General features: G+C 33.2%; 50 protein-coding genes (2 of these 50 cut by a window edge). 16 read left to right on the plus strand and 34 right to left on the minus strand.

Annotated features, from left to right (window positions below):
- From AC1Q7L_RS18710 to AC1Q7L_RS18720, 3 genes are all read left to right on the plus strand, one after another.
- Positions 1–1,404: the end of a polymorphic toxin type 46 domain-containing protein gene (locus AC1Q7L_RS18710; protein ID WP_492307394.1), read on the plus strand. Its footprint begins 1,857 nt before the window's first position; the window shows 1,404 of its 3,261 coding nt (coding positions 1,858–3,261); its start codon lies beyond the left edge, outside the window; the stop codon is at positions 1,402–1,404.
- 2 nt (positions 1,405–1,406) lie between these two features.
- A complete protein-coding gene (locus AC1Q7L_RS18715; RefSeq protein WP_492307393.1) occupies positions 1,407–1,718 on the plus strand; it encodes an immunity protein Tsi6 family protein in 312 nt (103 codons plus the stop codon).
- A 102-nt stretch (positions 1,719–1,820) separates the two neighbouring features.
- A complete protein-coding gene (locus tag AC1Q7L_RS18720; protein ID WP_492307392.1) occupies positions 1,821–2,168 on the plus strand; it encodes a hypothetical protein in 348 nt (115 codons plus the stop codon).
- A gap of 103 nt (positions 2,169–2,271) precedes the next feature.
- Here AC1Q7L_RS18720 and AC1Q7L_RS18725 read toward each other — a convergent pair whose 3' ends face one another.
- Positions 2,272–4,788 (minus strand): RCC1 domain-containing protein, encoded by a 2,517-nt coding sequence (locus AC1Q7L_RS18725; protein WP_492307391.1) that lies wholly within the window; start codon positions 4,786–4,788, stop codon positions 2,272–2,274.
- A 1,064-nt stretch (positions 4,789–5,852) separates the two neighbouring features.
- Between AC1Q7L_RS18725 and AC1Q7L_RS18730 the strand changes: the two genes are divergently transcribed.
- The 3 genes from AC1Q7L_RS18730 to AC1Q7L_RS18740 all read left to right on the plus strand — a co-directional run bounded on the left by AC1Q7L_RS18730 (position 5,853) and on the right by AC1Q7L_RS18740 (position 7,849).
- Positions 5,853–6,446: a hypothetical protein gene (locus AC1Q7L_RS18730; RefSeq protein WP_492307390.1), complete on the plus strand. Its 594-nt coding sequence runs from the start codon at positions 5,853–5,855 to the stop codon at positions 6,444–6,446.
- A gap of 83 nt (positions 6,447–6,529) precedes the next feature.
- Positions 6,530–7,261 (plus strand): ABC transporter ATP-binding protein, encoded by a 732-nt coding sequence (locus AC1Q7L_RS18735; protein ID WP_492307389.1) that lies wholly within the window; start codon positions 6,530–6,532, stop codon positions 7,259–7,261.
- 150 nt (positions 7,262–7,411) lie between these two features.
- A complete protein-coding gene (locus AC1Q7L_RS18740) occupies positions 7,412–7,849 on the plus strand; it encodes a hypothetical protein (RefSeq protein WP_492307388.1) in 438 nt (145 codons plus the stop codon).
- A gap of 39 nt (positions 7,850–7,888) precedes the next feature.
- Here the strand turns inward: AC1Q7L_RS18740 and AC1Q7L_RS18745 are convergent, their stop codons facing one another.
- From AC1Q7L_RS18745 to AC1Q7L_RS18845, 21 genes are all read right to left on the minus strand, one after another.
- The gene (locus AC1Q7L_RS18745) at positions 7,889–8,689 is read right to left on the minus strand and encodes a patatin-like phospholipase family protein (protein WP_492307387.1); all 801 of its coding nucleotides are present in this window, start codon (positions 8,687–8,689) and stop codon (positions 7,889–7,891) included.
- A 155-nt stretch (positions 8,690–8,844) separates the two neighbouring features.
- On the minus strand, positions 8,845–9,444 hold the full coding sequence (locus tag AC1Q7L_RS18750; RefSeq protein ID WP_492307386.1) for a hypothetical protein: 600 nt from the start codon (positions 9,442–9,444) through the stop codon (positions 8,845–8,847).
- Positions 9,445–9,529: 85 nt separating this feature from the next.
- Entirely contained in the window at positions 9,530–10,918 is a 1,389-nt protein-coding gene (gene lpdA, locus AC1Q7L_RS18755) for a dihydrolipoyl dehydrogenase (protein WP_492307385.1), read from the minus strand.
- 230 nt (positions 10,919–11,148) lie between these two features.
- Positions 11,149–11,409: a hypothetical protein gene (locus AC1Q7L_RS18760; RefSeq protein WP_492307384.1), complete on the minus strand. Its 261-nt coding sequence runs from the start codon at positions 11,407–11,409 to the stop codon at positions 11,149–11,151.
- Positions 11,410–11,489: 80 nt separating this feature from the next.
- On the minus strand, positions 11,490–11,912 hold the full coding sequence (locus tag AC1Q7L_RS18765) for a hypothetical protein (RefSeq protein WP_492307383.1): 423 nt from the start codon (positions 11,910–11,912) through the stop codon (positions 11,490–11,492).
- Between the two features lie 180 nt (positions 11,913–12,092).
- Positions 12,093–14,756: a glycoside hydrolase family 3 N-terminal domain-containing protein gene (locus tag AC1Q7L_RS18770; RefSeq protein ID WP_492307382.1), complete on the minus strand. Its 2,664-nt coding sequence runs from the start codon at positions 14,754–14,756 to the stop codon at positions 12,093–12,095.
- Positions 14,757–15,000: 244 nt separating this feature from the next.
- On the minus strand, positions 15,001–16,443 hold the full coding sequence (locus AC1Q7L_RS18775) for an alpha-L-fucosidase (protein WP_492307381.1): 1,443 nt from the start codon (positions 16,441–16,443) through the stop codon (positions 15,001–15,003).
- 84 nt (positions 16,444–16,527) lie between these two features.
- Positions 16,528–17,421, minus strand: a complete 894-nt coding sequence (locus AC1Q7L_RS18780) for a TIGR01777 family oxidoreductase (protein ID WP_492307380.1) — start codon at positions 17,419–17,421, stop codon at positions 16,528–16,530.
- A 106-nt stretch (positions 17,422–17,527) separates the two neighbouring features.
- Positions 17,528–18,232 carry a YqjF family protein gene (locus tag AC1Q7L_RS18785; RefSeq protein ID WP_492307379.1) on the minus strand — a complete coding sequence of 235 codons (705 nt, stop codon included), beginning with the start codon at positions 18,230–18,232 and terminating at the stop codon, positions 17,528–17,530.
- 70 nt (positions 18,233–18,302) lie between these two features.
- Positions 18,303–18,776, minus strand: a complete 474-nt coding sequence (locus AC1Q7L_RS18790; RefSeq protein WP_492307378.1) for an SRPBCC family protein — start codon at positions 18,774–18,776, stop codon at positions 18,303–18,305.
- 77 nt (positions 18,777–18,853) lie between these two features.
- Positions 18,854–19,042 carry a fatty acid desaturase gene (locus tag AC1Q7L_RS18795; RefSeq protein WP_492329394.1) on the minus strand — a complete coding sequence of 63 codons (189 nt, stop codon included), beginning with the start codon at positions 19,040–19,042 and terminating at the stop codon, positions 18,854–18,856.
- Positions 18,984–19,637: a fatty acid desaturase gene (locus tag AC1Q7L_RS18800; RefSeq protein ID WP_492307377.1), complete on the minus strand. Its 654-nt coding sequence runs from the start codon at positions 19,635–19,637 to the stop codon at positions 18,984–18,986. Before AC1Q7L_RS18800 ends, AC1Q7L_RS18795 begins: the two co-directional genes overlap by 59 nt.
- 53 nt (positions 19,638–19,690) lie before the next feature.
- Positions 19,691–19,882 (minus strand): hypothetical protein, encoded by a 192-nt coding sequence (locus AC1Q7L_RS18805; protein ID WP_410694008.1) that lies wholly within the window; start codon positions 19,880–19,882, stop codon positions 19,691–19,693.
- A 302-nt stretch (positions 19,883–20,184) separates the two neighbouring features.
- Positions 20,185–20,592: a hypothetical protein gene (locus tag AC1Q7L_RS18810; protein ID WP_492307376.1), complete on the minus strand. Its 408-nt coding sequence runs from the start codon at positions 20,590–20,592 to the stop codon at positions 20,185–20,187.
- Between the two features lie 7 nt (positions 20,593–20,599).
- Entirely contained in the window at positions 20,600–20,944 is a 345-nt protein-coding gene (locus AC1Q7L_RS18815) for a hypothetical protein (protein WP_345199831.1), read from the minus strand.
- A 70-nt stretch (positions 20,945–21,014) separates the two neighbouring features.
- Positions 21,015–21,518, minus strand: a complete 504-nt coding sequence (locus AC1Q7L_RS18820; protein WP_072410050.1) for a GbsR/MarR family transcriptional regulator — start codon at positions 21,516–21,518, stop codon at positions 21,015–21,017.
- 117 nt (positions 21,519–21,635) lie between these two features.
- Complete coding sequence (locus tag AC1Q7L_RS18825; RefSeq protein ID WP_492307375.1) at positions 21,636–23,606, minus strand: vWA domain-containing protein; 1,971 nt, start codon at positions 23,604–23,606, stop codon at positions 21,636–21,638.
- A gap of 122 nt (positions 23,607–23,728) precedes the next feature.
- Complete coding sequence (locus AC1Q7L_RS18830) at positions 23,729–28,258, minus strand: TonB-dependent receptor plug domain-containing protein (RefSeq protein WP_492307374.1); 4,530 nt, start codon at positions 28,256–28,258, stop codon at positions 23,729–23,731.
- A 3-nt stretch (positions 28,259–28,261) separates the two neighbouring features.
- A complete protein-coding gene (locus AC1Q7L_RS18835) occupies positions 28,262–31,039 on the minus strand; it encodes a hypothetical protein (RefSeq protein WP_492307373.1) in 2,778 nt (925 codons plus the stop codon).
- 98 nt (positions 31,040–31,137) lie between these two features.
- Positions 31,138–32,241, minus strand: coding sequence for a TonB-dependent receptor plug domain-containing protein (locus AC1Q7L_RS18840; protein WP_492307372.1), 1,104 nt, complete (start codon positions 32,239–32,241; stop codon positions 31,138–31,140).
- A 12-nt stretch (positions 32,242–32,253) separates the two neighbouring features.
- Positions 32,254–32,769: an RNA polymerase sigma factor gene (locus AC1Q7L_RS18845; RefSeq protein ID WP_492307371.1), complete on the minus strand. Its 516-nt coding sequence runs from the start codon at positions 32,767–32,769 to the stop codon at positions 32,254–32,256.
- Positions 32,770–33,243: 474 nt separating this feature from the next.
- Here AC1Q7L_RS18845 and AC1Q7L_RS18850 point away from each other — a divergent pair, with 474 nt between their 5' ends.
- Entirely contained in the window at positions 33,244–34,446 is a 1,203-nt protein-coding gene (locus AC1Q7L_RS18850; RefSeq protein ID WP_492307370.1) for a C1 family peptidase, read from the plus strand.
- 468 nt (positions 34,447–34,914) lie between these two features.
- On the opposite strand, the gene AC1Q7L_RS18855 is transcribed toward AC1Q7L_RS18850, so the two are convergent.
- Positions 34,915–35,976: an NADH:flavin oxidoreductase gene (locus AC1Q7L_RS18855; RefSeq protein ID WP_410693999.1), complete on the minus strand. Its 1,062-nt coding sequence runs from the start codon at positions 35,974–35,976 to the stop codon at positions 34,915–34,917.
- 132 nt (positions 35,977–36,108) lie between these two features.
- On the opposite strand from AC1Q7L_RS18855, the gene AC1Q7L_RS18860 reads away from it, so the two are divergent.
- The gene (locus AC1Q7L_RS18860) at positions 36,109–36,495 is read left to right on the plus strand and encodes a winged helix-turn-helix transcriptional regulator (RefSeq protein WP_492307369.1); all 387 of its coding nucleotides are present in this window, start codon (positions 36,109–36,111) and stop codon (positions 36,493–36,495) included.
- Positions 36,496–36,552: 57 nt separating this feature from the next.
- On the opposite strand, the gene AC1Q7L_RS18865 is transcribed toward AC1Q7L_RS18860, so the two are convergent.
- Both AC1Q7L_RS18865 and AC1Q7L_RS18870 read right to left on the minus strand, forming a co-directional pair.
- The gene (locus AC1Q7L_RS18865; protein ID WP_492307368.1) at positions 36,553–37,266 is read right to left on the minus strand and encodes a tetratricopeptide repeat protein; all 714 of its coding nucleotides are present in this window, start codon (positions 37,264–37,266) and stop codon (positions 36,553–36,555) included.
- A gap of 102 nt (positions 37,267–37,368) precedes the next feature.
- Positions 37,369–39,801, minus strand: coding sequence for an alpha-ketoacid dehydrogenase subunit alpha/beta (locus AC1Q7L_RS18870; protein ID WP_492307367.1), 2,433 nt, complete (start codon positions 39,799–39,801; stop codon positions 37,369–37,371).
- Between the two features lie 137 nt (positions 39,802–39,938).
- On the opposite strand from AC1Q7L_RS18870, the gene AC1Q7L_RS18875 reads away from it, so the two are divergent.
- Both AC1Q7L_RS18875 and AC1Q7L_RS18880 read left to right on the plus strand, forming a co-directional pair.
- Complete coding sequence (locus tag AC1Q7L_RS18875) at positions 39,939–40,232, plus strand: hypothetical protein (RefSeq protein WP_066756909.1); 294 nt, start codon at positions 39,939–39,941, stop codon at positions 40,230–40,232.
- A 384-nt stretch (positions 40,233–40,616) separates the two neighbouring features.
- Complete coding sequence (locus tag AC1Q7L_RS18880; RefSeq protein ID WP_492307366.1) at positions 40,617–41,408, plus strand: hypothetical protein; 792 nt, start codon at positions 40,617–40,619, stop codon at positions 41,406–41,408.
- A 72-nt stretch (positions 41,409–41,480) separates the two neighbouring features.
- Here AC1Q7L_RS18880 and AC1Q7L_RS18885 read toward each other — a convergent pair whose 3' ends face one another.
- The 5 genes from AC1Q7L_RS18885 to queA form a co-directional block, all read right to left on the minus strand.
- Positions 41,481–42,458: a polyprenyl synthetase family protein gene (locus tag AC1Q7L_RS18885; RefSeq protein WP_492307365.1), complete on the minus strand. Its 978-nt coding sequence runs from the start codon at positions 42,456–42,458 to the stop codon at positions 41,481–41,483.
- A gap of 76 nt (positions 42,459–42,534) precedes the next feature.
- A complete protein-coding gene (locus AC1Q7L_RS18890) occupies positions 42,535–43,407 on the minus strand; it encodes a hypothetical protein (protein ID WP_492307364.1) in 873 nt (290 codons plus the stop codon).
- A 222-nt stretch (positions 43,408–43,629) separates the two neighbouring features.
- Entirely contained in the window at positions 43,630–44,562 is a 933-nt protein-coding gene (locus AC1Q7L_RS18895; protein ID WP_492307363.1) for a sterol desaturase family protein, read from the minus strand.
- Between the two features lie 74 nt (positions 44,563–44,636).
- The gene (gene rlmN, locus AC1Q7L_RS18900; RefSeq protein WP_492307362.1) at positions 44,637–45,680 is read right to left on the minus strand and encodes a dual-specificity RNA methyltransferase RlmN; all 1,044 of its coding nucleotides are present in this window, start codon (positions 45,678–45,680) and stop codon (positions 44,637–44,639) included.
- A gap of 72 nt (positions 45,681–45,752) precedes the next feature.
- Entirely contained in the window at positions 45,753–46,802 is a 1,050-nt protein-coding gene (gene queA / locus AC1Q7L_RS18905; RefSeq protein ID WP_072410025.1) for a tRNA preQ1(34) S-adenosylmethionine ribosyltransferase-isomerase QueA, read from the minus strand.
- Positions 46,803–46,989: 187 nt separating this feature from the next.
- On the opposite strand from queA, the gene AC1Q7L_RS18910 reads away from it, so the two are divergent.
- From AC1Q7L_RS18910 to AC1Q7L_RS18930, 5 genes are all read left to right on the plus strand, one after another.
- Positions 46,990–47,682: an AIM24 family protein gene (locus AC1Q7L_RS18910; RefSeq protein ID WP_492307361.1), complete on the plus strand. Its 693-nt coding sequence runs from the start codon at positions 46,990–46,992 to the stop codon at positions 47,680–47,682.
- A gap of 86 nt (positions 47,683–47,768) precedes the next feature.
- The gene (locus AC1Q7L_RS18915) at positions 47,769–48,842 is read left to right on the plus strand and encodes a serine hydrolase domain-containing protein (protein ID WP_492307360.1); all 1,074 of its coding nucleotides are present in this window, start codon (positions 47,769–47,771) and stop codon (positions 48,840–48,842) included.
- A 208-nt stretch (positions 48,843–49,050) separates the two neighbouring features.
- The gene (locus tag AC1Q7L_RS18920; protein WP_492307359.1) at positions 49,051–50,442 is read left to right on the plus strand and encodes a Gfo/Idh/MocA family protein; all 1,392 of its coding nucleotides are present in this window, start codon (positions 49,051–49,053) and stop codon (positions 50,440–50,442) included.
- The gene (locus tag AC1Q7L_RS18925) at positions 50,432–51,340 is read left to right on the plus strand and encodes a nucleotidyltransferase family protein (protein WP_492307358.1); all 909 of its coding nucleotides are present in this window, start codon (positions 50,432–50,434) and stop codon (positions 51,338–51,340) included. Before AC1Q7L_RS18920 ends, AC1Q7L_RS18925 begins: the two co-directional genes overlap by 11 nt.
- Positions 51,331–52,359 (plus strand): phosphotransferase enzyme family protein, encoded by a 1,029-nt coding sequence (locus AC1Q7L_RS18930; protein WP_492307357.1) that lies wholly within the window; start codon positions 51,331–51,333, stop codon positions 52,357–52,359. Before AC1Q7L_RS18925 ends, AC1Q7L_RS18930 begins: the two co-directional genes overlap by 10 nt.
- A gap of 212 nt (positions 52,360–52,571) precedes the next feature.
- Here the strand turns inward: AC1Q7L_RS18930 and AC1Q7L_RS18935 are convergent, their stop codons facing one another.
- Together AC1Q7L_RS18935 and AC1Q7L_RS18940 are read right to left on the minus strand one after the other, a co-directional pair.
- Entirely contained in the window at positions 52,572–53,060 is a 489-nt protein-coding gene (locus AC1Q7L_RS18935) for a DNA-deoxyinosine glycosylase (protein WP_492307356.1), read from the minus strand.
- A gap of 191 nt (positions 53,061–53,251) precedes the next feature.
- Entirely contained in the window at positions 53,252–55,246 is a 1,995-nt protein-coding gene (locus AC1Q7L_RS18940) for a S9 family peptidase (RefSeq protein ID WP_492307355.1), read from the minus strand.
- A gap of 167 nt (positions 55,247–55,413) precedes the next feature.
- Here AC1Q7L_RS18940 and AC1Q7L_RS18945 point away from each other — a divergent pair, with 167 nt between their 5' ends.
- The gene (locus AC1Q7L_RS18945) at positions 55,414–56,274 is read left to right on the plus strand and encodes a T9SS type A sorting domain-containing protein (RefSeq protein WP_492307354.1); all 861 of its coding nucleotides are present in this window, start codon (positions 55,414–55,416) and stop codon (positions 56,272–56,274) included.
- 66 nt (positions 56,275–56,340) lie between these two features.
- On the opposite strand, the gene AC1Q7L_RS18950 is transcribed toward AC1Q7L_RS18945, so the two are convergent.
- Both AC1Q7L_RS18950 and AC1Q7L_RS18955 read right to left on the minus strand, forming a co-directional pair.
- The gene (locus AC1Q7L_RS18950) at positions 56,341–56,685 is read right to left on the minus strand and encodes a phage holin family protein (RefSeq protein WP_492307353.1); all 345 of its coding nucleotides are present in this window, start codon (positions 56,683–56,685) and stop codon (positions 56,341–56,343) included.
- Positions 56,686–56,831: 146 nt separating this feature from the next.
- A protein-coding gene (locus tag AC1Q7L_RS18955; protein ID WP_492307352.1) for a LacI family DNA-binding transcriptional regulator crosses the window boundary here: on the minus strand, positions 56,832–57,671 show its 3' portion. The gene runs 171 nt beyond the window's last position; only the last 840 of its 1,011 coding nucleotides appear in the window; its start codon lies beyond the right edge, outside the window; it ends in the stop codon at positions 56,832–56,834.

Genomic DNA, 57,671 nt, shown 5'->3' on the forward strand with positions numbered 1-57,671 from the left:
CTTACGCCAGGTGTACTGCATAAGCGTACCTATGAAGGAAGTAATATAAAAGATTTATTTAAAGAATTTGACAGCAAAAACACCTATCCGGATGGCATATTAGCATATGAAATTCCGGTAAATACATTGGGTTATCCTCCCATGAAAGGTAATTTCACTACCGATGGAGAATCCATGTGGGAATCGCTTTCTACTAAAGCAGGTTGGGCTTCTTTAGGTTTGGCAGTAGCAGGATTAGCGGCATCATTTACACCGGCCGCTCCTATTGCGCCTTTCTTATTTATAGCTGCAGGAGCTACAGGAGCAGTCTCCGGTACAGCCAGTATTATCGATAAAGTACAACAAGGCACTCTTACCAAAGAAACCCTGACTTTGGATGTTATCATGATAGCTTCCAGCTTTTTAGGGATGGCAGGCTCATTATCAAGCATCGTTAAAGCATCATCTATTTTAAAAATATCCGCAACAGGAATGCGTTATATCATTATAACCGATTTTGCCCTTAATGGCACTGCCGGAATTATGATTACATCTGATGGTTTAGAAAGTATACAAGCCATTAATGATAATAAAAACTTAACTACAGCAGAAAAAATTGATGCTACAGTTAAAATTTTGGCACAATTAACTTTAACCGCTGGTTTATTGGTATTAAGTAGTAAAAATTTAAAAGGAGCAGCAATAGAGGGTGAGCAACCTCCAAAGAAGAAAAATAAAACTTCAACACAATCAAAAAAACCTTACAACCCAGAGCAGCATTCGGAATTTATTGATACGCCTGAAAATTTGACGGGCGGAAAATCGCCAAAAAAAACTAATTTAGATGAACCAAAATCTATTGAAGAAAATAAATCCAGAGGTAGTAAAAATGAGGAAAAGGATGTAATAAAAGAAGAAAAAACACCTATTGTAAATAAGGCTAAAGTTGATGAGATTGAAAATATTTTTGATTTAAGAAAAAAACAAGCTATTGAATTTTATCAAAAACATAATCCTGATATGACCGAACGTCAAATCAAATCTCATATTTCAGGTATTGACTTTACCAAACCGATAGAAATTGTTAATTTGCGAAAAGGGACAAAATTAATACAATATACTAAGGTGAATACAGAAGGTACAGCATTGAAAGGAGATTATTATACTGATAATCTAAATAATACCCCAAGTGAATTAGGAGTTTCTGATAAATACAATGTTCAAACACCTGATAGAGTAAAAACGGCAGAAGTAAAAGAAGTAATCAGAGAAACATTAATACTACCAAAAGATGCAGAAGGTCTAAGAAGTACATCTGCTGAAATAAATGACACATGGTCAAGAATAGATAAAGATGGTAATGAATTACCTGTTCATACAAAAGGCGGCGGAAGCCAGATATATATACCTAAATCCCAATTTTAACAATGAATTACAAAGAAGTAAATACAAAAAAAGAATACAATAATTTACTAAGTGAATTAAGTATTGAGTCTAAAAGTTTAGCGGATAAATACCCTGAAATATCAATATATAAGTCAATCTATAACCAAATTATTGATATTGAAAGCATGATATCCAATAATATTAAGTTATCTGAGAATGATATCTATAAGAAGTATTCTATAGGTGCTATAGCTGTGAAGAATTTTGATTGTGAAAACGACATTTTTGGCAGAAAACTACAAGATTTATTTGGTGCTTTGTTTGAATATTGGGATATGCCGGAATCTCTATGATTGCAGAATAAAAACTGAGATAACAAACTCAAATTTATACCGTGCAAACTACTAAAACAGAGTTTATCACTAAGGATATATTAAACTTATAACAAATTAAATATGATCAAAAAAATCGAAATAAATAAACAAAAATTATTTGACGGCGATGAAGAAAAATGTTTAAAAGAGATTTTTGAAATTGAAAATCAGAAAATCAAATTAATTGATTTTTACAATAACCCATTAAGAGATTTAAAAAAAGAAATAGATGATGAAAGTTTTGATACAATCGTCAGAGAAAATGAATTTACTTTAAAAAACAGTTTTATTGAAAAATATGTATCTGAAGAGGAATTAGAAATTCATTATCTAAAAAAAAATGATGTCATATATCTATTTTCATATGGAGAATATCAACCAGGAAGATATATGTTGTTTTTAGAAGGTATTGTATCTTACATTAAATAACAATTATCAAAAAACCAAACGGCATCACTTGAATTCAAGTGATGCCGTTTTTATGCTGTAAATCAGCTTACTTTATTTTAATTTAAAGTATTTTCCGCAAAAATTATCTTTTAATTACTTTTACCGTTTTCACTGTATTATTAACAGCATTTACTTTAACCATGTAAATTCCTGAAGGTAAAGTTGAAACATCAACTGTTCCTTTATTATCATTGATAGTTTTAGTAAGAACTTGTTGCCCAGCCGTGCTGTAAACCGTTACAGAAAGGATATTCTTATCAAATGAAACATTCAAAATATCCTGTACAGGATTCGGGAAAACTTTCAGATTATCCGATGTTGTTGAAATTTCATCCACTGCTAAATTACTTGTAGGGCAATTAACAGGAGTAAGTACATGTCTATAAATTGTAGTACCGTCACCTAGTTTTCCACTATCGTTATTTCCACACGCTTTCAAAAATCCATCATTATTTATAGATAAAGTGTGGTCGTATCCAGCAGTAACCAGTTTATGATCAGTAGCATTTCCTACAAAGATTAATTTTGAATCGGTGGTCGTATTGTTACCTAATTGACCGAAACCATTTAGTCCACAAGCAAACATATTTCCGTATATTGTTGTTCCCATAGTATTAAGAAACCCTGCAGAAATAGTTTTAACTCCATTATAAACAGCAGTAGGTGCAAATTTATTAATAAGGGTACCATCACCAAGTTGGCCTTTTTCATTACTTCCCCAAGTATAAAGTACCTCATTAGAATTTCTTGCTAAAGAATGATTATATCCGGCAGCCACATTGGTCCATCCATTATCTGTACCTATTTGTTTAGGCGTAAGTCGATTAGTGTTTGTTCCGTCACCCAATTGTCCGGTATTATTATAACCCCAAGCCCAAAGTGTTCCGTTAGTTTTTATCGCTAAAGAAAAATATGCTCCCGCTGCAACACTTGCCCAATCGGTTGCTGTACCTATTTGAGTCGGAACAAGTTTATTTACTGTTGTTCCGTCTCCTAATCCTCCATAAAAATTACTACCCCAAGTCCATAGTGTTCCATTGGTCTTTATGGCTAAAGTATGATTATTTCCAAGAGAAACATCTGCCCAATTGTTTGCTGTTCCGATTTGTGTGGGTACATATCTGTCAAGAGAGGTTCCGTCACCTAATCGGCCTTCTCCGTTGTAGCCCCAGGCCCAAAGTGTTCCGTCTGTTTTTATTCCCATTGAGTAATAACCGCCTGCGACAATTTTTTTCCAATTATTCGCTGTTCCTATTTGAACCGGAGTTTGTCTGGTAATGAATGTTCCATCACCTATGTGTGCGCCACCACTACCCCAAGCCCAAATTGTTCCGTCATTTTTTAATCCTACAGAATGATTATAACCTCCACTTACACTTTGCCAGCAACCTGTTACAGACACAGGAAGTGTCGTAAAAGAACCTCCCGATACCCAAGCACTTTCACTGGTATAGCAATTAGCCGCAACCCACCAATAATATGTGGTATTAGGCAATAAATTTGCAAGAGTCGCTATTGTTGAAACAGTATTCGTAACCGTACCTGCCATAGTTGGACTGGTAGAATATATATATTTATAAGCTCCAGTATAGCCTGGTGTTGGTTCCAGCCAGTTAAGAACAGCCGTTGAGGATGTAATATTAGAAGTATACATCTGGTTTGGAGGATTACAAACAGCCGTAACTGGCGACATTTTCACCAAACCAAGTTGTAATGTTCCCAACCAAATAGTTCCGGAGCTTTGTGTTTTAATTGCACTAAAATAGTTATCTGGCAAACCTGAATTTGTATTTGTAGTAGTATAAGTAGTGCAATTCGTAAAGTTTTGTACACCTTGTCCATTAAACCCTATCCACACTTTGCTGTTGCTGTCAACATCCAAAGCATTGAGTTGAGATCCTGCTAGACAAGAAGTGTTTTGATAGGTAAATGTGATGTTAGTTCCACTTGTTGTTAAAGTGATTAAACTATCATAACCTTTTACATACACTGTGTTATTTGCAATTCTCAATATTTTTTGAGTTCCCTGTGCGATGAAATTAAAATCAACTCCATTAAATTTGTACAATACCCCATCATTGGTAATCCAAACACCATTATTACTATCGGTTGCTACTGAGTTCATATTTGGCACTGAATTATAAGTAGTCCAAGTAGTACCGTTGAATTTTGTAAGTCCCGCATCCGTTACAACCCAAAGATTATTTTGCCCGTCAACAGCTATATCAATGATATTATTATTCGGCAGTCCTGAATTTGAAGTGGTATAATTCGTCCAGGTGGTTCCGTTATATAAGATAATACCATTGGACTGAGATGCCAACCATTTCCTGCCCAGACCGTCAATTTCAATTTTTAAAATTACATTAGATGCAATACCCGAGTTGCTAGTATTATAATTGGTAAAAGTAGTTCCATTAAAAGTTGAAATACCATAGTAAGAAGCAACCCATAATAAGCCGTTTGCATCAGATTTAATGTCATAAATAGAGTTGCTCCATATTCCTGAATTCCCACTATTATAAGTCGTGTAACTATACGTTTGTGCAAAGGCAGAAATTGAAATGAAAATTAAGAGTAAAAAGTAGAGTTTTTTCATGGTTTTTAATAAAATAATTCTCTTCATGTTTAATTTTTATACTATTTTCCTACTCGTTAGCTTTTCGGTTCCGCTTCGTTTGAATGGTTTCTGAACTCCATAAAAAATAAGTTTTAATCAATTAATAAAAATTGATTTTGAAAGTATTTTCGTTGATAAAATAGTGTAGAATTGTAGTTCCTACAACCTAAAATTTCCTCCGGTACCACACAAATTCCCATCTGATTTCAGGAAATAGTTAAATAAGCCCTATTGATTAAATATGACTTGTGGTTTAAAGAAATTTTGAGGATTTACTCTTATTTTAAATTGTTGGAAACAATTAGTTTTGACGAATTAGTAAAGTAAAGTGTAGTTTTCTTCATTTTAATGATTTAATTAGTTTTCGATTTTAGTTTTTAGTTTTTTTAGTAAAAACAACATGATCATCAGCCTATGATTATATGTTTTCGATTGCAAAAATATATCTTTCTTGTGGATCATCAAATAGTTGATAAAAAATTAACAGTATCAATTTTAATCAAAATGAGATGTATCATAAATAACGTTGAATATTTTAGCTAAATTTGCTCCCTTAATTTTTAAATATCACACATGAAAAAAAGTTTAATTTACAATTTTCCCGTTCTTTGGCAGAAGCCGGCAAAACGACAATCACTGATTTTGAAATATCTAATTCAAATCGTTTAAAAGTATTCTTATCTAAAAATTGGTTTATCTTAATACTTAAAGCGCAGAATTAACATTTAATTTAAATTAAAATTCATTTATAAGTGAATAAAATTAGTTAATAACTGTCTTTTAATAAATTACATATTAAAACAAATTTATTATAACTTCGTGAGCTTTATATTACAATCTGCAGTCAAAATCCTTATAAAACCCTCATTAATAAAGGAATATAGACTAGAGATATACTAGAATGAAAGGCATAGTATTAACAGTATCTTCATTATAGATATTAAAAAAAAATGCTACTTTTGCTGACAGGAATAAAAATTGTTTTTTAGCGTTTTTATTAGTAATTTAGATATACCAAATTATAAAACATTAAAAATCATCACATGAAAAAAATAATTCTACTATTTACTTGCATGTTCGGTATTTCGGTTTTTTCACAGATTAAGGTCTTGAAAAACGAAACTTTAGTGGAAATTGGCAAAGATAATTCCGTTGGTTTATATAAAAAAGACGATAAATTTACGATCAACTATCAGGATCTTAATACCGCTAATCTAAATACTTTCAGATCTTTTTCATTTCAAAATATGAATAAAGATGTTGAAGGTTTATATAAAATGATTACCGACGGCTTCATCGATTCTCCGGAAGGAAATATTGTTTTGGAACTTCCTAACGACATTATTGAGCTCCATTACGAGAAAAACTTCGGGCAGCCTACTGTTCAGTTTATTCAATATATTAATAAGAACAAAAAATATGTTGGAAAATCGCAGTTTCTGAACAAAAAACAGGTTGATAAGCTTTTTGGAAAAACAAACGGCAAATCTGCATTGTATGAGAGAGCTGCAGCAAAAACAAATTCTACAATGGGCACAACAAGCTATAACTCTTCAACAAGTACAGCCATACCATTGAATGATACTCCTGCGAAAACGCAGTCTTCTACGCCAAAAAGCAAGAAATATAAAAAATAATCAATCTTTACAAAACATAATTAAACTCATTCTTCCCGGATGAGTTTTTTATTTCTATTTTTGTAAAAACATTGTTTTCATTTATGTCACTTCAAATAATCAATCTGACCAAGAAATTTGGTGAACAAACAGCACTTAACAACATCAATATCTCAATTGATAAAAGCGAAATCATCGGTCTTCTGGGCCCGAACGGAGCCGGAAAATCAACTCTAATGAAATCCATCGTTGGTGCTTTGAAAATAGATGAAGGTGAAATAATTTTCAATGGAAAAAACATTTCTGAACACGAGATTGAAAGTAAGAAAAACATTGGATTCTTACCTGAAAACAATCCGCTCTATCTGGAAATGTATGTTAAAGAATACCTACAATTTGTCGCAAATATTCATAAAATTTCTGAATCGAGAGTTGATGAGGTGATTGAATTAGTTGGCATTACGCCTGAAAAATCTAAGAAAATCAGTCAGCTTTCTAAAGGTTATAAACAAAGAGTTGGCTTAGCACAGGCCATTATTCACCAACCTGATTTATTGATTTTGGATGAACCAACGAATGGTTTAGATCCCAATCAAATCATCGAGATCAGAAATGTTGTAAAAGAAATCGGCAAAGAAAAAACGGTTTTGCTTTCCACGCACATTATGCAGGAAGTTGAAGCGCTTTGTTCGCGTGTGATTCTTATTCACAAAGGAAATATTCTTCAGGATTGTCCGATTGACGAATTTAAAGGCAAATTTGGAAGCCTGGAAGAAGCTTTTGCAAGTTATACTCAGACTGAAACAGTAAGCGTAACAGAAGAAATTAATAATTAAATCAAATATAAAAAATCCTGCAAGTTGTAGGATTTTTTCATTTAAAATATCTCTTTAAATTTAATTAAACCAATAAAATTTTCATTGAACAAAAAATTCGTGAATTGGCATTAAATTTGAGAATATCCAACTAAATCAAAACTCATTACAATGATCAAAAAAATTCTCTTGGGAGCATTTTGTATTGCTCAATTTTCATTGGCGTATGCTACCGAAATTAAAAACGAATCACCAAAATCATCAACAGTTACTGCAAATTATCAAAAAGTACCCAAAACGGTAATTATTAAAACTAAAAAATTTAAAATAAGAATTGATAAACAACCCAACGGTAAATATTTGTACCAATCTTGGGCTGCCAATGCAAAAATTACTTCAAAGCCAAGTATGATTATTCCAGACGGAGAATTGATTCCTGATGGTACCGGCGGTAACTATTACTATGAATTTGTAAATAACGCTTTTACTTACCAAGTTTGGAGAAATTATTTAACTAATTCAGCGAAAAAAGCGCCTTACACTTTAAAAGTTGATGACAATACAGGAAAAACGATCGTCAATCAAGACGGACAAGTCGTAAAAAATTAAGCATAAAAACTCCCATTTTAAAGTGGGAGTTTCTTTTTATTATGTTCCTGACTGTTTTAATTTTGGAAAGAAACTACTTTCTGCAAAACTGTCCTTTGCTGCATTATACCCTATATTAAAAATCTCTTCCAAACGGTCTTTTTTACGTTCGAAAGTTCCATAACTTGATAAGTCCTGTGAAGATATAAACCAGTCGCAATATTCGAATTTCGATTTCTCAACTCTATATGAAAGAAGATCATAAGACCTTGAAACAATAGCTTTTATCGTTTTTAAATCATTAATTTTAATATCATGAGGCGGAGATACAAAAACACCTATCAACTGATCGCATTCATCTCTGATAATGTCTGCGGGAAAGTTATTTAAAACTCCTCCATCACAGTACATTTCTTCTCCCAAAATATAAGGCGTTGTAACTCCCGGAATAGAGCATGAAGCAATAACAGCATCTGTCACCTTAAAACTATTGTCAAAAATTTTCTGAGTTCCGGAAACCAATTCTGTCGCTACAATTTTTACTTCTTTGTCTAAATCTCCAATTTTCATATCCTGAAAAATAGGCCTTAAATAATTATTAAAAATCACCGAAGAAACCAATCCCGGCTGATTGAAGGCAAAATGTTTCCAATTGAAAAAATAGATGGACTGAAAAAAATCTAAAATCTCCTCAGGTGTTTTTTCCACTGCATGCAAGCTTCCGACAATGGAACCCGCGCTGCAGCATGCTAAAACATCTATATTGATATTCTTTTCTTTCAAGAATTTTAAAACTCCTGCATGGGCAATGCCCTTCGTTCCGCCACCAGATAAAACCAGTCCTGTTTTTTCAAAATTCATAGAATAAAATTAAGAAAACGTAAGGAGAAAATGAGATTAATTTTTCTAAAAATGCGGATTTTAAAATTATTTTAATAATTCTTTCATTTATCTTAAAAATATAAATATTTAATGCATAAAAAAACCACAGACAAAAATCTGTGGTTCCTCTATATTTATTTTTTGTCGTAGAGCTTAAGGATGTTTAATATATCTTTATCTTCAATCACAACGTCTACTAAAGCTGATAAGTCAGGATAACCGTTTAATTTTTCTTTGAGCTGAGTAATAGAGCCCCGCATCTTTAAATGCATTTCAATTACACTTTTATCTTTACGGAATAATACATAATCGGTATCATTTGTTTCATAAGTATAGATGGGCCCTGAATAAGAGCTTTTTCTATACCAAGCTGTTTTCTTTCCATTATACTTCACCTGTAGTAATCCAAGATCTTTAGAAAATATAGATTTTCCATTTATAAATTTTCTTTCAACTTTCTTAAGGTCAACAATTTCCATATACTGAACATCATCTTCGTTTACTTTTATTCTTTTTCCTGAAGGATCTAAAACCGTCATCTGTTTAATATAAGTTGCGGGAGAAAACTCTTCGTTTGTATAAAATCCAATATTCAGAATCTTCGTTTTTATGGTGTCTTTAGAACTTTTTAATACATATTTTACAGGAAAATATACTTCCTGATATTTATCTTCCTTTTGGGAAAAAAGAAGATTACAATAAACAAACGCCAGTAATAAAATAATTTTTTTCATAGTTGTATCATTTATAAAAAAAGCCCAGAACGAATCTGAGCTTTTAAATATAGTGTAAATAATTTATCGTTATTTAGAAGCCATATTAAATATGAATAACTTCTCCGTAAGCAGCAGCAGCAGCTTCCATGATAGCCTCAGAAACCGTTGGATGCGGGTGAATAGATTTGATGATCTCGTGACCTGTAGTTTCTAGTTTTCTAGCAACAACAGCTTCAGCAACCATATCAGTAACACCTTCACCAATCATATGACAACCTAACCATTCGCCGTATTTAGCATCGAAAATAACTTTGATGAAACCATCTGTGTTTCCGTTTGCAGTAGCTTTTCCACTTGCAGAAAGAGGGAATTTACCAACTTTGATTTCGTAACCTTTTTCTTTCGCCTGCTTTTCAGTAAGACCTACAGAAGCAACCTCAGGGTGACAGTAAGTACATCCAGGGATATTGCCATAGTCGATTTTCTCAACGTGCATTCCTTTGATTTTTTCAACACAAGTGATTCCTTCAGCAGAAGCAACGTGAGCAAGAGCCTGAGTCGGGATAATATCTCCGATCGCATAGTAACCCGGAACAGAAGTTTCGTACCATTCGTTTACTAAAACTCTACCTTTATCCGTTTGGATTCCAACTTCTTCAAGACCGATGTTCTCTATGTTTGCAGCGATACCAACAGCAGATAATAAGATATCAGCTTCAAGAGTAATAGTTCCAGTAGCTGTTTTCACAGTAGCTTTCACTCCTTCTCCACTTGTATCAACGCTTTCTACAGAAGCATTAGTCATAATTTCAATCCCTGTCTTTTTCAAAGATTTTTCTAAGTGCTTAGAGATATCTTCATCTTCCACAGGAACGATGTTTGGCATAAATTCAACAACAGTTACTTTCGTTCCCATTGTGTTATAGAAGTCAGCAAACTCAACACCAATAGCTCCAGAACCTACAACAATCATAGATTTTGGCTGCTCAGGAAGAGATAATGCCTGTCTGTATCCGATTACTTTTTTACCGTCTTGAGGTAAGTTTGGCAATTCTCTAGAACGTGCTCCGGTTGCAATAATGATATTGCTTGCAGCATATTCAGTCACTTTACCGTCTTTATCTGTAACAGAAACTTTTTTATCTTTTAAAACTTTCGCAGTTCCTAGAATAACGTCGATCTTGTTCTTTTTCATTAAGAACTCAATCCCTTTACTCATTTTATTAGCAACGCCACGGCTTCTTTGAATTACATTTGGGAACTCAAAACTTGGCTCCACTTTATTCAAACCATAATCTTCTGCATGGTTGATATAATGAAAAACCTGAGCAGATTTCAACAAAGCCTTTGTTGGAATACATCCCCAGTTAAGGCAGATTCCTCCTAGATTTTCTTTCTCGATAATTGCAGTTTTGAAACCCAATTGTGCCGCTCTAATAGCTGTAACATATCCACCAGGACCACTTCCGATGACAATAATATCGTAGTTCATTAGCTTAAAAATTTTAATGCGAATTTAAGGAAAAATATTGGATGTTTCATGTTTCTGAAAATTCATGAGGCAATGCATAATAAAGCCTGTTTTTATTATATTTCCAACAAAAAAAGAGAACATAAAACACGTTCTCTTTAATAAATTTTTATTTTAATTTGAAATTCATCAAAACCTGATATATAGAATTAACCTATTTCAATTTTAATAATTTCAAGAAATGTCTGTTATTACATTTTTTTTAGTAATCTTTTTTGACTTCTATATTTTTCATTTAGAGCCTTCAACTGTTCCTGTTTCATTTTTTTTGAAGCAATTGGATGATTCAAAATCAATTTCTTTTCCTGATTATATCTTTTATCAAGCTCACGTGATTTGGTATTAATCAATTCACTTTTTGAAGGATGTGGTGGTGGCGTAGGATGTTTTTGTGCTGAAATATTCATTGATAATCCTACTAATAAAATTGTTGATATAAAAAACTTGTTCATGATATTTATATTTATGAATGATTTTAAACTTTTAATTAAATTCATTCGGATTCGTAGTGAATATTACATATATCGTACCATTAAATTTTATCCTTCTCTTTTTTTAATACTTCTTTTTGACTTTCGTATCTTTTTTTCAGAGCCTCTTTTCTAGTTTTTTTCTGAGTTTTTGTTAAAGTTTTATTGTTGTCAATCAGATCTTTTTCTTTGTCGTATTTTTTTTCTAATTGATCAATTTTATCTTCAACCTGCTTTTTTCTACCATCTTTAGAAGTTCCGTATTTTTTCTTGTAAGCTAAATCATATATTTTATTATCCTGATCTTGTTTTAAAGCCAATTGCTTTTTCAATCTAGCCTTTTCAGGACCTGATAATTTAGAATTTTCATTGATTTTTCTATACTGTTCAGCATATTCTTTATTGATTTGATCCTGCGTTTTCTGAGCAGAAACATTCATTGACAGGCCTAAAAATAATGCGGATAAAATGAAAAATTTGTTCATGACATTTATATTTTAAAATGAATATTTAAATTAAAAAATTTCACTTCTTAAGTGCAGATATCATACCATATATTTTACCGCCAAGCCAAACAAAAATTTTAATCTACTATTATGTTTAAAGATAAATAAAGGTATTTCATTTAAGAAAGTTATAGAATCTTAATCCTATATAATCTAAAATTATTGAATCTCAATATTTTGTTTCAACGGCAGGTTTTTCGAAGAATTTCCGATAAAAATCCTGTACATGCCTTTTTCGACAATCCAATTCATTTTTTCGTCTAAAAATTTTAATTCCTGAATTGGAACTTCAATTGAAATTTGCTTTGATTCTCCCGGTTTTAGCTCTACTTTTTGAAAACCTTTCAATTCAATAATCGGTCTTGAAACCGAAGCCAGCAAATCTTTTACATATAATTGAACGACTTCGCTTCCCGCTTTCGAGCCTGTGTTTTTAACATTAATTTTAGCAACAATCGTTTCGCTTTCAGAATATTTTGTTTTATTTAATTGTAAATCAGAAATTTCAAAAGTTGTGTAACTCAATCCAAAACCAAACGGATACAACGCTTCGCCGCTCAAATCATAATAATCATTTCCGCGTCCTGTCGGGTGATGATTGTACGTCAAAGGCAACTGCCCTTCCTCAATCGGAAACGTAATCGGCAATTTCCCCGATGGATTTTCTACCCCGAAAAGCACTTTTGCAACGGCATTTCCACCCTCTTCTCCCGGGTACCAAACATCTAAAATAGCCCCGACTTTATCTTTCCAATCCGTAGTTTTTATTGCAGAACCACCAACCAAAACAACTGTTGTCGGTTTGTTTAATTTTGAAACTTCCTGAATAAATTGTTCCTGATTTCCGGGAAGACTCAACGAAGAACGATCCTGAAATTCACCTTCATGAATTCCCGCCGTAACGATGATGTAATCTGCATTTTGAACTAATTTTAAAGCATTATTAAAATCTTTCTGATAATCATTTAAGCCATAATTCCAGATCAATTCAATATTTGCTTCTCCTCTGTTTTCATGAAATTCAATGACAATATCAGATTTTTGACCTTTTACAAAATCTATATGAACAGTTTTGGTGGAATAACTCAACTTTTCCCAATTGTCAATCAACAATTTTCCATTTACATATAATCTGAAGCCATCATTTCCTCTTAAACCCAACTGATATTTTCCTGAATTTGGAGCTTCTAATTTTCCTGTCCATCGAACGCTGTAATTGTCGGGTTGTAGCTTTTCAGGATTTGGAGAATATAAAGTCCATTTGAAATTTAATTGTTCGTCCTGTTTTTCAAAAGCGGGATTTCCTTTTAAATCAGAATTGGAAAAATAATTTCCTTTCAAACCTTTTTGATTTTCAAAAGATAAAAACTCAGCTGGAACGGTTGTGAAATTCTTCAAGCTCCAATCAATTCCTTTTGAATAATTTACTTCAATATTTTTATTTTTAGTGAAATTTTTAATTCCATCCAAAATACTCACTTTCTTGTTTCCCGGCCCGGAATAACCGCCCAATCTTGCATCAACAGCATCAGTTCCAATCACTAAAATCTTTTTAATATTTTCCGAAATCGGGAGCGTTTGATTATTATTTTGAAGCAAAACAAAAGATTCAATGGCTGTTTTTTCTACTAAGGGTTTGTGATTTAATTTCTTTAACTCTTCAATATCTTTACTGGAAACGTAAGGATTTTCAAACAAACCCAATTCAAATTTTGCTCTTAAAACTCTCGCGACGGCATCATCAATTCTTTCCTGTGAAATCCTTCCATCCAAAAATGGTGGAATAAACAATTTATAATGTTGATATTCTGTCTGGAAAATTACATCAAGACCTGCATTGATCGCCTGTGCAGAAGCATCATCATAATCTTTTGCCGTAAAATGGAGAACATTTGCTCCACCTACCGCGCTTGCATCACTAATGACGAAACCTTTGAAATTCCAATCTTTTTTTAATTTTTCGGTCAATAACCAATGATTTGCCGTTGAAGGTCGCCCATCCAGCAAATTGTAAGAGGTCATCACCGAGCGACTTTTCCCTTGTTTAAAGACTTTTTGAAAAGGAATCAAATGCGTTTCTTCCAAATATCTTTTGCTCCAATGAATTGGATATGAATCTCTTCCACCTTCTCCGACATTCGCTAAAAAATGTTTTGGAGTGGTAATAATTCCCTGATTTTCATATGAACTGACAAAATTTACACCCATCACGGAAGTCAAAAACGGATCTTCACCATACGTTTCCTCCGTTCTACCCCATCGAACGTCGCTCGCCAAATTGACAACAGGTGTTAAAATCTGACGAATTCCTCTCAATTTCGTTTCTTTTGCAATCGCTGTTGAAACTTCTTTCATCAACTCAGGATTGAAGGTCGCCGACAAACCAATCGCTTGTGGAAAAGCCGTTGCGCCTTCACGCATCAATCCGTGTAAAGCTTCATCAAAAGGGATAATAGGAATTCCCAACCGTGATTCTTCCACAAAATATTTTTGAATTGCATTGATTTTTTTTGCCAATCTTTCTGCATCTTCATTGGCATTATATTTCAGCAATTGCCCTGCAATTCCACCTCCTTGATTTCCTGCACTCACTTGTAATCCGAAGATTCCGTGGGAATATTGACCTTTCGGAACATTGTCCAAATCTCCGGGAATCATGAAACACTGCCAGAATTTTTCTTCGGGAGTCATTCTTTTCAACAAATCCTGAACTCTAGCTTCTACAGGCTGTTTTGAATCTTTATATAAGGGTTTTTGAGCGTTAATAAATGTAATGCTCAATAATGAAATTACTATAATTTTAAATCTGAGTTTAAAAGGCATCGTAAATAATTTAGTTTAAAATCAGTTCTTTTGTCTTGAAACAAAAGAACCAAAAGTTCAAGACTTGGAACTCTCCGCTAAAAATAAAATCTGTTCTCTAAAAATTCTAAAACTCGCGCGAATTTAATAGTGGTTTTTCAGTTAACGATTTGTGTCGCGCTCAAACAGTAGAATTTTCTTAACGTTCACAGACTTTATTTTCTTAACGCTCCGATTCCCTATGTCATTTTAATTACAAATCAAACTATTGTGTGATCTGAATTACAGTTGAATATTTTAATTGAGTTCTTTCTTTTGGTAAATTTATTTCAATAAAATTTCCTGATTTTTTCCATTGAATTTTTGAGGAAATTCCTAATATTTTCAATGATTTTGGTTTAAAATTTTCAGGAATTGTAAATTTTAAAGTTGATGGAGCCTGATAATTCGTTTTTTCATCAATGTGAAAAATATTAACTGTTTTTCCGTCTTTGCTTTGAGTATAATAAAAATCTCCTTCATGATAAGGTGCAACAGCTCTTGTTGCAAAAACAGCAGACTGATTTTTATCCATCCAAGTTGAGATTTCCTTTAATCTTTCATAAACGATGGCATCGTAGTCTCCGTTGGGTCCGGGAGCAATATTCATCAGGTAATTTCCACCTCTCGAAATGATTTTCACTAAAGTTTCAATGATTTTCTGAGATGATTTATAATTGTCATTCGGAACGTAAGAAAACGAGTCACCCATCGTGATACAGCTCTCCCACGGGATCGAAAGCGCGTGCTCAGGAACGGCTTGCTCGGGTGTCACATAATTTTCCCACTTTCCGGGAACGGTACGGTCTACAATGATAATTCCGGGCTGATTTTTTCGCGCCATTGTTCCGATTTTATCCATGTCAATGTCCTGTTCGACCTTGATCGTTCTTTGCCATTCTACTTTTGGATCGATGGTGTTGAATGGGCGAACCCAACCTCCGTCTAGCCAAAGAATATCGATTTTACCGTAGTTTGAAGTGATCTCGTTTAGCTGATTAAATGTAAAATTTTTGAAATTGTTCCATCTTTCAGGATATTTTTTTGGATCATAATTGACATTTCTATCTTTTGGCGGAAAATACGACCACCAATAATCATCAGAATGCCAATCGGGTTTTGAGAAATAGGCTCCAATTTTAAAGCCTCCTTTTCGGAATGTATTGAAAATCTCTTTCGTTACATCCGCTTTCGGATTTTTAGAAAAAGGCGTTTTTTGTGAAGTAATTTTATAATCAGACTGTTGCGTATCAAACATAGTAAAACCATCATGATGTTTTGTTGTGAACACCACATATTTCATTCCGGCTTTTTTTGCTGCATCTGCCCATTTTTGAGGATTAAATTGAGTCGGATTGAAAGTCGTCTGAAGATTTTCATAGTTTTTCACGTATTCATTGTAAGATTTTCCGTGTTCGGATTTACGCTGCGTCCACGATTCATCTTCAGGACAAAGGCTCCAACTTTCGACAATTCCCCATTGACTATAAGTTCCCCAATGCATAAACAATCCGAATTTTAAATCCTGCCAGTTTTCAAGATTCTGAATAACAAGCGGATCAGTCGGTTTTTGGTAGCCCTCCGAAACATTGTGAGCCTGTGAAAAAAAAGTGGATGATATGAGGATTGAGGAAAGAAATATGGTTTTTGCTTTTTGTCTGATTAACATTACCGTTTAGTTTTCGCTAATTTAATCATCATTTATTAAAACCACAAAAGTCATAAAAGATTTAGGTTGAGATCAAGATATAGTTTAAGATAAATTTTTAAATGTAGATTCGATATTTGGATAAGAAAATTCAAATCCGTTTTTGATTAATTTTTCGGGATAAACGTTTCTGCTTTTTAATAATAATTCTGTTTCGGTTTTTAAGAAAATTGACGCAATTTCTAATTGCCAAACAAGAGCATTTAATCCAAATGGGATTTTCATTTCTTTTCTTAATTTCCTCATAAATTCTTCATTAGGCAAAGGATTTGGAGCAGTTACGTTGATTACTCCGGACATATTTTCGTTATTAATAATGTGTTCGATCGCTTTACAAAAATCATCGATGTGAATCCAGCTTACATTTTGATTTCCTCGTCCTTGTTTTCCGCCCAGCCCTAATTTTGTAATCAATTTTAATTTTGGAAAAGCACCTCCGTTGTTGCCTAAAACAATCGAAGTTCGTAACGCTACTTTTCGCACATCTTCATTTTTAACAGTAAAAAATTCTTTTTCCCAGCTTTTGCAGATATTCATGGAAAAATCGTCGCCAATGATTCCGTTTTCTTCTGTATTTAATTGTGTTTCTGAGTGTGTGTAAATTGTTGCTGAACTTGCATTCAACCAAACTTTAGGTTTATTAACACATTGATCAACGGCTTGTTGAAGCACTTTCGTACTGTTGATTCTTGAAGAATAAATTTCCTTTTTGTTTTTCTCGGTATATCGACAATCGACAGATTTTCCTGTGAGATTGATTAGAACATCAGCATTTTCAATCCAATTTTTCCATTCGCCTAAAGTTTTGGCATTCCAATGAATTTCGTTTTTACGTTTTGGATTTCTTGTTAAAATATAAACTTCATTTCCTTTTTCTGTAAAATATTTTTCCAGATTTTTTCCTAGGAAACCGGTTCCGGCAGCGATGATTATTTTCATTTTGGTTTGGTTGATAGTTGTTGGTTACAAGTTAATGATTTTTTGTTGAGATGCTTCGACAGGCTCAGCATGACAGCGCTAATACTAAGTGTTTTTGGGACATATTTTAAACTAGATATTTTTTAGTTTTCACTTCAATTTCAGAGCCTTCTGCAAGCATTACGGAAATTGGCTTTTGATTATTTAAAAATCCAAAATCTTTTCCGTAGATCTTATTGAAATCAATTTCTAGCCGATGATTTTTGACCAGATAATAATTCCATTTTGGATGACAGACTTCGTATTCTGAAGTTTTGTTCTCTCTTTTTGTAAAACCAAAATAATGTTCGGTGATAAATTCAAATTCTGAATTATTTTGCATTGGTAGTAATTCGCTTTCAGCGGTGATTTCTATTGAATGCCAAGTTTTATCTTTCCAAGAGTATTTTATTAACAGTTCTCCATCTTTTTCATTAATAAAATTTTCCATCGGCATGGTTTTATAATTTTCTTTGTAAATTGAATTTGCGACAAAGCTCAAAGCAGGTTTCGGAACAATTTCTTTGATGAAAACTACACCTCTTTTCCACTCATTTCCTTCTTTTTTCTTGACATAAAATCTCAAATTAACTTCTTCAAAGTTTCTGTGAAAAGGAATTGGAAATCCTAATAATTTTGTGTTTAAAAACATAAAGCCAACCAAACTTATATAACATTTTCCTTTGTAGAAATCGAGTTCGGTACCTTCGGGAAGGTATTTTATTAGAATTTCCGGATTGATTTCGAAATTTATGATTGCTAATTTTCGCCATTCGGCTTTTAGGAAGTTCATGATTTTTGTTGATCGTTGATTGTTATTAATTGATGGCTTTTTATTTGATAGGATTTCATCCCATACTTTATTAAGTCGCCACTTTGTGGCTCGCAATAGACTCTGAGGTCATTTTGATTAATTTATTTCGTTCTAACAGAAAATTTTTCATATAATTTTTAAGAAAGAAATGGTTGAAAAGTTTTCCGATGATTCCAAATGGGGATTCAAATTCGAGAATATCAGTCATTATTGTGTTTTTGCCCTCTTGGTTAAAAATGTGTTGATGCTTAAATGATTTAAAAGTTCCTTTTAACATGATATCTGTGAATTGATAAGGTTTTTCCATGCTGATAATCTTTGAGGTATGGGTTTGATAAACACCTAAATGTTTTGCCCGCCAAGTCACCGTTTCGCCTTCTTCAATTAATCCTGAAATTCGACCGGCGATCGCTTTTTCACCTGTTTTGAAAGTTGATTTTTGATGTAAATCAATGTCTCTTGCTAAGTCGAAAACGGTGTGAATATCGGATTTGATGATTGTTTTTAGATGGATGGTTGACATTTTTATTTATGTTTATTTTTATGATTGATAGGATTTCATCCTCTGTTAAATCGTCTCGTTGCGATTTCCGAATTCTGTTAGAAGGTTTGCTTTTTATTTAATTCAGGCAAAACTTTATCTATTCTTTTTGCGAGTTCGGGTAATTTTATTGTCGGAACTGCAGGGAAAAGATGGTGTTCCATGTGATAAAACATACTAAATGTCAGTTTATTTTTTCCAAAATCCTCTTTGCGTTCTCGTGATGTTTGGATTTTCATGAGTGTCATGATGAACTGTCCAAACTGCGAAAAATGCCATTAAAAATTCTCCAAAAAACATAATTAAAATGTGATATATCAAAAAGTTAATGTTAAAATAAAAAGCGATACATACAAAAGCTAAAATCGAAATTAATTCTAAAATCATATTCCGTTTATAATTTTTATTTGCCAATTTGAAAGTGATCCAATGAATTAAAAACATATGTTTTGGACCATAAAAAATAGCTTCATACCATTTCATTGAAGCAGATCTCCCTTCATAATCTTCTTCTGAAAGACAGAATTTATGATGTCTGATGTGATTGAATTTCACAGCATGAATCGAAGCTATCATTGAAATACTGTTGAGATACATTGACAGCCAAGTTAGAAATTTTCCTGTTCCCAAGGAATTGTGAAAACCATTGTGAACTTGTCTCAATGCGGTCAGAAAATAGAATCCCGAAAACGGAAGCGCAATCCAATAATATCCTTTATAAGCCAAAAACAGTGAAATCAAAAGCCATGGCAAACTGATATTATTTTCAATCAGCATTTCTTTGACAGAAAGTTTTTTGAGGTCTTTCCATTCTACTTTTTTTGTGAGTTCGAGATGATTCATTTTTTTGTTTTTTAAAGTTTATTATTCCAATTGATTGGAATTTTTCGCTAAAATCAATTTTTATTATCTTTCTTATTTTTAGAATCAGATAAACTAATGAATAATGATTGAAAAATAAGTATTGGGGTAAGAATTGTCCAAGACAAAGCCATAATTCCTGATAGTTGATCGAGAGCATCCCAATGAAAAACAAAAGACAGTTTCCAAGTAAGAAAACCTAAAACTACAAATGTCGAAAGAAACATATACAGTTTTCGAGAGTCTGTCCTCACATAGTTTTTATTGAAAAATTTGACTGTATTTAAAGTATATTGTATAATTGCCATAACAAAAAATTGAATTATAAATAGCATCGAAAAGAGATCTTTTTTAAACACTATTATTGTGATGATGGTGACGATAAATAATGCAATCAGTATCTGCTGAATCTTTGATTCATATTGTAAAAGAGTTTTCATAGTATTATATTTTTAAAAGTCTATTTTTTTTGTTTTTCCTCCGAAATAAAGGATTAAAAATAAATGAATGATTAAATTTTTCATAATATTCAATTTTCGGAATTAGCAAGTTCTTCAGTTTTGGCTTTCTCTTTATTCATGGCGTGTTTACGACCTTTCAAGAAAAGTAACAGGTTTAAAAGCATCATTATTCCTAAGTAAATTGAAAAACCACCGATCTTTTTGCTTAAAGCAACTACAAGTCTTTCAACGGTTTCGATTTGAAAAAACTCGATGATACATAAGGCAAATCCAATATTTAAAAGGTAAAAACCAATTTTAAAGAGTGAATTTGTTGCCATTGCGATGTCTTCTTTCTGGTGAAAAATATCAATCATAAAAGTTTTTGAATTTTTAAACAGAAATTGAGAAACCAAAACCGTAAGTGCGATTACAATTGGTAAGTAGATCATGTACGCTGAAAAGTTGTACGTTTGGGTAAGGATAGTTGTAGTCATGATAATTTTATTTTATTGTTAATTTTTTTCTTAAAATGTAAAGCATGAAAATATTTGTAAAATGTAAAAAGCAAAGAATCAAAATAATGTATCCGATACGGCTAAAAACAGTTGCCAAAACTTCTTCCATACTTGTTATTTTCCCCCAAGAACTCAAGCTGATAGCGATATAGCCGAGGTTGACCAAATAATAACTCCCTAAAAGTATTCTGTTGACCGTTAAGCAAAAATGTTTGTCTTTGATCAGATATTCCAAATACACTTTTCCGGAATTAAAGCATCTTCTGCCCACATCGATCGTGATATAAGAACTGATGGAAAGAAAAAGCAAGTATGAAATAATATTGAACATTTTATAAATATTATAGTTTCAATAATTTTTGAAAGTTTATCTGAAATAAAAAAGGATTTTGAAGTCCTTTTTATTTTAATAAGTTGGTAATCTTTCCGACCAGCCAGTGATCATCACTTTTGATCGCCAGATCCATAATATTGTTGATTTTTCCTGTTACCGAGCTAAAATCATCCATTAATTTAATAAATTCTTTGGCACCTTCAGAATCTTTATCTTCAATATTTTTAAGTTCTTCTAAAAAGGAAATTACAGGTTCGATTTCTCTTTTTCTGCGCTCTTTTGTAATTTGTTTGAATAGATACCAAACATCTTTTTCAGCTAAAAAATATTCTTTTCTTTCGCCTTTTACGAATTCTTTTTTCACAATTCCCCAATCCATCAAAGCGCGAAGATTCATATTGGCGTTTCCTCTTGAAATTTCAAGCTGTTCCATCACCTCATCGGTAGACAATGCTTTACCACTTGCCAAAAGCAAAGCGTGAACCTGCGCCATCGTACGGTTGATTCCCCAATTCGTAGCGAATGTTCCCCAAGTCTGAATATATTTTTCTTTAGCTTCTGAAAGTTGCATTTTGTTTGATCTTTTAATTTCTGTTACAAATGTAATAATAATTCTTGAACTTTCAATAATATTTGAAAGTCTATTTTAAAATAAAACAGACATCCGATGTGAATGCCTGTTTTATATTTATTTTTTGATTGCTTTATAGCTTTCAACTAATCTTATAAATTCAGATCTGTAGCCTTCTTCATCTTTATTTTTCCCTTCTTTGGCTAAATCTTCAATTGTATTGAGATCTTTTTCTTTGATTAATTTAGAATCTCTTAAAACCAACCCGAACCAGGCAACAGAAGTTGCAAATTTGAAATCCGGACTCGATTGTGAAATAGACTCATTAGAATCCTTCACTACTTTTGTGATCTCTGTACTTTTATCTCCATCAGGCTTTTTGTAACGGAACTTTACAGTCGCCAATTCATCTCCAAAATTTTCTGTCGTTGAAGTTGAAGAATATTTTAACTTGCTTTCTTTTGGAGCATATGCAGAACTTACACCTGTAGGAATCACTTCATACAAAGCAGTTACCGTGTGCCCGCTTCCCAATTCTCCTGCATCAATTTTATCGTTTGTAAAATCTTCATTTCTTAATTTTCTGTTTTCATAACCAATTAATCGATACGATTTTACAAATTTCGGATTAAATTCAATCTGAATTTTCACATCTTTAGCAATGGTATACATACTTCCTGCAAATTCTCTTCCTAAGAACTTATTAGCTTCCTGTAAATTATCAATATAAGCGTAGTTTCCATTTCCTTTATCTGCTAGAGTTTCCAGTCTGTTGTCTTTGTAATTTCCCATTCCGTAGCCCAGACAGGTAAGAAAAATTCCGGTTTTTCTTTTTTCTTCAATTAAAGTTTCAAGCCCTTTTTCGGAAGAAATCCCAACATTGAAATCCCCGTCTGTAGACAAAACTACACGATTATTTCCCCCTTTAATAAAATTTTCCTGAGCCAATTTGTAAGCCAATTCAATTCCCTCTCCTCCTGCTGTGCTTCCACCTGCCTGAAGTTTATCTAATGCTTTAATAATCGTTTCTTTTTCTGCAGCAGAAGTCGGTTCCAAAACAGTTCCGGCATTTCCAGCATAGACAACAATCCCGACTTTATCCTGTGGTTTGAGTTGATCCAACAAAATTTTAAGCGAAGATTTTAACAAAGGAAGCTTATTGCTCTCGTCCATAGAACCTGAAACATCAATCAGAAAAATAATATTGGAATTCGGAAGATTTTCCATCGCCAGATTTTTACCCTGAAGTCCAATTTTCAACAGTTTATGATTAGGATTCCATGGAGAATCGCTGTATTCTGTATTGATCCCGAAAGGTTGTTTATTTTCAGGTTGAGGATAATCATATTTAAAATAATTAATCATTTCCTCTATTCTCACCGCATCTTTATCAACAATACTTCCGTAATTGATCATTCTTCGGATATTGGAATAAGAAGCATTATCCACATCAATAGAAAACGTAGAAACAGGCTGATTTTTGGTTGATTCAAAAGGATTTTCAACCAATGAATTGTATTCTTCGTCGGTATTACTGATTTGTTTTACCCCTTTTTTTGAGGCTGTTGTCGTAATTTTCTTATTGTAAACTTTATTATCTGTTGCAGTTTTAGCCTGTTTTACAGGTTTTGAAAGAACATTACCCTTTTGCCTTTTCTGTGAACCTACCATTGCGACACTTTCTATTGAATATGAAATTTCCTCTGCTGTCACTCGTTTCGGTTTCGGGCAACCATTATATTCCGGCATTCCGGGAACTGTTGGGCAGGCATCATCTTTATCCAGAATTCCGTCGCCATCTGTGTCAGGCCAAGGACAACCATTATTTTCCGCAGGACCTGCAACTGTCGGGCAAGCGTCGTCTTTGTCGATGATACCGTCACCATCCGTCTCTGGCCAAGGACAGCCGTTGTTTTCCACAGGTCCGGCAATTTCCGGACATTGATCTAATTTATTGGGAATTCCGTCCTGATCTTTATCTTTTTTTACACTTAAAGGTTTTGATTCTTTTGTAGAGTCTGAAACAGTTTTGGTCTTACAACTTCCTAATAAAGCCAAAGCCAATATTGATATACTAATTTTTTTCATTATCATTTTTTCGTTATTAAATATAAATAAATTTGATGGGCACAATTAAACCTGATAATCAAGCTTTATATAGTAGATGCAAAAATTAAAAAAAGTTTCAGTTTATTTTAATTTTTTCTCAATTAAGGTTCTATTTTAGCTTTAATTCCTTCATTCCAGAACTTAGATTCGGGCATATAATAAAGATATACGTTGTTCGCTTTTCCTGTGTATTCACCGGCAAATTCTACTTTTAAATCTAGATTGATAACTTTCGTTTCATTGGCGGCAAAATGTTCCCAATATAAAACCAGATAATTATCAAAAATTTCATAATAAGCGATCTGTTTTTTATCAATCAAATCCTTCAGCAATGCATTTTGCAACGTCAATCCGGCAGGAATTCCGATTTTGGCTGTCGTCATCGGCAATTGACCGTTGATTTTATTTTTAATTGAAATCGTCATTCTGTTCGTCTCTCCTACTTTTGAAATTTCAGATTTTAATTTGGTTTCCATTGTTAAAGGAATATCAGTACTTTTCGGAGCCTGCAATGTGAAATATTGATAATCCAATTTATAAGGAAGACCTTTTTGAGTCGGGTAATTTACAATGATTGTATTTTCGCCCGTTTTAAAGGCAGATCCTAATGAATTATTGACATTAACTTCCGCTCCGTTGATCTTTATTTTAGGTTTTTCATTACCATACAGCTTCTCATTTTTAGCAAAAAACTGAGTTAAAGCTTCCAATGCCAACGTTGTTGCCTGTGTAGAACCAAAACCGTAATATCCGTTGTAATTGATTAATTCATCAGCAACTTCTGCGATTTTTAACTGATTTAATTTTTCATCTTTTTGTAAAGCCATGACATACAGCGACAATGTTTCTGCGTTGGCAGATATTCCACCAGATCCTGTGAATGTTGTTTTTGTCTTTACATTTTTTTCTTCATATTGTTTATTTAAAAGACCCAAAATTGTTTCATATTCTTTTGTCTTTCCTAGATTGACAGATGCATTAGCCATTAAAGCCAATTGGTAAGAATCTTTAGTTGCTAAAGCTTTATTTAAGCTGATTTTATACGAATCTTCCAGCTCATTTTTAAAGCCGATTTTAGACAAAGCATATAAAACATACATATTTCTCGACCATGCAAATTCAGAATAAGGATGATTGATTTCATAACTTTTTCTTACTTCAAAAATTCCGTTTTGATTTTTCTTGGATAAAATGAAATTGGTAAGGTTTTGAATTAGTTTTGAATCAATATTCACATATTTTTTTAAATCTCTAAATTCCAGCAAAGCAAAAGCAGAAATTGCCACATCAGATTCCGCAGAATTGAAGTATCCGAAACCGCCATCCCTGTTTTTATAACTCAACATTTTCTGATAGCCTTTTTTCATGTTTCTAATGACAAAACTTTCTGTTTCTGGTGTAATTTTCTTGACAGATTTTAAATAATCCAGAATAAAAATATTAGGATAAACCGTTGAGGACAACTGTTCAAAACATCCGTGAGGTTCTCTTTTAAGTCTTTCTATATCTTCAAACATCTGTAATGCTGTATTTTCATAAACATAATATGATGCGAAAAAACTTCTGTTGATATATTCCGGAATATCAATTTTTATATCCTCGGTTTTATTATTAATGATCGAATAATAATGTGGAAAACCTTTTTCTTCAACCCCAAAAGGAAGAATCATCGTCTCCCTGAAATCATCTGACTTCACGCTAAACTGAATATTAGAATTAATAATTTCATCTGTTTGTATTTGCACAAATAATCTTCCAGATTCTAATGGCTTTAACGTAATAATACTATCAGATTTCATCAATTTAACTCGATTTGGAACTATCACATCCATTGTCATTTTTCTGGTTTCGGACGAATTATTTTTAATCACAACAGGAATAGTCATTTGATCTGTTCTCGTTAAATATTGCGGAATTTTAGCATCAATTGAGATCAGACTTTGCGCGGCATAAGCTGTTTCGTCCCTTCCAATTAATCCCGAAGACGAAATTCCTTCCGTCATAATCCTGAAAGCTGTATTGGCATCAGAATTATAAAATTCAACCTGAGCTTTTCCGTTTTTATCGGTTTCTACAATTGGATTCCAATAAATACTTTCTCTATAATCGTGTCGATATGAGGTATTTGTCGTTTGGTAAATGGGATAGTAGAAATCTCTACTGTAGGAATATCTCACCAAACTATCTCGAGGAATGGTCATCACAGCATAATATGATTTTGGAGTAATATCAAATTTGATGTGGGACATTCGGTTTTTGAAAGAATTGATGACAATAACTCCGTTTGCTCCCTGACTTCCATAAATAGAAGTCGCAGCAGCATCCTTAAGAACTGTAATACTATTAATATCATCAGGGTTAATCGTCGTTTTAAAGTTCTCTACCGGAATACCGTCCACCACAAACAAAGGAGTTTTATTAGAAATCGAAGCAGATCCTCTTATTTGTACATTAATAGGACTTCCCGGTAGACCATTTGTCGTATTTATAATAAGCCCGGCAACCTTACCGCTCAAAACTGAAGCTATATTAGAGTTTTGAAAATCATTATTTTCTACTGTTACCGTTGCTGCGGTTGATTTCGATTTTACAGACATACGAGAATATCCCAAAACAACAACTTCCTCTATATTCTGTGATTTTACGGTATCACTTAAACGTCTCAATTTGGAAGTATTGGTACGGGTTTCCGTACGACTTTTATTTTTTTCTTCGTTAGTTAATTTTTTATCCGCTTCTTTTACGGCTTCCTTCACCACTTCTTCTACATTTACATTGTTCAACGATTTTTTGGCAAGTGGATTTACAGCTAATTTATATGACAAAATTCTGATCTTAACTTCCTGTTTTGGCTGAAAAGACTTTGCAACCAGATTATAAGAATTTCCTCCATTCAAATCTGAAAAATAAAACGTTCCGTCATCTGAAGTGACCTGTTTTTTGATCAATGAACCATTGACCAAATAAACCTCAGCTTTTACAGGATTTTTATTTTCATCTTCTACAATTCCGTAGATCGGATTTTTCTTTTCCGGAAGATATTTATATTTCTGATTTTTAATAATTTTAGGAATAAGTTCGAAATATCTGTAACCGTTCGTAAGCATTACCAAATCAAGACTTCTTTTTGCTTTTTCTTCTTTTTTGTCAAAATAAAACTGTGGTTTTTCAATTTTTCCTCTTAATTCAGAATCCATTAAAAACCAAGAGATGATATGATTTTGCTTATCGTCGGCATATGTCCAAAGCTTGTCATCAATTACGCTTATAGCGAGATTGGCGGGAATCGGTTGATTATTTTCATCTGTCGTCTCAACGTTTACAATCACTTTCTCTCTTGGAAGATAATTTTTCTTGATTGGTGTTATTTTCACATTCATCTGCTTGTTTTCATTGGCGAAAATGATACGTTCGGCAAGAGGAATTTCAACTTCAAAAACGGTAAATCTGCAAATTCCGATCGGAAGTTCGTTTTCTGAAATTTGAAATTCATTCAATCCCTTTTTTAAAGAAAATAATTTCGTGTAAACCTCTTTTTCACGGAAACTTCCTTTCACAACAACATTTCTTTCATCTGTTGAAATAATTTTAAAACTGATCTTTCCATTTTCTTTATTTACGTTAAAAACAACACCTTCATCTTTAACTATCGGAAGTTGATAAACTTGGGTGATATTTTCCGGTTTTATAACTTTAGCATAATAATTTTCACCTTTTTCAGGTGTAAAAAGAAAATTTCCCATTCCGAAATTATAAGCTGAAACGTCTGCAACCTTTTGATTATTTTGGTTAAAAATCGCTAAAACGGCATCAACAGGTTTTTCAAATTCATCTAAAACTTTGAAAGCAATATTTTGTTCGATTCCATTGATGAAAGTTCCGCCTTCAGGCATAAATTTAATATCAAGATTATTCAAAACAATCGGAATATTTCTGGAAATGGACTCTGTAAATCCATCAAAATTTACTTTAATATTCAACAAAGCATCCGAAGATTTTAAAACTGCTGGAAGATTGAATTTCAACTGTTTTTTTCCTTCTTTATCCGTAATTAATTTTCCTTGTGAAATGATTTCACCGTTGTGCATCACTGTAAAATCCGCTTCATAAAAAGGAATCGGCAAGTTGCTCAGACTTCTCATCGAAAAATCCGCCAATACTTCATCTCCTGCTCCGTACCCTTTTTTAGGAAAATCGAGCTTCATCAAAATTCTTGGGGAAACAATTTTCTGTAAAGTAATTTCTTTTTCAAATGCATTTTTGCCTTCTTCATTCTGCATCCAATTTGTGAAAGCACGAATCTTGTAAATTCCGCCTTTCATTTCATCATTAAAATATAAATATCCTTCTGCATAGCCGTTTTTAATTTCGTATTTATCTTTTTTAATGACGCTTCCGCTTGGATCAATTAATTCAAAATTTACGACCTTACTTTGATCGGCAGGAAGATTATTTTCTGCTTTTACAATGTAAATTTTAAAGTACATTTCCTCACCAGGTTTATAAAAAACATGATTGGTCTGTATATACGTCTTTTCTTTCTCGAAATCTTTAAACTGATTTTGCGCTTTCAAACTCAAATTTGAAAACAAAAATCCTAGTACGATATATAATGTAAACTTGAAATTCATAAATTAAAATTGAAATGAAACCATACATCCAAAAGTCTTATATGAAGGAAGATTGAAGAAATCAAGCCCCCTTCCGTTGTCAAAATCATAGAAATTCTGATTAGGATCTGCGCCTTTATTTGCCTGCCAAAGCAAAATATTATTCACATAAAATGTAATTCCCAAGCTTTTTTTGAAATTGCCTACATCAAATTTCGCAGTCAGAGAAATATTATTAATTCTCACATAATCTGCTTTTTGAACATAATTTTCTGCAACACCCAAATATCCATATCTCGTCCATCGATTTTCCGAAACATCTTGATTCGGATTGTAAAAATCAACAAGAATCTGATTGGCATTCCCACTGGAATTTACGCCTTGAAAAACATAATCTTTGATATTTCTTTCGTCAGCAGAAGTTTGAGAACGTCCATAATAATCAAGAACAGCTTGAGTTCCGTTCCAAATTTGTCCGCCTTTTTTCCATTCCCAATTGATGTCTAATGACAACATTTTGTACGTTATATTATGATTGAATTTCAAAACAAAATCAGGAGTCGGATCTGCAATTATTTTCATTCCGTCCGCTTTTTTCGGATAACCAAATTCATCGATAATCAATTCTCCATTAGCATTTCTCTCAAAATAACTTCCCATGACAACACCTAAAACCTGGCCTTCCGTCAGCGTCTTATAAATATCACTGAAACCCGAAAGCGCAAGATTATTGTAGCCAGTATTTACCCTGTCAACTATATCTTTATATTTAAAAAATGAAACTTTCTGATTCATTCTAAAATCTCTATCCAAGTAAATATTGTCATAAGAAAAGTTTACTTCATACCCGCTGTACGTATGATCTGCAATGTTTTTTAATTTCAACTGATTATTTTCAAACACAGGAAAAATATCGTTAGTCGTTTTTCTTTTAAAATATTCGGCTTCTACATTCAGTTTGCGCCTGTAACTCAATACAAAACCGGTTTTCCATTCTTTGCTGTTGATATTTGATAAATTTTTAAAGGTTTCCACTTCATTGATCGGGAAATATTGATACGAATCTTGAGCATTAAATAAAGTCGTTCCGTAAGACGCGTAAGATCTTGTAATTTCCGGCTCTGAACTCAATTGTGTATATGTTCCGAGCATTTTAAAATTGATGTTATTCCAATTAAAAATATCTTCAAACGTGACGTACGCGCCTACTTTTGGAAGCCAATAATTATTTTCCTTAGAAGTATTCGAGATATAGAATGCGTTTCCAATATTAGTTCCTGCCTTAAAATCATAATCATCGTAATCAAGTTTGTAATTAAAAATATAATCCTGTGACGTTCTTTGATATAAATAATTTTTATTATTTGAATTATTGTAAATATTTGATTCTCTATCATTCAAAATATGATTAAAACCCACTTCACTCCTAAAATCATACCTTCCAAAAGAATAAGTTCCTAAAATATTAGAATTATATAATTTATTATTTTGAGCTCTTTCATTTAAAATTCCATTGGCAAATCCGTAAGTTGAAGGTTTGTAACTGTCTAAATTCCAGAAGTAATCATTTTCATAAGACTGACTGATATTTAACCTGAAATCACCCCAATTTCTCGCCAGATCAAAACTGAATTGTCTTCTGTTATCCCGATAATTGTATTTATTTTCCTGATCAAGTAAAAACTGTGGATTGTCTGCAAACTTGCTGTAACTTCTTTGTGAACCATTTGATAAATACAAATTCTGCTCATTTGAAAAAGAAATCGGTGTCAATAAAGAATTCTGGTAAGCTCTGTTAAAAAGCCCAATTCTGTTGGAGTTTGTGGCTTTATTTTCTTCATAATTAAAGGCAAAATTTAAGCTGTATTTTAAAATTTTTGTACTTAGTTTCGTTTTAAAAGAATTTATAACATTATAATGATCAATAAAATACATCTGATCTTTCTGCTGTCCCAAATCTAATGATAGCCGGAATTTATCACTATAATTATAGCTATAACCATTATCACCGATGAATCCATTTAATCTTAATTGATTGTTGTAGCCGACAGTCGTTTTAAACAGATCATTTTTGTAAACTTTTGCTGGTGAATTTTCATTTATCAAAGGAATTAATCTTCCGTTTTGGTCATACTCATACGATTGATTATCAAATCCTAAAGTGGAAATATTCGGTCCGAAACTGAAGAGTTCATTGGTTTCAGGACCTTGCCAAACCAGTTGCCCATTTTTCGATCTTCCCTGAACATATTGAGTTTGAGCCTGCGGAACAGAATTTCTACTTTTGACGTCAAAAGAAGTGGTGAAATTTCCATTAAAATTCAAATATGTTTTCGTTTGCCTTTTAAGTTTAAAAGTATCTTGAGTAATCTCTTTTAATTTTCTTATTGAATTAAAATTTTCATCTGATTTTACCGTCAACTTTTGAGGAGAATTCTCAATACTAAATTCATCTTTCGTATTTTTAGAAACTAAGCTGTCATAAGCTTTGCTTCGAACATTTTTTACTCTTTTTTTATCAATTTTATTTTCTAAAATTGTTTTGAGTTCACTTAATCCGTAGACAACGAGCCTGTTTTCCCCGTTATTCCAAACTAAAGTGTCGTATGCTTTTGCAGCGATGATGGCGAAGCCTTTTTCATCGGTTAATTCATAAACACCGCTGTTTTTATTTAAAACCTTTAAAAAATTCTGTGGTTTTTCTTTATGACTTAAAAATATTCCGGAATAATAAAGCTGCGAATTCTGCGCTGAAACAATTTTAAAAACAAGAAGAAATAGCAATAAATAAAATTTTCTCATATTTTAAATTATATTAATAAATGGCACTTTCAAAGGAAATTTTCCTTCAAACTCATTGTATTGAAAACGATTAAAATTTTAATAAATCTGTGAGTAGACTACGGTTTTTCCTTGTTTTCTAAATGTTTTTTTTCATTTACATCTTTCACCTTTGAAGCATCTTTGGTTTCCACTACAATAACTCCGTTTGCAGCTTTACTTCCATAGATTGAAGTTGCTTTTTCTCCTTTTAAAACGGTCATAGTATCAATCGAATCTGGATTTAAGCTCTTGAATTTTGCAGCATCAGAAACAGCTCCGTTGATGATATATAAAGGATTTGCATCTTCTTTGACCGAGCTCACTCCACGAATAACAATGGCATTATTAGATTCGATTTTTCCTGAACCCATATTGATTGAAAGCCCTGAAACCGACCCTTGCAATGAGTTTGTAAAATATTTATTTCCTACTTTTTCTGCCAATCTCGGAACTTTTGCGATATTCCTTTTTACATTTGATTTATTATAACCCATAACCTCAGGATCAACTCCGTTATCAGGCGTAAGAGATTCTGCTTCGGATGTTTCCCGTAAAGAACTTAAAAGCGGATTATTAGATTTCTTTTCAACTTCAGCAGAAGAAATTGTTTGTGCAGAAGATGTAATATCTTTTTTTGCCCTTTTCATTCCAAAAGCGGTTACAACAACTTCCTCAATATTCTTTTGTTTTAAGGTATCCTCCATTTTATAGGGAGCGATAGACGGAGGCGTTGGAATACTTTGCGGCGCAGCATCGAAAACAGGAGATAGAGAAGGAACATGCACTGAATTAACCGCATAATCCTCAAGCTTTACAACTGGGTTTGGTACTGAAATTTCCTTCTCAATATTTGATTTTACAATCTCATCTATCTTCTGAATTTTTTCAGATGGAGCAATTGTATTTTTCTGAATTACTTTATTGTTTGCAATAATCGGTTTTGTAGACTCAGCTATATTTACTTTTTTATTCAAAAAATAAAATCCTCCTACACCGATCAATAAACTCGCTGCAATTCCATATGGAAGCCAGATTGGGAGAATTCTTTTTTTCTCTTCTTTTTTATCTAATTTCTCTTCAACTTTAGCCCAAACTTTATCAAAACCCGGAAAAGTCGCAGGTTCTTCTAAATCTTTAGAAGCCTCATTGAATTTTTTATCGATATCGTGATTATTTTCCATTGTCTTAAAAGTTTAAATGTTTTGATTGATCAAAAGTTCCTGTAATTTTTTCCTTGCAAAATTGAGTTGAGATTTTGAAGTTCCTTCACTTATTGAAAGCATCGTTGCAATTTCTTTGTGCGGATAGCCTTCAATCGCAAACAGATTAAAAATCGCACGACAACCTTCAGGAAGGAAGTTTAATAAACCCAAAATATCTTTCTCAAAGGAGATCCCATCTGTTGAATCTGAAGATTCAGCGTGGCTGTCTTCCAATTCAATGTGTAAAGCTTTACTATTTCTTAATTTCTGCAGACATTCGTTTACAGCAATTTTTCTTGCCCAACCTTCGAAAATATCATGATTTTGCAACTGATCGATCTTCGTGAAGATTTTGTAGAACGTATCAGCCAATACTTCTTCAATATCTTCATCGTTTTTAAGATAGCGTTTACAGACCGAATATAATTTTCCCGCCATTTTTTCGTAAACCTTCCGCTGTGCATTGCGGTCGTTCCGTTGACATTCTAACAGTAATTCTCTTTCCATAGTCAGGCTTTATATTAGTATAGATGCAGAAAATTTCAAAAAGGTTGGAAACATGATAAACTTTTTTTAAAATTAATGGAAAATAGCGAATGTAGCAAAGAGATTTATTAGGGTTGGAAGCTGGAGGCTGGAGGTTATTAAAGTTTAAAAGATTAATTAGTTTTAAACGATCTTCGTTCGAGTACTTTTGATAATGAAATGAAAAAAAAAATATTGAAAAATTTAATTAAACTTAAATTCTCGACATGATTTACACTTCAAAAATCTACTCGAGGGAATATTGAACTTTCGACATAAACCTTCTTAAACTCTGATTAATAAACTGTTCAATATTAACTTCAAGCTCCCCACTTCCAACTTCCCTACCCTTCCATCTACCTTTTCATAAAAAACTTTCATTTCAAATTTAACTTTTCCCTTTGTAACATATCTTATAACTTACCGACTATTCATATAAATAATCTTTTTATAGTAATGAAAAATAACAAAATTGCATCATTACTTTTTGTTTTGTCTGCAGGAAGTATGATGTTTGCACAGGATGACTTAATCAATAAGTTAAAAAACAATCAATCTCAAAATGCCAATTTTAAATTCACGACTTTAAAGGACGTGGGGGCAACTTCAGTAAAAAATCAGGGTTCATCTGGAACTTGCTGGAGTTATTCAGGAAACTCTTTCCTTGAATCTGAAATGCAGAGAATGGGTAAAAAACCTGTTGATTTGGCAGAAATTTTTACAGCAAGAAATTCTTATCACGATAAAGCAAAATTATACGTTCTTAATAACGGAGCAATCAGCTGGGGAGACGGAGGAGAATTACATGATGTTGTCAATATGTACAAAAAGTACGGAGCTGTACCTCAGGAAGCTTATACAGGTTTGAAAAATGGTCAGACAACCAACAATTTCAAAGAAATGCAGGATAAATTAAAGCCTGTGTTGGATAGTTTGGTTCAGGCAGCTACAAAAGGGAAACTTTCTGATAATTGGATGGATTCTGTAGATGCGATCTTAGATGAATATTTAGGAAAAGTTCCTGCTAACTTTACCTATGACGGAAAAAATTATACTCCAAAGACTTTTGCTAAGGAAGTTGTAGGCATTAATCCTGAAGATTATGTAGAAATTTCTTCTTACAAAGATTATCCATACTACCAGAAATTTGTAGTTCCAATTCCTGATAACTGGAGTCATGATTCTGACTGGAATGTTCCAATGAAAGACATCACAACAATCGTTGATAATGCAGTTAGCAAAGGATATTCTGTAGGTTGGGCAACTGACGTTTCTGAGCCTTATTTTTCATATAAAAACGGTGTAGCATACGTTCCTGATATGGAATTAGACCAAATCAATGCTGAAAACAAAGGAACTTTATTCACAGAGCCTAAAAAAGACAAGACGATCACAGAAGATATGCGTCAAAAAGCTTTGAATAACCTTTCTACAACCGATGATCACGGAATGCACATCGTAGGATTGGCAAAAGATCAGTCCGGAAAAGAATATTATATGGTTAAAAACTCTTGGGGTGTAACCAACGATTTTGAAGGATATATTTATGTAACAAGACCTTATGTTGAATATAAATCAACGGCAATCTTGGTTCACAAAAATGCCATTCCAAAGAATATTTTAAAGCAATTGAAACCAACTGAAAATATTGGTTTATAAGAAATCACTGTTGTCATTTATTTGACAATTTTAGATATTTAAATCTGTTAATAGACCGTTCTCATTTTTTGAGGACGGTTTTGTTTTTGAACTTATTTTAACTTTAACCACAAAAGTTACAAAAGATTTTAACACTTAAGATTTTTAAGTAAAAATCATTCTGTCAACAAGTACACATAAGTTTTTTGAAAATCTTTGATTTTCTTCTTTTGTAAACTTTATTGTTTTCATATTGTAAAACAAACTAATCAAAAAAGCTTTTGTGACTTTTGTGGTTAAAAAAGTTAAAATTCAATATAAATCAATTCAAATATCAAAATTAAAAACCGCTTCCAGAAATTCCGGAAGCGGTTTTTGTTTAAAAAAATAATTAGGTAGAAAATTTAATATAAATAAGTGAATTGTCAATGGTTTACCAAGCTAATAGTCTAACAGCGAAGTAAATTCACAACTCAATAATTGTCTTTTTTAATAAAGAACTCCTAAACTTTCAGCTGAAAAGTTTAAAAGATCGTCTGTATTTCCTTCTTTTACTTTTTTCACCCATTCAGGGTCTTGTAAAAGTGCTCTTCCGACTGCAACAAGATCGAAATCTCCTCTTTCCAGTCTTTTTATTAATTCTGATAAATCTGCTTTTTCAGTTCCCTGTCCTGCAAATGCACCCATAAAATCTCCTTCAAGACCTACAGAACCTACAGTGATTGTTGGTTGTCCTGTAATTTTTTTAGCCCAACCTGCAAAGTTTAAATCAGAACCTTCAAATTCAGGTTCCCAGAAACGACGTTGTGAACAATGAAAAATATCTACGCCAGCTTCTTTTAAAGGTAACAACCATTCTTCCATTTCAGCTGGTGTTGTTGCTAATCTAGATTTATAATCTTGTTGTTTCCATTGAGAAAGACGGATAATAATTGTGAAGTCCGGTCCAACCGCAGCTCTCATTGCTTTAACGATATCAACAGCAAATTTGCTTCTTTCTTTTAATGTTTTCCCACCGTATTCGTCAGTTCTTGTATTGGTTACTTCCCAAAAGAATTGATCAATCAAATACCCGTGAGCTCCGTGAATTTCAAGAACATCAAATCCAAGATCTTTAGCCGATTTTGCAGAAGCTGCAAACTGAGCAATCGTATCCTGAATATCTTCCAACGTCATTGTAGAAGCCTTTTCCATATCAACTAAAGGATAATCTTCAGAACTTCTTGTATCACCTACATGCCAGATCTGAGGTCCCATTTTTCCGCCATTTTCATGAACGGCATCAATTACATTTTTCCAGCCGTTTAATGCTTCTGTTCCATAAAAATCAGGAATATTCTGCATGTTTTTTGAACCGGGTCTATTGATTACTGTACCTTCAGAAAGGATTAAACCTACTTCTGAAGCCGCTCTTCTTGCGTAATAATCTGCGATTTGCTGGGTGGGTACTCCGTTATCAGATTGAGCTCTTGTCATCGGAGCCATTACCACTCTATTTTTAAGTTGAAGATTTTTATAACTAAATGGACTAAATAATGCGTCTATACTCATTTTGCAATTATTTTATATTTAACATTTTTAAATTGTTACACAAAGTAACTAATAATAGTTCGGATTTGTATCTTATGAAGAAAAAAAGTGGTAACTTCGCAGTAACTTACATTAGTAACTTAAAAGTAACGTATGGTAAAGAGTGAATTAATGAAATACAGCTGTCCTCTAGGCAAAGCAATGTCTGCATTGGGAAGCAAGTGGAAACCGATCATTGTATTGGTTATCAAAGATCGTAAACTTCGTTTCGGAGAACTTGCCGTACGAATTAATGTGATCTCAAGAAAAGTGCTGACCGACCAGTTAAGAGAAATGCAAACCGACGGATTGATCATCAGAGAAGAGTTTAAAGAACTTCCTCCAAGAGTTGAATATTCGCTGACAGAAAAGGGATTGGCGTTGTTGCCTATTTTATATTTGCTGGAAGAATGGGAAGCGAAATTTGATAATAAGGAAGTGCAATATGATAAGGATTGTAATCTGATTGATAAGGAAACTAAGAAGGCGGTTGAGGTTTGATAGCTTCAATATTGATGATATCGATTAATTAATCGTGTTAAAATTATAGAATTCTAATTAATGACAATAATCGTCTATATATTTTTGTGACTTAAATCCAACACTTTCAGCTTTATGAAAATCTTCACAAGCACCCGATTTATCATTAATTTGTAATTTAAATGTACCTCGATAAACATAAGCCATTCCATTATTTGGGTTTAGTTTTAAGCATTTTGACAGGCTTTTAATCGCATTTTCTAAATCGTTATTACCTCCTTGTAATACACCTTTAACAAAATATGAAACAGAACTATTAGGTTCGAGAAGGATTGATTTATCAATATTTTCAAGAGCAGCATCATAATTAGAATTTTGACTCTCAATATTAGCTAATAATTGATAAGCAGAAGATAATTTATCATTCAATTCAATAACTCTTTCTATATCAGCTTTGGCGCTTTTTAAATTTCCATTAATGAAAAAAATATTTGCTCTTCCATAATAAGCCAATGTAAAGCTTTTATTCAATTCTATAGCCTTAGAATAGTTTCTTATTGATTCGGTAGTATTTCCCTCGAGAGAATAAGTATAAGCAAGTCCGTAATATGCATTTGCATTTTCAGGATGAGATCGTATAGAATTTTTAAACTCTTTTTTTCCATTTTCAAAATCGGAACTCAAAACAAAATTATTTCCACGAATAAATGCATCATCACAAGGTTGTTCTATTTTTTGCGTGCAGTTTGTAAGCAAAATACAAATTGTTATTAAAAAGTATATTTTTTTCATAGTTAGGTGTTATTTTTATCTATAGAATAATTTCCAGTTTTCTAATATAGAAAAAAACCGCTTCCCAAAGAAAGCGGTTTCAAAATTTATCTAAAATTCCAATTAAAATATCGCAGGATACTTCTCAGGATTTGTTTCGTTAAACATTGCGTAAATTCTTTCAACCATATCATCAGAAGATGGCTTACTGAAATAATCTCCATCACTCGCATACGCAGGTCTGTGATCATTTGCAGCAATCGTCAACGGATCAGAATCCAAGAATCTGAATGCTTTTTGCTTTTCTAAAATCTGTTGAAGAATAAACGCTGAAGTTCCTCCTTCTACATCTTCGTCGATTACGACTAATCTATTTGTTCTCTTCACGCTTTCAGCAATTTCGTTTGTTAAATCGAAAGGAATTAATGACTGAACATCAATAACTTCCGCAGAGATTCCTAGCTTTTCCAGTTCTTCTGCTGCATCCATTACAATTCTCCAAGTCGAACCGTACGTTACCAACGTAACATCTTTTCCTTCTTTTGTAACCTCGATTTTTCCGACAGGAACAGTGAATTCACCTAAGTTATCAGGTTGCTTTTCTTTTAATCTGTATCCGTTCAGACATTCAACAATGATAGATGGATCATCACTTTGAAGCATTGTGTTGTAGAATCCGGCAGCCTTCGTTAAGTTTCTTGGAACTAATACCAAAATACCTTTTGAAAGGTTCAAAATTCCCGCCATTGGAGAACCTGAATGCCAAACTCCTTCCAATCTGTGACCTCTTGTTCTGATGATTACAGGTGATTTCTGACCGCCCTTTGTTCTGTATTGAACCGTCGCCAAATCATCACTCATTCCCTGTAAACAGTACAAAATATAATCTAAATACTGGATTTCAGCGATTGGTCTTAAACCTCTCATCGCCATTCCAATACCTTGACCAAGAATTGTAGCTTCACGAATTCCTGTATCGGCAACACGAACGTCACCGTATTTTTCCTGCATTCCTTCAAGGCCTTGGTTTACGTCACCGATATTTCCGGCATCTTCACCAAAAACTAAAGTTTCAGGATATTTTTCGAATATTTTATCAAAATTATTTCTAACCACTACTCTTCCGTCTACATCCTCAGAAGCATCAGAATAAATTGGCTTGATTTCTTTTACATTTTCAGCTTTCCACTGAGACTGAGAGTATAAATGAGAAGAATAATTGTCTTTTTCAACCTCAAAAATCTCATTATATTTCTGCATCAATTGATTTCTCTCTACAGAATTTGTTCCTCTTGTTGCTAATAAAGATTTTCTTACCAAATGGAAAACATCTTTCTTAGCTTTTGAAACTAATTTATTGAATTGATTAATATAATTTTCAATTTCAGTATTTTGTCCTTTAATATTTTCAACTAAAGGTAAAACTGATTGAATTAAATCCGTAATTGTTTTCTGATAACTTTCCCAAGCCGATTTTTGTCCGGCCTTTACAGTCTTTTTTGCTTCTTCATCTATTGCATCCAATTCTTCAACAGAAGCAATGATTTCTTCTTTTCCTTCAATTTCGATTGAATAATTCAAGATCCATTCTCTGAATTTCACCAATCCGTCAAACTGAGATTCCCAAGCTAAACGATCTTCATTCTTATATCTTTCGTGAGATCCTGAAGTTGAGTGACCTTGAGGCTGTGTAACTTCAATTACGTGAACTACCACAGGAACGCTCTCCATTCTTGCAAATTGTTCTGCTCTTGCGTACGCGTCCAATAATGCAGGATAATCCCAAGCTTTCACCTGAATGATCTCGCAACCTTGGTTTTCACCTTCTTTTCTTTGGAAACCGCTTAACATTTCAGAAATATCAGCTTTTGCTCTCTGATTTTTAGTCGGAACAGAAATTCCGTAACCGTCATCCCAAATAGAAACAATCATAGGAACCTGAAGCGCGCAAGCAGCATTCAAAGCTTCCCAGAAATGGCCTTCTGCTGTAGAAGCATCCCCGATTGTTCCAAAAGCAACTTCATTACCTTCTTTTGAGAATTTTTCAGAACCGTCAAATTTTACTGATTTATATATTTTTGAAGCCTGAGCCAACCCTAATAATCTAGGCATCTGTCCGGCTGTCGGAGAAATATCCGATGAGATATTTTTTTGAGCGGTAAGATCTTTCCAGCTTCCGTCCTCATTTAAGCTTCTTGTTGCGAAGTGCCCGTTCATCTGTCTTCCGGCTGATGCTGGCTCTCTTTCAACGCTTGTATCTGCGTATAACTGGGCAAAAAAACTGCCAACCGTTAAAGCATCTGCAGCTAATGCAAAAGTCTGGTCTCTGTAATATCCTGAACGGAAGTCTCCATTTTTGAAAACTTTCGCCATTGCCAACTGTGGTAACTCTTTACCGTCACCAAAAATACCAAATTTAGCTTTTCCTGTAAGAACTTCTCTTCTGCCCAGATAAGACATTTCACGAGAGATTCTTCCTAATTTGTAATCTTCAAGTATTTGATTTTTAAAATCTTGAAAGGAAATCTGCTGAGTTTCAATATAGGTTGTTTGCATAGCCAATATAAAAAATTTTTAGTTTTCGAAGTATTTTGCTAATATACACTTTTTAAATTAATTTTAATTTTTAATAATCTTTTTTAAAAATTTGATAATAAAAAAAATTGTGTTTATCTTAGAATAAATTTGTAAAGATGGAAAAAAAGTCGGGTCATATTCTTAACGCATCGAGTAACCTTTTAGGATTTTCATTGCTAATTATTACTTCTTTAAAGATCACTAAAATAAGTGGCAATACCCATTTAGACGAATTTGCAGGAGTTGCGTGCATCTTTTTTGCCTGCAGTTGTTTCTTCTCATTTTTGGCTATCAGAACAACAAATGATAAGCAAGAAAGTAAATTTGAGACCATTGCGGATTATTTATTTTTAATCGCTTTATTTTGTATTGTTTTGGCTGTTATAATTGTAACTGTAAGGATTATTTAATTTTAAATTTTCAACAAATCAGACGATTTAACATAATAATTCGAAGCTTTTCAATATAATTAAGACATTCTAATATAAAATAGAATTGTTTTAATTAATTATTAAACAATATTTTATGATTTTTTTAATATAAATTTTACATAAAGATTACAATAATTTCATAGTTCTGTGATAAATCTATAATACTTTCAACCAAACAAAGTACCATATTCAGGAACAATAGCAATAAAACAATTCATAACAATATGAATTAATTTATACAATACATCAATTTTAAGTGATATAATTAAATAATTCGCAACAAATTAACGTTAAATACAATTAATATTCATTTTTTATCGAAAAAACTAGCTATGTTTGTAAAATATTATACAAACATACACAATGAAAAAACAAATTATTTTACTCGTAACTTTATTAATTAGTGCTAATCAATATGCTCAAGTTGGTATAAGAACTAGCAATCCCCAAACAGCCTTACACGTTGACGGAGCCAAAGACAATGCAGCAACGGGCGCGCCAACTGCTGCTCAACAGCTTAATGATGCCGTTGTAACCTCAACAGGAAATTTTGGTTTAGGAACAATAGCTCCTACAGAGAAACTAGATATTGCTTCAGGTAACGTCCGTATTCGTGATATTAATACAAATATTGGCGTTGGAGGTACCGACAGAACCGTAGTAGCTGATGCAAATGGTATTTTAAAAACGATTAATTTTACTGATTATTCACTATTTCATGCACGTTTGGCAGGAGATCAAAGCCATACTAGCGGAGTTATCAGCACATTAGTTTTTACAACACCTCTGGCAACTTCACCTTACTATAGCTATAATACAACCACAGGTGTTCTCACTTTTAATCAGCCAGGAAATTACATCGTTACTTTACAGGCAAGTTTTACCAATTTAGCATCAGCAGGAACTCAGATTGTTTTAGGTGTACGCCCCGTTCCCGATGCTAATTATATAGCAAGAGGAAGTCACTATAATGCTGCAGTCACCAGTGGCACTATTGGAGAATTAATGAATTACACAACGTTGGTTATTATACCTACTTCAGGCTATCAAATTCGCTTTACAGCTGCAACAAATGCCAGCTGTACAATTTTAGCAACAGAAACCGGAGGAACAGGTAGCGGAAATGTCACGAATGTAACAGTGCAAAAAATTTAAAATACAAAACCAAATAAACAAAAAACGGAACTTTCATTGAGTTCCGTTTTTTTTATGGTAAATATTTTTTAATTAAAATTTTCTTTCGATAACATAATCCAGCATGTTGTGCAAAGATCTTCTAACCTCAGTATCAGGGAATTCATTAAGAATATCTTTTGCTTTCTGTTGAAATTCTTTCATTATTTTGATTGAATATTCCAGACCGCCAGAACTTTTAACAAAAGCGATAAGCTCTTTCACTCGCTTTTGATCGTTATTGTAACGTTTTATCGTATTGAAATAATACTTTTTGTCTTTTTCGCTGGCAATTTTCAGAGTATGAATCAAAGGTAAGGTCATTTTCTGTTCCTTAATATCAATTCCTACAGGTTTTCCGATCACATTTGAACTTAAATAATCAAATAAATCATCCTTAATCTGGAAAGCCATTCCTGTATACGTTCCGAAATCCTGCATTTTCTTAGCAAGCGTTTCATCAGCATTATTGGATAAAACCCCAATCTCACAACAGGCAGCAATTAAAGTAGCTGTTTTCTGACGGATAATTTCGTAATAAACATCTTCCGTAATATCTAATTTTCTGGCTTTTTCCAATTGAAGAAGCTCACCTTCAGACATTTCACGGATCGTTCTTGAAATAACGGCCAGCAGATCGTAATCTTTATGGTCAGTAGATAATAAAACCGATTTCGATAAAAGATAATCTCCTACCAAAACGGCAATTTTATTTTTCCACAACGCATTGATTGAGAAAAAATTACGTCTTTTAAAACTTTCATCCACCACATCATCATGAACCAATGTTGCTGTATGAATAAGCTCGATCATGGAAGCTCCACGAAAAGTTTTCTCATTGACGTCGCCAATTAGTTTTGCACAAAGAAAGACAAACATCGGACGCATCTGTTTTCCTTTAGTAGTAACGATAAAACGAGTTACTTTATCTAATAAAGGCACTTTGCTTTGCATTGATTCATAAAACTTCTGCTCGAAAAGTTTCATTTCCTCATTGATCGGGTGTTTGATGTCTTCTACAATATTTGCCAAAATCTACGAATGATGGATAATAATTATTAATATCACAAAGATAATTTTTTTCAGTCAATTTTAAGTGAAATTAATCTTAGAGTTTATCTTTCGGAATAAAATAAAAACTCTGCTTTGCACCTCCCAACGGTGAACTGAATTTTTCACCAGAAATATATACTCCTTTTTCATCAACAGCAATGCCCTCGATTTGCCCGATTGACAAAGAACTTCCGAGATAATAATGCTTGGTTTTTTGCTTAAAAAAGATTCCGGATTCTGTTTCATCAAAGACATCCAAAAACACTTCTGTTTTCTTTGTATAGCCTATCAAATAAAGCTTTTTATCAAAATAAGAAGCATCTGTAACAACGAAATTAGTTTTATATGACTCTATTTTTTCGGCTTTTTGTTTTTCTGAAATTTCAGGATCAACAATATAATGCGAAACCGATCTTGAAGCCCATTCTTTTGAAAAAACATGCAGTTTTCCATTTAAATAAATCATTGCTTCTGCATCGTAATCAGTATTAGTGTATTTAGGAATAAATTCTGTCTGGTCGGGATAATAGAATGAAATTATTTTAACAGAATCGTTTTTCAATTCATTATTTCGAAAAGGAACTTTATAGATTTCCAAATCTCGTCTTGTTCCGCCATTATTCCCAAAATCTCCTATGTAGAAGTATTTCCCATCATTTGCGAGCGCTTCCCAATCTTTATTTTTAGCATTAATTTTTAAGGTGTTGAGAATATTTCCTGAGTTTTTATCAATTTCAAAAAGTTCGGGAGAATTTCCACTATCATTGAAAGTATACAATTTATCATTGAAAAAATTTAATCCAGACGTTTCTTTTAATTTTTCATCAAGATAATTGATTCTATATTTCCTAATTTTAAGAAAATCAGACTGCTGCGAAAATGAGTAGGTGGAAATTACGGTTGTTATTATTAGGAAAAGCTTTTTCATGCAGTAAAAATAATTTTTATTTAAACACGAATTGCACGGATTTTTGCACAAATTTCACAAATTTATGCGTTTACTTTATCATTTCGCAGACATCTAAGCTTTACAATTGGAGTTGAGATTCTTCCTTCTTTCTTCAGAAGGACAAACTGTATCGTAATATAATTCTTAGAAGAGATTTGTGTAATTTGTGAAAAACATTCGTGCTTATTTGTGTTTGAAAAATCAAGCTGATCTCTTCAATTTCTGTCTTTTATTTTGCTTTTCCAAATGTTCTTTTTGATATTGTCTAACCGTTTTTCCGGTTCCATCATGTCTCCAACCTGGAGAATTAAAAAGATAATTGATTCTGTCTGAAAATTTTAAATCTGATTGTTTGATGTCTTTCCAAATCTTTCTCCATTCATAAAAAAGAACTGTATCAGGTTTGTTATCGGGCATTTTTGGATAAATTCCGTATTTCACAGGAACATTGGGATCTTCTTTTTCAAAAGTTCCGAAAATTTTATCCCAAATAATGAGACACATTCCCATATTTCTGTCAAGATATTTAATATTACAAGCGTGATGAACACGATGATGAGAAGGGGTCACCAAAATATATTCAAGAATCCCCATAGTTTTTACAGTCTGCGTATGAACCCACGTTCCGTACACCTGACCGATCGCGTAAACGACCATAATATGCCAAGGATTAAAACCTAAAAAAGCTAAGGGAGAAAAGTATAAATACCGATAAAGCGGTTGTAAAACCGGACTCCTGAAACCTGTCGTTAAATTGAAATATTCCGAACTGTGATGCGTAATATGCACCGCCCAAAATGCTCTTGAATGATGATCAACATAATGAAGAACATAATACGCAAAATCTGTAATCACAAAGCAAATCAACCAATACCAGATTGTAAAATCCCAGGAAAAAATTCGGTGATTGTAGAAGAAAAACATGACCCCCATCGCGGAAACTTTCATCAAAAGATCCAGTCCGAAGTTCATCAATGCAAGAAAAACACTTGTTGCAACGTCTTTTCCATTGTATAATTTGGCTTCAGAAATATGACTGTAGATCATTTCCGCCAAAATAACAGCAGCAAGAATCGGGATCGACCAAGCATAGACATTTTCTAATCCGTCTTCACCTAAAAAGTAATCCGTCATTGTACATTAGTTTTATACAAATGTAGGATTTTAAGAAATCGTTAAGAATTAATTTTTGATTTTTTAATGAAATTTTAATTCACAGCATCAGCCGTTTTATTGGCCAACTGTCCGCAAGCTGCGTCAATATCTCCTCCTCTACTTTTACGGATCATTACGGTGATTCCTGCATTTTCAAGCTGACGAACATAGTTTTCTTCTGCCTGTTTGTTGCATTTATCATACTTTCCGTCGCCAATCGGGTTGTATTGAATCAAATTAACCTTAGAAGGAACCTGTTTACAATATCTGATCAAAGCTTTAATGTCTTCATCCCCATCATTAATACCTTTCCAAACGCAATATTCAAAAGTGATTACTGAACCTGTTTTTTTGTACCAATATTGAAGAGAATCCATAATATCCGTTAATGGGAATTTATCCGAAAACGGCATGATTTCGTTACGCTTAGATTCAATTGCTGAGTGAAGAGACAATGCCAATTTCACACGCAGATCATCATCAGCCAACATTTTGATCATCTTTGGAATTCCTGATGTAGAAACAGTAATTCTTCTTGGAGACATTCCCAAACCTTCCGGCTGGGTGATTTTTCGGATGGCTTCCACTACGTTTTTGTAATTCATCATCGGCTCTCCCATTCCCATAAAAACAATGTTGGAAAGCGGTCTTTCGAAATACATTTTACTCTGGCTGTCGATCAAAGCAACCTGATCTACAATTTCAGCAACTTCAAGATTTCTCATCCTTTTCAGTCTTGCTGTAGCGCAGAATTCGCAGTTTAATGAGCATCCAACCTGTGAAGAAACACAAGCTGTAGTTCTTGTTTCTGTAGGAATCAGAACAGATTCTACCAACAATCCGTCGTGAAGTTTCACTCCGTTTTTGATGGTTCCGTCTGTACTTCTTTGAAGTTGATCAACAGAAACAGGATTTATAGTATATTCTTCGGAAATTCTTTCACGAAGCGTTTTCGAAAGATTCGTCATTTCATCAATCGAATGGAGATTTTTACTCCACAACCAGTCGTAAACCTGTTTCGCACGAAACGGCTTTTCTCCTAAAGTCAAAAAATAGTCTTTAAGCTGGTCTAGTGATAAAGTACGGATATCTTTCATTTGAGGGTTTAGGTATTAGGACTTAGGATCTAGGGACAAACTAAGCCCTAAATCCTATCTCCTATTATCTTTTTATAAAATTAACATTGCATCACCGTAAGAGTAGAACTTATATTTCTCTTTTACAGCTTCTTCGTAAGCTTGCATAATGAAATCTCTTCCTGCAAACGCTGCAATCATCATCAATAAAGTTGATTTTGGCGTGTGGAAGTTAGTAATCATTGTATTTGCAACTCCGAAATCGTGAGGCGGATAGATGAATTTATTCGTCCAACCATTGAAAGCAGAAATTTTCTTATTTGAAGAAACAGAAGTTTCCAAAGCTCTCATTGTAGTAGTTCCTACTGCACAAACTCTTCTGTGCTCGTCTACCGCTCTGTTGATGATGTCTGCATTTTTCTCATCGATGATGATTTCTTCAGACTCCATTTTATGTTTAGAAAGATCCTCAACTTCAATTGGGTTGAAAGTACCTAATCCTACGTGAAGCGTAACTTCAGCAAAATCAATCCCTTTGATCTCTAATCTCTTCATTAAATGTCTTGAGAAGTGTAAACCAGCAGTTGGCGCCGCTACAGCTCCTTCAATTTTAGCATAAATTGTCTGATATCTTTCAGCATCTTCAGGCTCTACTGCTCTTTTGATGTATTTTGGAAGTGGAGTTTCTCCTAATTCTTTTAATTTAGTTCGGAATTCTTCGTAAGAACCATCAAATAAAAATCTCAACGTTCTACCTCTAGAAGTAGTATTATCGATAACTTCAGCAACCAAAGATTCGTCTTCTGTGAAGAATAATTTGTTACCAATTCTGATTTTTCTTGCCGGATCTACCAAAACATCCCAAACGCGAGTCTCTTTATCAAGCTCTCTTAAAAGGAAAACTTCAATTTTAGCTCCAGTTTTTTCTTTATTTCCATAAAGACGTGCAGGGAAAACTTTAGTATTGTTGAAAATAAATAAATCTTTTTCATCAAAATAATCAACCACATCTTTAAATAACTTATGTTCGATAGTTTGTGTTTTTCTGTCAAGAACCATTAATCTAGCCTCATCTCTGTGCTCTGATGGATGTTCTGCCAATAATTCTTCAGGAAGATCAAAATTAAAATCTGATGTTTTCATTTTTTAAATTACGGTTTAAAAATTTAATGAAATTACAAGGTGTAATTTTCGAGTTGCAAATATACGACATTGGATACCCCTTTGTCAAGTATTATTTAACATGATATTAAAAACCGTAATATCACGGTACTTTTCAAGCCGAAAAAAGTTTATTTTTGAGAACATTAAAAAATTAAACTTTAAACACATGAGTAAGTATTCAATTGAAGCTTTCGTTAACGAAACAAAAGAGAATCCACAGGAAAGAGACTATTTCGAACTTGAAAAACCACAACTTTTAGAAATCAACCTAAACAACCAGTCTGTATGGACTAAAGCAGGAAGCATGGTCGGTTACATTGGAAATGTAAAGTTTGAGAAACAGGGAATGCTTTCCGGTGGACTGGGAAATCTTTTGAAAAAAGCAATCAGCGGTGAAGGCGCAAAGCTGATGAAAGCGGAAGGAACAGGAAAATTATATGTTGCAGATGCCGGGAAAAAAGTTCGTATCCTTTATTTAAACAATGAAGCTGTCTGCGTCAATGGAAATGATGTACTGGCTCACGAACAAAGCATTAAAAATGACATCACGATGTTGAAAAGCGTTGCAGGAATGATGTCTGGCGGATTATTTCAGGTAAAACTTTCAGGAACAGGTCATATCGCAATCACAACTCACGGTGATCCTCTGACTTTATTGGTAACTCCAGATGCTCCGGTTTTTACAGATCCGAACGCAACAGTTGCATGGTCCGGAAATCTAAGTCCAGAACTGAAAACCAACGTATCTTTCAAAAGCCTGATCGGAAGAGGAAGCGGAGAAGAATTTCAAATGAAGTTTTCAGGTCATGGTTGGGTGCTTATTCAGCCTTACGAAGAAGTTTATACGATAGAGAAATAATTATTGATGATTAATTTAAATCAGATCTTTAATAATTAATTATTTTTACAATGTAAGTAATTCAATATTGTTAAAAATATACATCCATGAAAAATTTACTGACTGTGCTATTATTGATCACCATCAACATAGCTTATTCACAACTCCAAAAAGTCGAAAAAGTAATCGATTCCTGTGTGAAGAAAGACAATTTCAATGGCTCTGTATTATTAGTAAAAAATGGCAATATTGAATTGCTTACTTATAAAGGTTTAGCCAACAGACATTACAATATAAATTTCTCAGACGAAACCAGATTCCATATTTTTTCTCTTACTAAAACTTTTACAGCTGTGCTTATCATGCAGTTGTACGAAAGAGGAAAACTTAATCTGGATGCTACAATCTCAACATATTATCCTGAATACAAAGGAGAAGCTGCGAAAAAAGCAACAATACGAAATTTGTTGACCTACAGCAGCGGAAGATTTCATAAAGACATCAGTTCACCCGAATTTATTCATCAGGCTTATGACAATACAATTTGGGATCTTGATAATTTTATCACCACTTTTTTATCTGAAAAGCTGATCGACAAACCAGGAACAAAGTTCAGCTATAACAATGGTGACTATATTTTACTTGGAAAAATCATTGAAAAGATATACAATAAACCATTTGAAGAGGTTTTAAAAGAACAAATATTAACTCCTCTGAAAATGCAGAACACAGGATTTCTGCATCATAATGATATTGTTAAAAATATTGATGAAGGCTATTCTGCCGATGAATCCGACGCTTTCTCACTTCACATGCCTACAAATACTTATATTGATAATCTTTACTGTGCCGGAGCTATGTATTCTACTCCAAAAGATTTGTTAGTTTTTGATCAAGCAATTTTCAATCATACTTTACTTAAAAAATCAACTGTGGATACGATGCTTACTCCATATAAAGAGCTTGGAGATACTGCATTCAGTTTTTGGGTTTATCCTAAAAAATTTGGTTCAGTAGACACTTTATTTGCGGAACGTCAAGGTGAAGGGTATGGTCACAGCGCAAATTGGGTGCATTTGATTGATAAAAATGTTACGCTAATTATTTTATCAAATACAAAAGATATTAAATATTTAAACAAAATGAGAGAAAAAATATTAACTTCATACTACAGACAGTAACATTACAAAGAAATTTGTTCTACAAAAAGACACATTATTTAAATCTTTAAGCAAAAGGACTGTTTTATAATATATAACAATCCTTTTGCTTAAAATAGAATAAAAAGATTCGTAGATCACAATCAATTGCTTTATCCATGGTCATAATTTGATATAATTAGCTTTTTGATATTAATATTTTAATATCTTTAAAAATAAAAATACACAGATGAATAATTCCCGTAGAAATTTTATCAAAACAACAGCATTGGCAACTTTTGGCGCCCTTGTTTTGCCCAATTCTTTATTTGCTTATTCTGAAAGTTTTAAATCTGACAAAAAAATTCGTGTAGGCTTCATCGGAGTCGGACTTCGAGGACGAGAACATGTAAAATTACTTGCAAAACGTAACGATGTCGAAGTCATTGCCTTTGCAGATCCCAGTAAAATCATGTTAGCCGAATGTCAGAAAATACTTAAAGACAACGGCAAGCCTGTCGCAAAAGAATTTTCAAATGGTGAATATGATTATCGAAATCTATTAAAACAAAACAATATTGATGCAGTAGTGATCGCGACTCCGTGGGAATGGCATTTGACACAAGGTGTAGAAGCCATGCGTGCAAAGAAAATTGTAGGAATGGAAGTTGCCGGAGCAATTAAACTTGAAGATTGTTGGGAGTTTGTAAAAGCTTACGAAGAAACAAAAGTTCCTATTTTCATGATGGAAAACGTCTGCTACCGAAGAGATATTATGGCTGTTCTCAACATGGTTCGTAAAGGCATGTTTGGAGAATTGGTTCACGGAAGAGGTGGTTACGAACATGATCTGCGTGGCGTTTTATTTAATGACGGAGTTACTCCTTATAATTCGGGAGTTGAATTTGGTGCAAAAGGTTTCAGTGAAGCAAAATGGCGAACGGAACATTATGTAAAAAGAAATGGTGAACTCTATCCTACTCACGGATTAGGGCCAGTTTCCATGATGATGAACGTCAACCGTGGAAACAGATTAACAAGACTATCTTCATTTTCCTCAAAATCCGTAGGATTACATAAATATATTGTAGAACATGCAAAAGGTGGCGAAAATCATCCCAATGCAAAAGTAAAATTCCATCAGGGAGATATTGTAACCACGCAAATCGCCTGTGAAAACGGAGAAACCATCCTTTTAACTCATGATACAAGCTTACAGCGACCTTATGATCTGGGATTCAGAGTTCAGGGAACAGAAGGACTTTGGCAGGATTTCGGATCGGGAGGACCTAGTGAGGGACATATTTATTTCGAAAAAATTATGAACCACACCCACAAATGGGACAATCCTGAAAAATGGCTAACAGAAAACGATCATCCAATGTGGAAAAAATATGAAAATATGGCTACAGGAGCCGGACATGGCGGAATGGATTTCTTCGTAATGAATACTTTTATTGAATGTATCAAACGAAATATAGAATTCCCAATGGATGTTTATGATCTTGCGACTTGGTACTCAATCACTCCGCTCAGCGAAAAATCCATCGCAAAAGGAGGTCAGGCAATTGACATCCCTGATTTCACGAAAGGACAGTGGAAAAACCGTAAACCCGTATTTGGAATGACAGATGATTTCTAAAAAAACACTTCTCATATTAGCCGGAGGTTTAGGCAGCCGATACAAAGGCCTGAAACAGGTAGACGGAATTTTAGAGAACGGCTCTCCTCTCATGGAATATTCTCTTTATGATGCTCTGGAAGCAGGTTTCAATAAAGTGGTTGTGGTTTTCAACCGTTTTATTCCTGAAAGTTATATTGAAAGGCTTGAAAAAATTTCGAAAAATAATAATTTCGAACTGTATTTTGTTTATCAGGAACAGGAAATGTTTGTGCCCAAAAATTACGATCATTCCGCAAGACAAAAACCTTGGGGAACCGGTCATGCTATTCTTTGCGCAAAAGAGATTATTAATGAAACATTTACAGTCATCAATGCTGATGATTTTTATGGAAAAGAGGTTTATCAGCTTGCTTCAAAGGAAATTGATCTTGGGAATATTTCACCATCACAATTTGAAATTGTTGCGTATAATTTAGCTACAACATTGAGCGAAAATGGTACCGTTGCGAGAGGAATTTGCACCTTGGATTCTGAGAATTATTTAATAAAAGTTGAAGAGCAAACATCGATTCGCAAGGAAAAAAAATCAATTATTTATACTGAAAATGAAAAAGATATAAAAGTTGATCCTAAAACTTTGGTTTCGATGAATTATTTTATTTTTCATCCTAAAATTTTTGATTCTTTGGAATTGTATTTTAGTGATTTTATTAACTCAGATCCTTTGCCTAAAGAAGAATTTTATATTCCGTCCGCTGTTCAGAGAATGATGGATGAAAATAAGGTAAAAGTATTAGTAAAATCTTCACCCTCGCAATGGATGGGAATGACGTATGCAGACGACAAAGAAATTATTAAAAATTATCTTGAAAAAGAAATTGAAAATAACCGATATCCACAGATTTTATGGAAGTAGATCATATTGTTCAACAATTCATTACTACAGAAAATTATACCGTCGATTCTATCACAAATGGATTGATCAATGCTACTTTTGTCGTAGAAAATAAGGATACTGATCAAAAATTTATCTTACAGAGAATTAATAATCACGTTTTTAAAAATTCAAATTCAATTATCATTAATCATTTACAGGTTAATTGTTTATTGCAATCCAATGGTTATCAATTAAATATAATTAAACCCATTCTTTCTCTTTCAAAAGAATTTTTAGTACAGGATGAAAATTTACAGCTTTGGAGAATGCAAAGTTTTGTTGAAAACAGTGTGACTTTTATTAAAGTTCCGTCACCGGAAATCGCCTTTGAAGCAGCAAAAGCATTCAGTCATTTTCTTGATACTATAAATACGAAAACACTTCCCAGTATTGAAGAAACGTTGCCCGATTTCCTCAATTTTGAGAAAAGAATGAATGATTATAAAAATGCATTAGAAAATGCAGATCCTCAATTAATTGAAAACGCCAAAACTGAAATAGAAACCACCAACCAATTTTTGTCTTTGCCTAATAAATGGATTGAAATGGTTGAAAACAATCAACTTCCTAAAAGAATCGTTCATGCCGATGCCAAAATCAGCAATATTCTGTTTGATGAAAACCATAAAGCATTAGCCGTTATCGATCTTGATACTGTGATGATTTCGACGATTTTATACGATTTTGGAACGATGATTCAGTCCTACACCAACACTACAAATGAAGATGATGGAAGTGCTGAAAATAATTTTAATCATGAAATTTACAATGCCGTAAAAGAAGGATTTTTATTTCATTTAAAAGAAAAATTAACTCCAGAAGAATCTGAGAATCTTGATTATGCAGCTCAAGTGGCAATTTATATTCAGGAAATTCGTTTTTTGACGGATTATTTAAATGGAAGTATTTATTATTCAACAAAATACGCTGAACATAATTTGGATAGAACGAAAAATCAATTGGAGCTTTTGAAAGGATTGAATGAGTTTTTGAGCTGAAGAGGGTTTTTAGGGTTGGAGAGTTTTAGAGTTGGAGGGCTTTAGAGATGCTTCGACTACGCTCAACATGACACTGCTAGAAACACAAGCCCCGCTAAATTATGCTGTTAGTATTAGAAATGTCATGCTGAGCGTAGTCGAAGCATCTCTACAAAACTGGCTAGATTCCTCCAGAATCACAAACTTTATGTAAAATTTAAGTTAACTAATATTTATAAAAAATTCAAAATAGCTTTCCATTCTTCATACTTTTTTTCAAAAGAAACCGTGTGTAACGGACTTGTTGAAGGCAATAAAATAATTGGAAGTTTATAATTCTTTCCTAAAATTTTCTGTAAATTTTTATATGATTTTCCGCCGTTGCAGAAAATAGCTTTTACGTTTGGATACTGCTCCAACAGTTCTCCAATTTGATTGGCCTCTTCATTTTTTATTTCAGAATCAAGACTTCCTTTTCTTTCGCAGGAATCGATCACATCCCAAATGGCGATATGGTGTTTCTTTAAAACAGCAATTCTTTCAGTATAATTTTGTGTAAAATCTTCATTGAATAATTCAAAAATAATTTTCCAGAATTTGTTTTGAGGATGAGCGTAATATTGCTGTTTTTCTAACGATTTCACACCGGGAATTGAACCTAAAATTAAAATTTCAGATTGATTATCTATGAATGGCGGAAATGATGAGATTCTGTTTTCCATTTCTAAATATAGAATTTTATAAAATTGTGAATTTATTTTAAACGCAAAGTTCGCAAAGTTTTTTTTACAAAACGACTTCATATTTTAAGTTCGCAAAGGCGTTAACACTCAGCAAAGAAATACAAACAAAAAGCGGGCTAAAGCCCGCTCCTATTGATATTTTCAAACAATTAAATTCGATTACAATCTAATTATAAAGTTTCTTTTAACCAATCAAAGAATTCTCTCTGCCAAACCAAACCGTTTTGCGGATGAAGAACCCAGTGGTTTTCGTTCGGGAAATAGACTAATTTAGATTTCAAACCTCTCAATTTTGCAGCTTGGAAAGCTTCCTGACCTTGTTCGTAAGGTACACGGAAATCTATTCCACCTTGGAAAATCATGATTGGCTTGTTCCATTTATCAACAAAATTACTTGGGTTAAATTCTGTATATGCTTTTGGAAGCGGTTTTTCCCATGGAGAACCCAAATCCCAATTAGCAAACCAAAGTTCTTCTGTTGTAAGATACCAAGATTTCATATCAAACAATCCATCGTGAGCGATGAATGTTTTAAATCTATTTTCGTGAATTCCAGCCAACATAAATACACTGTAACCACCATAACTAGCTCCAACGGCTGCTACTCTACTTCCGTCAACATAAGGTAACGTTTTTGCAAAATCTGTTGCTGCCAAATAATCTCTCATCGGCTGTCCGCCCCAGTCTTTAGAAATTTCTTCGTTCCATTTTGTTCCCCAACCCGGCATTCCGCGACGGTTTGGTGCTACCACGATGTATCCGTTTGCTGCCATTAATGCAAAGTTCCATCTTGTGCTGAAAAATTGAGTCAATGCAGATTGAGGACCACCTTGGCAATAAACTAAGGTTGGATATTTTTTGTTCGGATCAAAGTTTGGCGGATAATGAAACCATACGCCCATTTCTTTTCCGTCCGTTGTTTTCACCATTTTTAATTCAGATTTTCCCTGAGCCAATTTAGAATACATATCTTTATTAGCTTCGGTAACCTGCTTCATTTCTCCATTTTTCAGATTAACTGAGAAAAGATCTGTTGCATGATTTACGTCTGTTCTTCCAACAACCAATGAATTTTTATTCTCAGCAAAAATTTCGTTTACGTCAAAATCTCCTTTTGTAATTTGCTGAACTTTAGCATTTTTAGGATCTAAAGAAAATAATTGTTTTGTTCCTCTGAAAGCTGCCGTGAAGTAAATAGCTTTAGAATCCCCGCTCCAGAAAACATCTCCGGAAACGCTTTCATCCCAAGCTTTTGTAAGATTTGAGGTGTTACCAGACTTCCAATCCATCAATTTGATGTCATTTTTATCTGCTTCATATCCGTCTCTTTCCATGCTCTGCCAAACCAAAGATTTTCCGTCCGGACTGAATTTTGGATTTACATCGTAACCTTTATTGGTTTCAGTTAAATTTTTAGTTGCTCCTGAAGCTAAATCGTACGCGAAAATATCTGTATTGGTACTTGTAGAATATTCTTTACCGCTTTTCGGTTTTGTAACATATAAAAGTTGTGCAGAATCCGGACTCCAGATGAAATCTTCTGCTCCACCAAAAGGTCTTTGAGGTGAATCCCAAGTTTTTCCTTCCAATAAATCTTTCGCAGAATCAACACTAGCAGAAGTATTTACTACAAAAACGTGGTTGTATTTTCCTTCATTAAAATAATCCCAGTGTCTGTGGTTTAGGTCTGTATAAACCTGAGCAGTTGTTTTTGGAGTGTCAGCATATTTATCTTTCCCCATTAATTTTTCAACCAAAACCTGCTTACTGAAAGCAATTTTCTTTCCGTCCGGAGAAATTACAATGTTATCAACTTCACCGATAGTGTAAAATTCAGTCCAGGTTTTTCCATTGTCTTTTGAATGGAAAATTTTATCGCCTTCCTGAGCGTAAATCCCTTTCTTATCCCACTGAATAAGAGCTTTTTTACCCAAATCGATTTTAGAAGCCTGATTATTAAGAACATTTAGAAAATAGTTCTCACTTTTTGTTTTTTCTGTTTTTAAATCAACTTGTCCTACCTTATAAATAAGCGAAGACTGATCCGGTGAAACTGCCTGTACTCCAACTTTTTTCAAAGTCCAAAGGATTTCAGGAGTCATTAATTGTTGTGCATTCATTAAGAGCGGAGCTGCCAAAGCCAGCAGACTGTACTTAAGTTTCATATATTGATATTCATTTTTACGACCTATAAAATCGCATAACGATCTTATAATTCTTGTTTAATTCAAAGATTTCCAAAGGTATGTAAATGTGTTTAAAATTCAAATTAAAGAAGCAGTTATAATTTATATTTGATTAATTTTGTAATTAACTATTAAAACTAATTACAATGAAAAAAATTCTACTTATTGCACTACATTTTTCATCATTATTTCTTTTTTCGCAAATCAACATGTCACCCGGAGGTACGCATTACAACGATCCTTATCAGGTTATAGTATCCGGAAATGGGACGATTTATTATACTACAGATGGAACAACTCCCACATTGAATTCCAGTTCAGCAGTAAATAACTTACAGGTAATGATTAATCAAAATAAGGAAATTAAAGCATTTTTAGTCAATGGACAAGGTACATCGTCTGTGTTCACTAAAAAATATTACACAGGAGCAATCCAAACAGCAAATATTTATTTTAAAGTACCTTCAGCCTGGACAAACGGAGGCTGTGCAATGGTTGACATGGTGAATCCCAATTCCATCAACGGATCAGTAATTGATACTTTCTGGCCGGGATTTGTAATGACAAATACGGGATGTGAAGGCTGGTACAAAATCACGAAAAATTTTGAAAATGCTAATGTAAGTTTTAATAACTGTACTCCATTTTCAAATATTCCTACGAGCATTAGCACCAATATGATCCCGATGGGAAGTACAATATATTACGATTTTACCAACGGGGAAATCAGCAATCCGCCTTCATGCCTGTTTTTGAACACAAATGAAGCTCAAAAGAATATTACATTGATAAAAGTTTATCCTAATCCGGTTTCTGATGTTTTAAAAATCAATACCAATAAAGATTTTAAAGATTATGAAATTATTGATATAAGTGGAAAAGTCATCTCTAAAAATCAACTTTCTTCAAAAGAAATATCGCTCAGTCATATTACCGCAGGAAATTATTTTATAAAATTAAAAGATCAGCAGGGAAACGTCACTCTTTTAAAATTTATCAAGAAATAAAAACAAAAAAATCCGTCAGCTAAAAAACTGACGGATTTTTATTTGATATGAATTTAACGCTTTATTTTAATCTCCATCCGAGAACATAGAATTGGCCAATGAAGTGACCAGTGAAAGTGCAATACTGAATATAAATGCCCACCAGAAGCCATCAACGGTCATACTGTCAATGAAATAATCTGCTATCAGGATAATGATCGCATTGATTACCAACGCAAATAATCCGAGAGTGATGATCGTAAGCGGAAGCCCGAAAAGACTCAAAATAGGTTTTACGATAAGGTTTAAAACTCCTAAAACGATCGCAAAAATAATTGCCGTTGAGAAACCTTCGAAATGTACTCCGGGTAAGATTTTAGTTAAAAGATACGCAACTATCGCAGTTACGAACAGGCGAATAATTAAGTTCATAGTAATTGATTTTTTAATGTTTATAGGTGCTACCGAGCAAAAGCCATTCCATTTAGGCTAAATAAATCGATAACAATTAGTTCAATTTAAGAAAATTTTAAATCAAATATTAAAATAAGCTTTATATATTTCTGAATATTAAAAATTTAATGAAAAGTTGAAGCTCTATAGACCAATTCCGTATCCATAACAATTGTTTGATTGGGCGCGGAAATATCTTTTATTTTTTCTAAAATTAATTGCGCCGCAGTTTCGCCCATTTTGACCAAAGGCTGTTGCACACTTGTTAATTTCGGGTGTACAATTGTTGCCAATTCCGTTCCTGAAAAACTCGCAACAGCAATCTGTTCCGGGATCTTCATTCCCTGTTCAAGAAGATAATTCATCGCTCCAATCGCCAATGTATCACTGAAAGCAAAAATACTGTCGAATTCTATTTTCTTGTCTAATAATTGTTTCGCGGCGTTTTCTCCGGCATCGAACATCATTCCGTCTGTTTTTATGATTAGTTCAGGATCGAAAATATTATGTTTAGTCAAAATACGTTTGTAGCCCATTTCTCTCTCAATCGCGTTACGAATTGTGGACGGCCCCATGATATGGGCAATCCTTTTTCTGCCTGTATTTATCAAATGTTCAACCACCAAAGACGCTTTAATATTATCATCCACTACAACTTTTGAAACGTCCAATGTTTTACTCGGAATTCTATCAAAAAAAACAAATGGAATCCCTCTATCCATGATCTCTTTGTATAAATCTTCGTTGTAGGTTTCATGGCATAGATTAATAATAATTCCATCAACATTAAATTCTTCTAAAAGTTGCAGATTTTTCCTTTCAATTAAAGGATTTTCGTCCGATTGAGTGATAATTACCCTATATCCCAACGGATACAAAATATTCTGAATTCCCTGAAGAACTTTTGAAGAAAAAGGCGTGATCATTTCGGGAACTACAAGCCCAATATTCTTTGTCTGACCGTA

The organism is Chryseobacterium sp. GW823-FHT05E08 (assembly GCF_058795655.1).

Excerpts from the sequence above, each read along its gene's own strand:
- AC1Q7L_RS18835 (WP_492307373.1), bottom strand. The coding sequence starts at position 31,039 with ATGAGAAAATTTTATTTATTGCTATTTCTTCTTGTTTTTAAAATTGTT.
- AC1Q7L_RS18940 (WP_492307355.1), bottom strand. The coding sequence starts at position 55,246 with ATGAAACTTAAGTACAGTCTGCTGGCTTTGGCAGCTCCGCTCTTAATG.
- AC1Q7L_RS18770 (WP_492307382.1), bottom strand. The coding sequence starts at position 14,756 with ATGCCTTTTAAACTCAGATTTAAAATTATAGTAATTTCATTATTGAGC.
- AC1Q7L_RS18780 (WP_492307380.1), bottom strand. The coding sequence starts at position 17,421 with ATGAAAATAATCATCGCTGCCGGAACCGGTTTCCTAGGAAAAAATCTG.
- rlmN (WP_492307362.1), bottom strand. The coding sequence starts at position 45,680 with ATGAAAGATATCCGTACTTTATCACTAGACCAGCTTAAAGACTATTTT.
- AC1Q7L_RS18725 (WP_492307391.1), bottom strand. The coding sequence starts at position 4,788 with ATGAAAAAACTCTACTTTTTACTCTTAATTTTCATTTCAATTTCTGCC.
- AC1Q7L_RS18810 (WP_492307376.1), bottom strand. The coding sequence starts at position 20,592 with ATGACTACAACTATCCTTACCCAAACGTACAACTTTTCAGCGTACATG.
- AC1Q7L_RS18795 (WP_492329394.1), bottom strand. The coding sequence starts at position 19,042 with ATGACACTCATGAAAATCCAAACATCACGAGAACGCAAAGAGGATTTT.
- AC1Q7L_RS18730 (WP_492307390.1), top strand. The coding sequence starts at position 5,853 with ATGAAAAAAATAATTCTACTATTTACTTGCATGTTCGGTATTTCGGTT.
- AC1Q7L_RS18825 (WP_492307375.1), bottom strand. The coding sequence starts at position 23,606 with ATGAAAAAAATTAGTATATCAATATTGGCTTTGGCTTTATTAGGAAGT.
- lpdA (WP_492307385.1), bottom strand. The coding sequence starts at position 10,918 with ATGAACTACGATATTATTGTCATCGGAAGTGGTCCTGGTGGATATGTT.
- AC1Q7L_RS18805 (WP_410694008.1), bottom strand. The coding sequence starts at position 19,882 with ATGTTTCTTTCGACATTTGTAGTTTTAGGTTTTCTTACTTGGAAACTG.
- AC1Q7L_RS18910 (WP_492307361.1), top strand. The coding sequence starts at position 46,990 with ATGAGTAAGTATTCAATTGAAGCTTTCGTTAACGAAACAAAAGAGAAT.
- AC1Q7L_RS18820 (WP_072410050.1), bottom strand. The coding sequence starts at position 21,518 with ATGCAACTTTCAGAAGCTAAAGAAAAATATATTCAGACTTGGGGAACA.
- AC1Q7L_RS18860 (WP_492307369.1), top strand. The coding sequence starts at position 36,109 with ATGGTAAAGAGTGAATTAATGAAATACAGCTGTCCTCTAGGCAAAGCA.
- AC1Q7L_RS18760 (WP_492307384.1), bottom strand. The coding sequence starts at position 11,409 with ATGAACAAGTTTTTTATATCAACAATTTTATTAGTAGGATTATCAATG.
- AC1Q7L_RS18785 (WP_492307379.1), bottom strand. The coding sequence starts at position 18,232 with ATGAACTTCCTAAAAGCCGAATGGCGAAAATTAGCAATCATAAATTTC.
- queA (WP_072410025.1), bottom strand. The coding sequence starts at position 46,802 with ATGAAAACATCAGATTTTAATTTTGATCTTCCTGAAGAATTATTGGCA.
- AC1Q7L_RS18935 (WP_492307356.1), bottom strand. The coding sequence starts at position 53,060 with ATGGAAAACAGAATCTCATCATTTCCGCCATTCATAGATAATCAATCT.
- AC1Q7L_RS18790 (WP_492307378.1), bottom strand. The coding sequence starts at position 18,776 with ATGTCAACCATCCATCTAAAAACAATCATCAAATCCGATATTCACACC.
- AC1Q7L_RS18930 (WP_492307357.1), top strand. The coding sequence starts at position 51,331 with ATGGAAGTAGATCATATTGTTCAACAATTCATTACTACAGAAAATTAT.
- AC1Q7L_RS18735 (WP_492307389.1), top strand. The coding sequence starts at position 6,530 with ATGTCACTTCAAATAATCAATCTGACCAAGAAATTTGGTGAACAAACA.
- AC1Q7L_RS18845 (WP_492307371.1), bottom strand. The coding sequence starts at position 32,769 with ATGGAAAGAGAATTACTGTTAGAATGTCAACGGAACGACCGCAATGCA.
- AC1Q7L_RS18815 (WP_345199831.1), bottom strand. The coding sequence starts at position 20,944 with ATGTTCAATATTATTTCATACTTGCTTTTTCTTTCCATCAGTTCTTAT.
- AC1Q7L_RS18800 (WP_492307377.1), bottom strand. The coding sequence starts at position 19,637 with ATGAATCATCTCGAACTCACAAAAAAAGTAGAATGGAAAGACCTCAAA.
- AC1Q7L_RS18715 (WP_492307393.1), top strand. The coding sequence starts at position 1,407 with ATGAATTACAAAGAAGTAAATACAAAAAAAGAATACAATAATTTACTA.
- AC1Q7L_RS18720 (WP_492307392.1), top strand. The coding sequence starts at position 1,821 with ATGATCAAAAAAATCGAAATAAATAAACAAAAATTATTTGACGGCGAT.
- AC1Q7L_RS18915 (WP_492307360.1), top strand. The coding sequence starts at position 47,769 with ATGAAAAATTTACTGACTGTGCTATTATTGATCACCATCAACATAGCT.
- AC1Q7L_RS18850 (WP_492307370.1), top strand. The coding sequence starts at position 33,244 with ATGAAAAATAACAAAATTGCATCATTACTTTTTGTTTTGTCTGCAGGA.
- AC1Q7L_RS18875 (WP_066756909.1), top strand. The coding sequence starts at position 39,939 with ATGGAAAAAAAGTCGGGTCATATTCTTAACGCATCGAGTAACCTTTTA.
- AC1Q7L_RS18870 (WP_492307367.1), bottom strand. The coding sequence starts at position 39,801 with ATGCAAACAACCTATATTGAAACTCAGCAGATTTCCTTTCAAGATTTT.
- AC1Q7L_RS18840 (WP_492307372.1), bottom strand. The coding sequence starts at position 32,241 with ATGGAAAATAATCACGATATCGATAAAAAATTCAATGAGGCTTCTAAA.
- AC1Q7L_RS18765 (WP_492307383.1), bottom strand. The coding sequence starts at position 11,912 with ATGAACAAATTTTTCATTTTATCCGCATTATTTTTAGGCCTGTCAATG.
- AC1Q7L_RS18740 (WP_492307388.1), top strand. The coding sequence starts at position 7,412 with ATGATCAAAAAAATTCTCTTGGGAGCATTTTGTATTGCTCAATTTTCA.
- AC1Q7L_RS18775 (WP_492307381.1), bottom strand. The coding sequence starts at position 16,443 with ATGTTAATCAGACAAAAAGCAAAAACCATATTTCTTTCCTCAATCCTC.
- AC1Q7L_RS18750 (WP_492307386.1), bottom strand. The coding sequence starts at position 9,444 with ATGAAAAAAATTATTTTATTACTGGCGTTTGTTTATTGTAATCTTCTT.
- AC1Q7L_RS18950 (WP_492307353.1), bottom strand. The coding sequence starts at position 56,685 with ATGAACTTAATTATTCGCCTGTTCGTAACTGCGATAGTTGCGTATCTT.
- AC1Q7L_RS18880 (WP_492307366.1), top strand. The coding sequence starts at position 40,617 with ATGAAAAAACAAATTATTTTACTCGTAACTTTATTAATTAGTGCTAAT.
- AC1Q7L_RS18865 (WP_492307368.1), bottom strand. The coding sequence starts at position 37,266 with ATGAAAAAAATATACTTTTTAATAACAATTTGTATTTTGCTTACAAAC.
- AC1Q7L_RS18920 (WP_492307359.1), top strand. The coding sequence starts at position 49,051 with ATGAATAATTCCCGTAGAAATTTTATCAAAACAACAGCATTGGCAACT.
- AC1Q7L_RS18895 (WP_492307363.1), bottom strand. The coding sequence starts at position 44,562 with ATGACGGATTACTTTTTAGGTGAAGACGGATTAGAAAATGTCTATGCT.
- AC1Q7L_RS18945 (WP_492307354.1), top strand. The coding sequence starts at position 55,414 with ATGAAAAAAATTCTACTTATTGCACTACATTTTTCATCATTATTTCTT.
- AC1Q7L_RS18830 (WP_492307374.1), bottom strand. The coding sequence starts at position 28,258 with ATGAATTTCAAGTTTACATTATATATCGTACTAGGATTTTTGTTTTCA.
- AC1Q7L_RS18745 (WP_492307387.1), bottom strand. The coding sequence starts at position 8,689 with ATGAATTTTGAAAAAACAGGACTGGTTTTATCTGGTGGCGGAACGAAG.
- AC1Q7L_RS18855 (WP_410693999.1), bottom strand. The coding sequence starts at position 35,976 with ATGAGTATAGACGCATTATTTAGTCCATTTAGTTATAAAAATCTTCAA.
- AC1Q7L_RS18890 (WP_492307364.1), bottom strand. The coding sequence starts at position 43,407 with ATGAAAAAGCTTTTCCTAATAATAACAACCGTAATTTCCACCTACTCA.
- AC1Q7L_RS18925 (WP_492307358.1), top strand. The coding sequence starts at position 50,432 with ATGATTTCTAAAAAAACACTTCTCATATTAGCCGGAGGTTTAGGCAGC.